This window comes from Thioclava sp. ISO4 (genome assembly GCF_058105145.1).
Genome location: NZ_CM176571.1, coordinates 824,347 through 875,000, shown reverse-complemented (window position 1 = coordinate 875,000; position 50,654 = coordinate 824,347). Strand labels below are relative to the sequence as shown.

The window sequence follows — 50,654 nt, the reverse complement described above, 5'->3', positions numbered from 1 at the left end:
AACGTCCAGTACTGCCCCTACACGATCTTCGTCTACCAGACGCCCGAGGACACGGATCACGTGACGGTGGGCTTCCGCTCCTATGACGAAGAGTCGATGCAGCCGGTCACCGACATGCTGACCGGGATCGTCAAAGACGCACTGATGATCGACTGACGGATATATAGTTCGCGTGCGCACCCGCGCACGCGAGCTTTGCAGCTCAGCTCGCGCCACGCTCGGCCCGGGCCTCCAGCTGGCTCTTGCGCACATGGCGGATCACCTCGACCAGCAGCGCGGTCAGAAGCCCCACATTCAGCAGCCCGTTCGCCGCCGCCATCCCGCCAAGGATGCGCCATTGATGCGAGAGCAGGATGTCGCCATATCCCAGCGTGGTGAAGCTCACGAGCGAGAAGTAGACCGACTCCTCCATTGTCGGGAACACATCGAGGATGCGGAAGCAGAACGCCCAGAGCCAGACGCCCGCCGTGACCATCGCCAAGGCCCAGAGGGCGGCGACGACAACCATCAGCATCAGCTTCGGGCGGTGCGGCTCACGCAGCATCCACCAGTGCAGCCGCGAGAATGTCGCCTCGATCGCCCAGGCGCTGAGCGCGGCGATGCACACAGTCAAAAGCATCATCACCGAACCGATGGCGATCTGAATGATCATGGGCGTTCCTCCTGCCCTAGCTATTTCGCGCCACCGCACGGGCGTCAAGCGTAGCGGTGCCGCACTGGACAGAGCCGCTTGCCTGCCCTATCTCGATGCGACTATGGCAAAGCATTCAGACCCCAATTCCAAGCTGATCGCCGAGAACCGGCAGGCACGTTATCACTACGCCGTCGAGGACACGCTCGAGGCGGGCATCGTGCTGCAAGGCTCCGAGGTGAAATCGATGCGCGTCGGTCAGACGAACATCGCCGAGAGCTACGCCTCGGTCGAGGATGCCGAATTGTGGCTGATCAACTCCTATATCGCGAGCCTGAACCAAGCCTCGCATTTCGGCCACGAGGAGCGGCGCAAGCGCAAGCTTCTGGTCTCGAAGCGGGAGCTCGCGCGCCTGTGGAACGCCACCCAGCGCGAGGGCATGACCATCGTGCCGCTGAAGATGTACTTCAACGAGAAGGGCATCGCGAAGGTCCTGATCGGGATCGCCAAGGGCAAGAAGCAGGCCGATAAGCGCGAAACTGAGGCGAAACGCGACTGGAACCGCCAGAAACAGCGCCTTCTGAAGCAGAATTACTAGGGGCATGGGGCGGATTTACCCGCCCTGCCCTTGCGTCTTGCGCGCCGCTGAGTCTAAGCAATCCCGACCGGCAAAAGAGGCGCATGACGATGGATGACCCGAAAACGCTCGTATCGACGGATTGGCTTGCTGCCCATCTGAAGGACCCCGACCTGCGCATTCTGGACGCTTCGTGGTTCCTGCCGCAGATGGAGCGGGATGCGAAGGCGACCTACGACGCCAAGCACATCCCCGGTGCGCGCTTCTTCGACATCGACGATATCGCCGATAACCGCTCGGATCTGCCGCATATGGCGCCGCCGCCCGAAAAGTTCATCTCGCGGATGCGCGCGATGGGCGTCGGCGACGGCCATCAGGTCGTGATCTACGACCAGCATTCCGTCTTCTCCGCGCCGCGCGTGTGGTGGACCTTCCGCCTGATGGGCAAGACGGATGTGGCGGTGCTCGATGGCGGCCTGCCGAAATGGGAGGCCGAGGGCCGCCCGCTCGAGGACATGCCGCCGATGGTGCGCGACCGTCACATGACGGTGCAGCGTCACCCCGGTCTGGTGAAGGACGTCACGCAGGTCGCCCATGCCAGCAAGCTCGGCGATCACGAGATCATCGACGCGCGCTCTAACGAGCGCTTCCTCGGCAGTGCTGCGGAGCCGCGCCCGGGGCTGCGTTCGGGTCATATCCCCGGATCGCGCAACCTGCCCTTCGGCGAGCTGCTGACCCCCGAGGGCACTTTCAAATCCCCAGAAGAGATCAAGGCCCTGTTCGAGGCCGCCGGCGTCGACCTGTCGAAGCCCGCGATCACGACCTGCGGCTCCGGCGTCAGCGCCACGATCCTGTCGCTCGCACTCGAACTGATCGGCAAGTCCGACTGGTCGCTCTATGACGGGTCCTGGTCGGAATGGGGCATGTTTAACGACCTCAAGGTCGCAACGGGAGAAGCATAATGCTGAACAATCTCAAGCCGCAGGCGCCGGACAAGATCCTCGCGCTGATGGAAGAATACCGCGCCGACGAGCGCGACCAGAAGGTCGATCTCGGCGTCGGCGTCTACAAGAACGCCGAAGGCGAAACCCCGATCATGCGCGCCATCCACAAGGCGGAAAAGCAGGTCTGGGATCAGGAAACCACGAAGAAATACGCAGGCCTCGCCGGCCAGCCGGAATTCCACGCGGCGATGGCCGAGATGGTTCTGGGCAAAGGCTACCCGGCCGATCGTCTGGCCTGCCTGTCGACCGTGGGCGGCACCGGCGCCTGCCGCATGGGCTTCGAGCTTGCCCGCATCGCGAACCCCGGCACCAAGATCTGGGTCTCCGATCCGACCTGGCCGAACCACCTCTCGATCCTGAAATTCATGGATCAGGACTTCACCACCTATCGCTATTTCGATGCCGAGACCCGCTCGGTCGATTTCGATGCGATGATGGAAGACCTGAAGGGCGCCAAGGAAGGCGACATCGTGCTGCTGCACGGCTGCTGCCACAACCCGACCGGCGCGAACCTGACGCTCGAGCAATGGGGCAAGGTTGCGGACCTTCTGAAAGAGACCGGCGCCGTGCCGATGATCGACCTCGCTTATCAGGGCTTCGGGGACGGTCTGGAAGCGGATGCGGCAGGCACCCGTCTGATCGCCGAGCGTCTGCCGGAAGTGCTGATCGCGGCGTCCTGCTCGAAGAACTTCGGCATCTATCGCGAGCGCACCGGCTGCCTGATGGTTCTGGGTTCGGAAGAGACCAAGAAGACCGTTCAGGGCAACCTCGCCTATCTCAACCGTCAGACCTACTCCTTCCCGCCCTATCACGGGCAGGCGCTGGTCACCCGCGTGCTCACCGATCCCGAGCTGCGCGCCGATTGGGAAGCCGAGCTGGAAGAGGTTCGCACCGGCATGCTGGAACTGCGCCAGCAACTCGCCGACGAGCTGCGCAAGCTGTCCAACTCCGACCGCTTCGACTTCGTGGCAGAGCACCGCGGCATGTTCTCGCGCCTTGGTGCGACGCCCGAGCAGGTCGCTGCGATGAAGGAAGGCAACGCGATCTACATGGTCGGCGACTCGCGCATCAACATCGCGGGCCTTAACAAAAACAGCGTGCCGCTGCTGGCCCGCGCGCTGATCGACGCAGGCGTCTAACCTCCTCCGACAGCAAGAAAATTCAGAACGGCGGTCCATTCGGGCCGCCGTTTTTCGTGGTCGATTTTTCCGCGTTGCGTCCTTGAAATCATAAGCAGGCTCATAATATAGAGGCTTACTTTAATTTCAACGGAGCCCAGGATGCCCGATCAGAGCCTAGGTTTTCTCCTGCACGACGCGACGCGGTTGATCCGCCGTCGGTTCGAGGCGCGCGCCAACGAGTTCGGCCTCACGACCGCGCAATGGCGGCTTCTCGTCTACCTCAAGAAGGAAGGCGCGCTGCCGCAGGCCCGTCTGGCCGAATTGCTCGAGATCGAACCGATTTCGGTCTCGCGCCTCGTCGACCGCATGGAAGAGGCCGACTGGGTCTGCCGCAAACCTGATCCGAATGATCGACGCGTCAAGCTCGTGCACCCCTCTCCCAAGGCGCGCAACGCTTTTGAAGACGCCCGCGACATCGCGGACGAAATCTACGCCAAGGGGCTGGCGGGCCTGAGCGATGATGATGTCGCGACCGCGCTGAACACCCTGCGCCAGATCATCCGAAACCTCTCCGAAGACTGTACCTCCCCCACGTCAGAGAATGATCATGAGTGACCAGAAACCGACCGCCGAGAGCGCGGAAACCCAATCGAAACAGAAACAGAAGAAGGGGCCGAAATTCTGGCTCCTCATTCTTGTGCCCGCCCTGATCGTTATGGGTGGCGCGTGGTACTGGCTGAGCTCCGGTGGCTCGCAAAGCACCGAGAACGCCAATTTCCAGATGGCGCGGATTCCCGTCGCCTCGCAAATCTCGGGCCGCGTGACCGAGGTGTTTGTGCATGACAACGAGCATGTGAAAAAAGGCGCGCCGCTGTTCGAACTCGACAAGAAACCCTACGAGCTGGCGCTGGCAAAGGCCGAGGCCGCGCTGTCGCAGGCCCGCCTGCAGGTCGAACAGCTTCGCGCCTCCTACAAGGCCGCGCTCGCCGATGAGAAACAGGCAGCCGATAACGCGGCGTATCAGGAGAAACAGCTCGATCGTCAGGAAAAGCTGATCAAATCCGGCACCACGACGCAGCAGGCGCTCGACCAGCAGCGCACGGCGACGCAATCCGCGCAGAACACGCTGGCCGCGGCCAAGCAGAAAGTGGCATCGGCCAAGGTTGCGCTCAACGGCAATCCCGAGATCCCGGTGGATGAGCATCCTTCGGTGAAATCGGCGATCGCGGCGGTCAATGACGCCAAGTACAACCTCTCGCAGACCGAGGTCGATGCGCCCACCGATGGCATCATCTACCAGGCCTCCTCGTTCAAAGCGGGTGAGATGGTCGGTGCCGGTGCCAGCCTCTTCACGCTGGTCGATACCAGCGACGTCTGGGTGATCGCGAATTTCAAGGAAACCGCGCTGACCCATATGCAAGAGGGCCAGTCGGCCACCGTCGAATTCGACGCCTTCCCGGATCGTGAATATCACGCGACGGTCAGCGCGGTCGGTGCGGGCACGGGAGCCGAGTTCTCGATCCTTCCGGCACAGAACGCGACCGGCAACTGGGTGAAAGTGACCCAGCGCGTTCCGGTGCGCCTGCGCCTCGACGAAGGCGCGAACCTCGAAGGTCTGCGCGCGGGTCTGTCGGCCAGCGTCACCGTCGATACCGCCTCGGAGCCGCATTACAAGCGCATCCTCGACAAGGCCAACAGCTCGGCCGCCGTGGCGGGCACGACCCAACAGGGGCAGTAAGTCATGGCCGAGGCCGCAGACAAACAACCCAAGGGGATCGACCCGCATAACGTGCCGCATCGCGCGCTGATCATGGCGTCGCTGATGCTGGCCGTGATCATGCAGGTGCTCGACACCACCATCGCGAACGTGGCCCTGCCCGACATGCGCGCCGACCTCGGCGCGTCGCGCGATACGATCAACTGGGTGCTGACCTCCTATATCGTGGCCGCGGCCATCGTGACGCCGCTGTCGGGCTGGCTTGCCAACCGTTTCGGACGGCGCGAGATCTTCATGGTCGCGGTGATCGGCTTCGTCGTCTTCTCGATGCTCTGCGGGATCGCGTGGTCGCTCGACGTGATGGTGATCTTCCGCCTCATGCAGGGCGTGTTCGGCGCGGCCATCGTGCCGCTCGCGCAGAACTTCATGCTCGACATCAACCCGCGCGAGAAGCACGGGCAGGCGATGGCGATGTTCGGTGCTGGCATCATGCTCGGCCCGATCATCGGCCCGACGCTGGGCGGTTATCTGACCGAGGTGATCAACTGGCGCTGGGTGTTCTACATCAACGTGCCGCTCGGGATGATCGCCATCGCGGGCTCCGCCTTCTTCCTGCCGGAGACGCCCAAGAAGAAGATCGGTTTCGACTTCTTCGGCTTCGCAGCGCTGGCGGTAGCGATCGGGTCGCTGCAGATGATGCTCGACCGTGGGTCCGATCTCGACTGGTTCGCCTCGCGCGAAATCTGGATCGAGGCCGCGCTCGCGATCAGCGGGTTCTGGGTATTCCTCGTATGGATTCTCAGCGCGAAGAAGCCCTTCCTCGAGCCAAAGATGTTCCTCGACCGCAACCTCTCGATGGGGCTGCTGTTCATCTTCGTGATCGGGATCATCCTGCTCGCCTCGCTGGCGCTGCTGCCGCCGATGCTGTCGAACATCTTCGACTATCCGACGCTGACGACCGGCCTGGTGATGTCGCCACGCGGCGTGGGAGCGATGATCATGATGCTGCTGATCGGGCGGTTGGTGAAGGTCATCGACCTGCGCGTCCTCGTGGTGGTCGGCCTGTCCTTAACCGCCTATTCGCTGCACATCATGTCGACCTTCTCGCCGCAGATGGGGCCGAAATGGATCATCATCTCGGGCGTGATTCAGGGCTTCGGGCTGGGCTCGGTCTTCGTGCCGATCTCGACGCTGGCCTTCGCCACGCTCGCCCCGGAATATCGCGGCGACGGCACGGCGCTGTTCTCGCTTCTGCGCAATATCGGCTCGTCCATCGGGATCTCGATCGTGACCGCGCTGCTCACCCACAATATCGCGGTGAACCATTCCGAGATCGTCTCGGCGATCAATCCGCAGAACCTCTCGGGCGTGATCAACGGCGCGAGCGGCATGTCACGGGAGGCGGCCCTGACGGTGCTCAACAACCTCGCGACGCAGCAGGCCGCGATGATCTCTTACGTGGACGATTTCAAGTTCATGATGTGGGTCACGCTGGCGGCGATCCCGCTGGTCTTCTTCCTGCGCAAGCCGGATTACCAGAACAGCGGCGGAGGCCAGAAGCCGCAAGGCGCGCCGGTCACCGAGTAAGCCGGCACCAGATGCAATGAAAAAGGCCCGGGATCGCTCCCGGGCCTTTCGCTTTGTCTTGGATGAAGCGTCTTAGTTGACGAACTCCGGATAGGCTTCCATGCCCAGTTCCGCCTTGTCGAGGCCCATCATCTCGTCCTCGGCCGGGGCGCGGATGCCCATGACAGCTTTGAGGATGAACCAGACGATTGCCGAGACCACGAAGACGAAGATGCCGACGATGATGATCGAGACGATCTGGCCGTAGAAGGTGCCGTCCGGGTTGGTGATCGGAACAGCCAGCGTGCCCCAGATACCAGCGCCGAGGTGGACCGGGATAGCGCCCACGACGTCGTCGATCTTCAGCTTGTCGAGCATCGGAACCAGCAGGACCACGATGATACCGCCGATCGCGCCGATGATGGTCGCTGCACCGAGGCTCGGGGTCAGCGGCTCAGCCGTGATCGACACGAGGCCAGCCAGAGCGCCGTTGAGAACCATGGTCAGATCCGGCTTCTTGTAGAGGATCTGGGTCAGGATCAGCGCTGCGATCGCGCCACCGGCAGCTGCCGTGTTGGTGTTGGCGAAGATACGCGAGATATCGGCGACGTTGCCCACGGTGTTCATGTAGAGCTGCGAACCGCCGTTGAAGCCGAACCAGCCGAGCCACAGGATGAAGGTACCGAGCGTGGCGAGCGTCAGGTTCGAACCGGGCATCGCCTGGACCTTGCCGTCCTTATACTTGCCGATACGCGGGCCGAGGATCAGAGCGCCTGCGAGAGCTGCCCAGCCACCGACCGAGTGCACGACGGTCGAGCCAGCGAAGTCGAGGAAGCCGAAATCGGCGTCCAGGAAGCCACCGCCCCATTTCCACGAAGCCTGGATCGGGTAGATGAAGCCCGTCAGGATCACGGTGAAGATCAGGAACGGCCACAGCTTGATGCGCTCGGCCAGAGTGCCCGAAACGATCGACGCGGTGGTGGCGCAGAACATCAGCTGGAAGAAGAAGTCCGAACCGACCGAAGCGTAGGTCAGGTCGACCGAATCCGCGCCGACGCCCACGGGCTCGAGCGAGGTAGTCCCGAAGGCACCCAGCACGCCGTTGATCGACCAGCCGTCGCCCGGATACATCAGGTTATAGCCGATCAGGTAGTACATGATCGCCGCGATCGCGAAGAGCGAGATGTTCTTGAGCGACTGCATGGTCACGTTCTTCGAGCGCACGAGGCCAGCCTCGAGCATCGAGAAGCCCGCGCCCATCCACATCACCAGGAAGCCGGTGACGAGGAACATGAAGGTGTTCAGGATGAAGCCGATCTCATTGGCCGGCGGATCGACCGGGGCGGCGTCTTGCGCCAGCGCCGGCAGGGCCACCGCGGTCATCGCAACCGCAAGGCCAGTGATTTTCGAAAGCTTGTTCATTTTCCTACTTTCCCCCTGTCGCGCCTTAAAGCGCGTCGTCATTGGATTCGCCGGTGCGCACGCGAACCGCCTGCCCGACATCGAGAACGAAGATTTTGCCGTCGCCGATCTTGTCGGTTTTCGCGGCTTTCATGATCGTGTCGACAACCTCGTCGGCGAGGCCGTCAGCGACGACGATCTCCAGCTTGACCTTCGGCACGAAGTTCACGGCGTATTCGGCGCCACGATAGATTTCCGTGTGACCCGACTGGGCACCGAAGCCTTTGATCTCGGTCACCATCATTCCGCGCACGCCGATGGTGGTGAGCGCCTCGCGCACCTCCTCCAGCTTGAACGGCTTGATTGCTGCAATGATGAGTTTCACCTGACATCCCTTCCTTGTTCAGCCCTTTCGATGCCCGCTTGGTGACATCGCACGGTGTTAAAAGGCCCGCTGTGCCCCTTTCACACAAGGAAACGAGGTTCCGTCCGAGTAGCAGCGTCAGCGGATTCCGGCCCAAATTTGCACAATTTGTGCGCTTTGCTGCTTTTTTAATCACATTGCAAATCTGAAACGTGATTTTTCGCGGGTGCACATCTCGGGTCGGCCCGTGTAGATTGCGCGCAATTAAAACGCAGGCAGCGGAACAGGCAGATGACTCAGAAAGGCGGAGGGCGCGGGCGCCTCGTGGCCGACAAGCGCTATTCCTCTTCGAAGCAGCCTCCCAAGGCATCGAAACCCACCAAGCCGCGCAAGACCGCACGGCGGGGTGGCGGAAACGGCGGCGGTGGCGGCGGCAAGCCGCCGCGGCGCAATGGGCCGTTCACCGGTCTGATCATCGGCCTCGCCCGGTTGATCTGGCGGATTGTCTGGGGCGTGGGATGGCGGCTGGCGATGATCGTCGCGCTCGTGGTGGGCGCCGCCACGATGTATTTCTACTCGACCCTGCCCGACTACACGAAGCTGCTCGACGGGCGCACCCGCGGCTCGGTCACGATGCTCGACGATCAGGGCAAGGTCTTCGCCTGGCGCGGCGAAACCTTCGGCGGACAGATCGACGCGAAGAACGTCTCGCCCTATCTGCGCGACGCCGTGGTCGCGACCGAGGACCGCCGCTTCTACCATCACTTCGGCATCTCGCCGCGCGGCATCGCCTCGGCAATGGCGATCAACGTGCGCGAAGGGCGCGGGCCGTTCGACGGCAACGGCGGTTCGACCATCACGCAGCAGACCGCAAAGCTCCTGTGCCTCGGCGTGAAGTTCGACCCGAAGAAATGGAAGAACGAAGCCGCCTATGAGAACGACTGCCGTTCGGGCGGTCTGCGCCGCAAGATCAAGGAAGTGCCCTACGCCTTCGCGCTGGAACTGAAATACTCGAAAGATGAAATCCTTTCGATCTACCTCAACCGCGCCTATCTCGGTGCGGGCGCGCGCGGCTTCGAGGCCGCGTCGGAGCGCTATTTCGGCATCTCGGCGGCCAATGTCGATCCGCAGCAGGCCGCGATGCTGGCCGGTCTTCTGAAAGCCCCGAGCTACTACGCCCCGACCTCGAGCCTCAAACGCTCGCAGGAGCGGGCCGAGACCGTGCTCAGCCTCATGCATGAGCAAAACTACCTGACGGACCGGCAATATCTCGACGCGAAGAACAACCCCGCCACGCTGAGCCAGGCGGCACAGAAACGCGCGGGCGGCTATTTCGCGGATTGGGTGATGGACACGATCCCCGACTTCCTGTCGCGCGACACGACCGAGGATGTGGTCATCAACACCACGCTCGATCAGCGCATCCAGTCGGCCGCCGAAGACGCGATGAAAACGGTCTACGACAACAAGGTCTCCAAAGGCTCGAAGGCAGAGGCCGCGATCGTCGTGATGAGCGCCGATGGCGCCGTGCGCGGCATGGTCGGCGGCCGGGCGACGAAGGTCTCGGGCGCGTTCAACCATGCGACCATGGCGCAGCGGCAGACCGGCTCGACCTTCAAGCCCTTCGTCTACGCGACCGCGCTTGATCTGGGCTACACGCCGGATTCGATGGTCGATGACGCGCCGGTCACGGTGAAGATGCCCGGCTCACCCGATTGGAGCCCGCGCAACTACGAGCGCAGCTACATGGGGCCGATCACGCTGACCACGGCGCTCGAGCATTCGGTGAACGTCGCCACGGTGCGCGTCTCCGAGGCGGTGGGACGCGAGAATGTCATCAAGGTCGCGGAAGGCTTCGGCTTTGCGCAGGACCTGCCGAACCTGCCCTCGGTGGCGCTCGGCGTGGGGGAATCGGACCTGCTCGACATGACCGGGGCCTATGCGGGCATCCTCAATGGCGGCTCTTCGGTGCAGCCCTATGGCCTGACCTCGCTGACGCTGAGAGGCGACGACCAGCCGCTCTTCGGCAAGCCCGGCGGGATCGGCGAGCGCGTGATCTCGAAGAAAGCGGCGCAGGAACTGACCTACATGATGCGTCAGGTCGTGCTGCACGGGACCGGCCGCCGCGCCAACATCGACGGCTACGAGATCGCGGGCAAGACCGGCACCACTCAAAGCGCGCGCGATGCCTGGTTCGTCGGCTTCACCTCGGATTACGTGGTCGGCGTCTGGATGGGCAATGACGACAACACGCCGCTGAAAGGGACGACCGGGGGCGGCCTGCCCGCCGAGATTTTCCATGAGACGATGAAGCGTGTGCTCAACGGCGAAGATCCCAAGCCGCTGCCGATGGCCCATCCGGGCGACTGGCAGGTGCCGGATCAGCAATATCAGGGCCAAAGCCAGAGCGCGGGACAAGCCCCCGCCCAGCCGAAACGTCGCGACCCGTCGCAGTCGATCCTCAACGAGTTGCTGAACATCTTCGGCAGCAACTGAGCGACCGACCCGAAACGAAAGAAACGCCCGGACCACTGGCCCGGGCGTTTTCATTTGCGGCGATGCCTTGCCGGGCCGAAGCCCGCGCCGGTTACCCTGCCCGTTTCAAATCCTCGATTATCGCGTTGATATTGCCGCGACGCCGGTCGAGCATCGCGCCGATCTCGGCCCGTTCGGAGGCGAGCATATTCACCCCCTCGACGATCAGGTTGAAGAACTTGTCGCTGCCCGAGCGATCCGAGACCTGCCACAGCACCTCGAACGGAGCCTGCCCCGGTAGGCTCGCGAGCGTCTTCACCTCGTAGAAGGTCTTGACCGGCCGCGCGCCCTGAATCTGGAACTTCGCGCCTTGGAACTCGCGGAACCGCTTGCCGTATTTGCGCGACAGGTAGCCCTGGAACGCCTTGGTGAAAGCGGCGAGCTGCGCCGGGCTCGCCTGCCGCGCCGCCACGCCCAGCGCCGAGCGCGCGATGACGTTCACATCCGCATATCGAGCGAAAATCCGTTCGAACATCGCATAGAGCGCGGGCCCGGTGCGCCCCGAGGCGATGGCCGCGTTGACTTCGTTCACCGCTTTCTGGATCAGAGCGCGCGCCTGCGCATCCGTCAGCGCATATGCCGACCCCGGCACCATGGCTGCCGCCAGACCCGCCGCGCCGAGGCCCAGAACCTGCCGTCTATTGCGGCAGAAGGTCTTCGTAGGGATCGTAGGCATTCGCATCGGTGGCCTCCTCGCCATTGAGTTCGTAGCGTCGGTTCTGCAGATACAGAAGCCGGCTTTGGGCATAGCTGTCGGCACTGTCGTACAGGATCGAATCGACAGTCGCGCCATACATGTTGCGCTTCGCGACATTGCCGCCGAAGCGTAGCGCCCCTGCGGCGATGCGCTCTTTATCCGGCAGCGCGCCCAGCGGGTCGATCACGAAATCGACCACCATCCCAACTGTATCACGCGTCGTGGACGGCCCGAAGACCGGCAATTCCTGATAATTACCTTCGCCCACGCCCCAGACATGCAGCGTCTCGCCGAAATCGGTATCCGTCTCGGGCAACGAGAAATCCGTCCCCGCCGGATCGAAAATCCCCCCCAGCCCGATCGTCGAGTTGATGAAGAATCGGAAAGTGTTCTTCACCGCCGGTTCGGGCCGTCCTTGCAGCAGAGAGTTGAGCACTTTGCCCGGAAGGCTGAGATTGCTGCCGACATTATAGAGCGTTTTCGTCACCGGCCCGGGGCCACTGCCATCGGTCGACTCGGCGCGGAAGAAGGCCGAATCGAGCTTCTTGTTGAACTCATGCGTCTTGCGATTGGCAGCCTCGTAAGGGTCCTGAATGCCGGTCGCGGGCGGTGCAGGTGCGCAGGCGGCCAACCCCAGCGCAAGCGCCGTCATCGTAGCCACCGCAGACCACCGCACGCCGCTGCGCGCCGGGGCCTTCTGTTCCAATTCCTGCGCCAAAGTCGCTCCCCCTTCGTTGCAGCTTAGGTCCTGAAATAGATAGGGCGCATCCGGTCGTGCCGCAACGCGAGTCGCTCAGAACTCCGGAGTTCCGGAAGAAATGGATCGAATTGGAGGGAAAAGACACGGGGGAATTAACGCCCCGTTCAGCGCCTTCGCATCACCCTTGCCAAGCGCGGCGCACCGATCAGCGCCCCTCATCGCGGGGAGAGCACGATGCCATATTCCAACACCGATCAAGCCATCATCAAACGCAACATCGTCAAAGGGCGACGGGAGATGGCCCGGCTGTTGGGCCGGGTACGAAGGCAATTCGTGCTGGTCGCAATATTCGCGGCCTTCATCAATCTGCTCGTTCTCGCGGGGCCCCTGTTCATGCTGCAGGTCTATGACCGCGTGCTGCCCGCGCGGTCCTTGCCGACGCTGATCAACCTGTTCCTGCTGGTGGCCTTTCTCTTCACGATGATGGGCGTCATTGATTGGGCGCGAGGTCGCCTGCTCGCCCGGATCGGAGCGGATCATCAGCGCGGCCTCGAGCGGCGCGTGTTCGACGCCGCCATCATCGACGCCACCATCAACACGCAGGAGCGGTCCTCCAACAACGCCCTGCGCGATCTGGAAATCGTCCAGCGCTATTATGCCTCCCCGGTCGCGGCGGCGGTGTTCGATCTGCCCTGGACGCCGCTCTATCTCGGAGTGCTGTTCGTGTTCCACCCGTGGCTCGGCGCTCTGGCCTTCGCCGGGGGGGCCACGTTGATCCTGCTGTCTCTCGCCACGCAATTCGTCACGCGCGGGCGGATGGAAGAGACGACGCAGCTCGAGAACAAAGCCCGGTATCTCGGAAACGATTTTCTTCGCCAGATCGAAACGGTCGTTTCGCTCGGGATGCGCGAGAGCGGCTTCAAACGCTGGCAGGCGGCGCGGCATGAATCGATGGACAACGCGATTCGGGCCACCGATCTCAGCGGCAGCTTCCATGCCTCGATGCGCGCACTGCGGATGCTGCTGCAAACCTCGATGCTGGCGCTTGGCGCCTATCTCGTCCTGCAAGGCGAGTTGAGCGCGGGGGCGATGATCGCCGCCTCGATCCTGATGGGAAGATCGCTCGCACCGGTCGAGCTTGCCGTGGGTGGATGGACGCAATGGCAGCGCGCCACCGTCGCCCGCGACCGGCTGGCGGCTCTGCTCGGCGCTCACCCGGCCGCGCAAAAGGGTGCCGAATGGGTGAGCCCGAAGGCGCGCCTCGCCGTCGAAGACATCACCGTCCGGCCCGCCAATTCCGACCGAGCGGCAATCGAGATGATCAGCTTCTCGCTCGAACCCGGAGAGGCGCTCGGGGTGATCGGCCCGCTCGGCGCAGGCAAATCCGTTCTCGCGCGCAGCCTGTGCAACTTCTCCCACCCGAGCTCGGGCACGATCCGCCTCGACGAGGTGCCGCTGGATCAATACGACCGCGACAATTTGGGGCGGCTGATCGGCTATCTGCCGCAATCGGTCACCTTTTTCCCCGGCACCGTGGCCGAGAATATCGCCCGGCTCGACCTCGCGCCCGACATGGACCGGGTCATCGCCGCAGCCAAACGCGCCGGCGCGCATCAGATGATTCTCAAAATGCCCGCGGGCTACGACACGCCGATCGAGTTCGAGGGGGCTTCGCTCTCCGATCGTCAGCGTCAGCTCGTCGCGCTCTCGCGGGCGCTCTATCACGACCCGATCCTGCTCATTCTCGATGAGCCGAACCTTTTGCTCAGTGGAGATGGCGGCGCGTGTCTGCACACGATGCTGAGCGATCTGAAGGCACGCGGCGGCGCGGCGATCGTGATGACCAACAGCCCCGGCGCGCTCGCCGAATGCGAACGCATCCTCGTACTCGATCACGGGGCGCAGCGCGCCCTCGGCGCGCGTGACGACGTCCTCAAGCGCATGATCGCCTCGGCCACGAAGGCCCGCGTGGTTCCGCGCGCGGACAGCGCCGCGTGAGCGACGCCTGCATCCATTCCGGGCAAGGGGGCACCTGCTGCACCCCTTCGCAACACGGCGTCCCGATCAGCTTCGGCCTCGCGGCGATCGTCGCCCTCTTCATCGGATCCGCCCTTTGGCTCACCGTCACGCGGCTCGCCGGATCGATCCAGGCCTCAGGACGGATCGAAGTCGACAGCTCCCGCCATGTGATCGAGCATCCGACCGGCGGGACCATCGAACAGATCTATGTCAAAAGCGGCGATCACGTCACCCGCGGCCAAGTACTGATGCGGCTTGCCTCGGACGACATCCGGACCGAGCTGGCCATCGTCGAAGCCTCGGATTTTGCCCTGCAGGCCCAGCGCGCGCGGCTGCAAGCCGAACGGGACGGCGCGAACACGGTCCCTTACCCGAGGCCGCTTTTAGAGGCAGCCAAGCTCCGCGCGGATGTCACCGATCTGGTCGAGGGGCAGAATTCCCTGTTCGAAGCCCGCAAACAGTCCTTCGCTCAGCAACGAGCCGATATGGCGCGGCAGCTCCAGCAAATCCGCGCGCAGCGCGACGGGCTCGATGCGCAGGTCTCGGCGCTGGAACGCGAAGAGCGGTTGATCGAAAAGGAACTCGCCCTCCGCGAACGGCTGAAGGATCGCGGCCTCGCCACATCGGCACAAATCCTCGCCCTCACCCGCGAACAGGTCTCGCTGGAGCGACAACTCGGTGCGTTAAGCGCCCAGAAAACGCAGCTCACGGTGCAAAGCGGCGGCGTGGTGCTCACCGCGTCGCGGCTGCAATGGCAACGCCGGGAGGAAATCGAGTCGCAACTCGAATCCAGCAATGCGCGCGCCATCGAGCTCTCTGCGCGCACCACACATCTGCGCAACGAATTGGCGCGGCGCACCCTACGCGCGCCAGTCAGCGGCACGGTGCATGATGTCCGCCTGCGCGGCGCGCATGCGGTGCTGCGCCCGGCAGAGATGGCGATGGCAATCGTAGAAACCGGGCGGCCGCTCATCGTCAATGCGCAAGTCGATCCGACCAATATCGACGGCGTGGCGGCAGGCCAGACTGCGATCCTCCGCTTTCCGGGTCTGTCGCGGCGAATCTCGAGCGACGTGACCGGCACGATCACGCGCATCTCCCCCGACACGCTGACCGATCCGGCGACCGGGGGAAGCTATTACAAAGTGCGGATCACCTTTGATATGGACGAGCTCGACGCCGAAGAACGCAGGCTTCTCGTGCCCGGTATGCCCGCAGAGGTCTACCTGCAGACCGCACCGGTCTCTCCGATCCGCTACCTGCTCAGCCCCTTCCTCGATTTCTTCGCACTTGGCGGCGCAGCGGGGTGACCACCCGCCCCGACGCGATCACAACCGATCGAGCAAAGCGCGTGTGGGCCATCCATCCGCAGGCAGTCCGAACCTCTCTTGCGCGGTCTGGACAGCGTTGCGGGTGTTGGCGCCGAGGATGCCGTCGACCGCGCCCACGTCATAGCCCTTCGCGACCAGCTTCTCCTGCAACCGCTTCATCTGCGACACGCTCAGCCCCGGTTCGGGCGCGCCGGGATCGAGGCGCGGCGCCCCTTCGAGGCGCGTGGCGAAATAGGCCGCGCTGGTGACGTAGACGAAGCTCTTGTTCCATTCGAACAGAACGCGGAAATTCGGATAGACGAGAAAGGCTGGCCCCTTGCGCCCCATTGGCAAAAGTACCGATCCGCGCAGGTTGCACGCAAGCTGCCCCTGCCGCGCACGCACGCCGCGCGCCGCCCATTCGGAAACCGGCAATTCGGTGGTGAGCCCGGTCTGGGACCAGTCGAGATTGTCGGGGACGGTCACTTCCTGCATCCACGGCTCGTTCGGCTGCCAGCCCAGATCGCGCAGCATGTTGGCCCCCGACATCAGCGCATCGGGCGCCGAGGTCTTCAGGCGCACATGCCCGTCGCCATCGCCATCGACCCCGTTATGCAGGATGTCCTCGGGCAGCATCTGCACCTGCCCGATCTCTCCCGCCCAGGCACCGGTGGTTCGCTTGGGATCGAAATCGCCGCGCCGGAACAGCTCCCCGGCGGCAATTACCTGCGGGCGGAACAGCTCGGGCCGGCGGCAATCGTGGGCCAGCGTCAGCAGCGCATCGCGCGTGTTGAAATCGCCCTGCACCGCGCCGTAATCGGTCTCGAGCGCCCAGAAGGCCAGCAGCACCCCGCGCGAGACGCCATAGGTTTGCTCCATCCGGTCGAAGGTTTTCGCATAGCGCTTGGCGTTTTTCGCCCCGTTGACCATCCGGTTCTTGCTGATCACCGCGCTCGCGAATTCGAGAAAGGTCTTGCGAAACACCCCCTGCGCCCGGTCCGCCCGCAAAACCGCCGGATTCTGGCGCGCGCCCGCGAGGAACGCATCGGCCTGTTGCGCGTTCAGTCCGGCCGCCTGCAGATCGCTGCGAATCCCGGACAGGAACCCGGACCAGCTCCCGCCGCACTCGGCTTGGGCCAAACCGGGGGAGAGCATGGGTGAACAAGCGAGGATCAGGGTGAGCAGAGCTTTACGCATGAGAGCCTCCGGGTTGCGCAGTCACCCTCGACGCTAGCTTGCGCGGCCCATGCCGACAAGCCGATGCGGCGACCCTGCAAGCCGTTGCAATTTCAGCACTCTTTGCAGCTGCAGAATCGGATCGTCTGAATGGTTAACTTGCTTTTTACATTGAGGTGATCAGCATGGATCACGGGGAAGCTGTTGGAGGATGTCATGGAATTCCTGCCCAAGGAGGTCCTTGAGGGACTGCGCGCCGCGCAGAAACGCGATGCGGCGAAAAAGGCACGCCTGCGTGTTCTCGCGGGCGGTCAGATCTGGCCGGTGCTGCGCCGGGTGCCGGGTGGCTTCGCGTTGGATGCCGACGAGGTCTCGCATCTGCGCGGCCATGTCGATCTCTATGACGGCCCCAAGCACGTCGCGACCTGCCTGATCGTGGCCTCGGAAATTCAGGGAAACGAGCTGATCTGCACGGTGAAGCGCGAAACGCCCGTCAGCGATCGCGCGGCGCTCGATTTCGCGCAGGAAGGGCCGACGCTGTCGGGCTACCTGACGAAGATCTGAGCGCGACCGAGTTTTCAAAGGAAAGGGCCGGAAAACCGGCCCTTTTTTCATTGCAGATCAGAGAAGGCGGCTTGCAAGCGCTCCACCGCTTCGCGCACCCGCGCCCGCGGCGTGGCGAGGTTGAAGCGCAGGAAGGTCTCGCCGCCTGCCCCGAAGGTCGCCCCGAAATTCACCGCGATCTTTGCGTCCTTCAGAACACGCGACTTGTATTCCTCGGCCTCCATTCCGGTGCCGGAGAAATCGACCCAAGCGAGATAGGTCGCTTCGAGCGGCATCGACTTCAGACCCGGAATCTCGGCGACTCCCTGATCGAAGATCCGGCGGTTCTCGTCGAGATATTCGTTCAGCGCATCGACCCACGCCGCCCCTTCGGGGCTGTAGGCCGCCGTCGCCATCGCGATGCCGAAACTGTTGGGCGAGATCCCCAAAGCGGCCATCCGCGACGCGAATCGGGCGCGCAGATCCGGGGCCGAGATGATCACGTTGCCCGTATGCGTGCCCGCGATGTTGAAGGTCTTCGTGGTGGCCGTCATCATCACCAGCGGCAGATCGGGCGCGGCCTTCGCCATCGGGATATGGGTCTCGCCCGGCATCACGATGTCATGGTGAATCTCGTCCGAGACCAGCACCAGCCCATGGCGCTTCGCGAACGCCGCCGTGGCCTCAAGCTCCGCGCGGGTCCAGACGCGCCCGCCGGGATTATGCGGCGAGCAGAGAACAAGCATCTTCTCGGCCCCCGTCATCAGCCCGTCCCAAGCGTCGAAATCCATCTCGTAGCGGCCATCGACCAGTTTCAGCGGGCATTCGCGCACCTCGCGCCCGGCGGCGCGGATGACCCGCGCGAAGGCATGGTAGACCGGCGTCATCAGAACCACCGCATCGCCCGGATCGGTATAGGCATCGACGCAGAGCGCCGTGCCGTTGACCAGACCGTGGGTCGTGAAGATCCAGTCCGGCTCGATCTCCCAGCCGTGCCGCTCGCGCATCCACCACTGGATCGCGGCGCGGTACTCGTCCTCGCCGCCCCAGTAACCGTAGATACCCTGCGCGACCATATCTTCGAGCGCGCGCTGCACGCAGGTGGGCGGGCGGAAATCCATATCCGCGACCCACATCGCGATCCCGTCTTCCGGCGAAACCCCGTAATACTTTTCCATCCCGTCCCATTTCTGCGAATGGGTGCCTACGCGGTCGATGATTTCGTCGAAGTCGGGTTTGCTCATCTGGGCCTCTCATTGGTCGGATCGGGCGCATCTGAGCAAAAGCAAAGCCGGGTTACAAACGGCGTTTTGTCACTGGCACAATCACCGCTGCCATTGCACAGACGCATTGCTTCGCCTAAATCCCTGCCCATGACGCTACGACCGATCCTGATCCATCCCGATCCACGCCTGAAAAAGGTCTGCGAGCCGGTGCCCGAAGTTAACGACGAGATCCGCAAGCTCGCCGATGACATGCTCGCGACCATGTATGACGCGCCCGGCATCGGCTTGGCCGGGCCGCAGGTCGGCGTGATGAAGCGGATCTTCGTGATGGATTGCGTGAAGGACAAGGAAGCGGCCCCCGAGCCGATGGTCCTGATCAATCCCGAGATCAGCTGGACCTCGGAAGAGACCAATGTCTACGAGGAAGGCTGCCTATCGATCCCGGATCAATATGCCGAGGTGACGCGCCCCTCCGAGGTGCGGATGAAGTGGCTCGGCCTCGACGGGCAAAGCCATGAGGAACAGTTCGACGCGCTCTGGGCGACCTGCGCGCAGCACGAATTTGACCACCTCAACGGCAAGCTGTTCATCGACTATCTCGGTCCGATGAAGCGCAAGATGATCACCCGCAAGATGGAGAAGCTCAAGCGCGAGCGCGCCCGTGCGGGCGCCGCCAAGGATCCGATCCTCTGATGGCTTCGCGCGCCTTCATCCCCTATGACGACCGCCGCCTGCATCGCCCCGCCGAGCCGGTCGAGGCGATCACCGAGACCGTTCGCATGATCTGGGACGACATGATCGAGACGATGGATGCGATGCCCGGTGTGGGGCTTGCCGCGCCGCAGATCGGCATCATGATGCGCCTCGCCGTTGTCGATGCGTCCGACAAGCGCGGTCAGGCCGTGCGGATGGCGAACCCGGAAGTGCTTCATGCGTCGGTGCAGATGCGCAAGCATGAAGAGGCCTCGCCGAACCTGCCGGGTATCTCCGCCCCGATCGAGCGGCCCCGCGCGGTGACGGTGCGCTTCCTCAATGAGAACGGCGAGATGGAGGACCGCGATTTCGTGGGCCTCTGGGCGACGAGCGTTCAGCACCAGATCGACCATCTCAACGGCAAGATGTATGTCGATCATCTCTCGCCCTTGCGCCGCAAGATGCTGGTGCAGAAGTCGAAGAAACTCGCGAAAGGCTAAGCGATGCGCGTCATCTTCATGGGAACGCCGGAGTTCTCCGTCCCCGTTCTGGAGGCGCTGGCCGGCGCGCATGAGGTTGTCGCCGTCTATAGCCAGCCGCCCCGCCCCGCAGGGCGCGGCAAGAAAGAGCGCCCCTCCCCGGTCCATGCCAAGGCCGAGGAACTGGGGATCGAGGTGCGCACCCCGCGGAATTTCAAAGCACCCGAGGATCGTGAAGCCTTCGCCGCGCTGAATGCCGATATCGCGGTCGTAGTGGCCTACGGGCTGATCCTGCCGCAGGCTATTCTGGATGCGCCCGCGAAGGGCTGCCTGAATATCCACGCCTCGCTGCTCCCGCGCTGGCGCGGGGCCGCGCCGATCCACCGGGCGATCATGGCAGGCGACAGCCAGACCGGCATCTGCATCATGCAGATGGAAGCCGGTCTCGATACCGGGCCGGTTCTGCTGCGCGAAGCGACCGAGATCGGCGCGACGGAGACCACCGGCGAGCTGCATGATCGGCTGAGCGCGATGGGCGCGCGGCTGATCCTCGATGCGCTGTCCGAGATCGACTCGCTGATCCTTCAGCCGCAGCCCGAGGATGGCGTGACCTATGCCGCGAAGATCGACAAGGCGGAGGCGCAGGTCGACTGGACGCGCCCCGCCGATGAGGTGATCCGCCATATCAACGGGCTCTCCCCCTTCCCCGGCGCCTGGACCGAAATCGCCGAGGAACGGATCAAGCTGCTGCGCGCCGCCCCGGCAGAGGGAAGCGGCGCGCCGGGCGAGATTCTCGACGGGTTCACCATCGCCTGCGGCACCGGCGCGCTGGAAATCCTCGAAGCCCAACGCCCAGGCAAGCGCCCGATGTCCGGGGCCGACGTCTTGCGCGGCCTACGCCTGCCTGCACGCTTAGGCTGAGCGCAACAGTCTTCCCAAATCGCGGAAGTTGCGGCAAACTTGTGGAAAAACCACAAGGAGCAGTCGATGACCCCCTATTTGATGGAATTCGCCTGATGGGCGTGCTGTTCGGCTTTCTCGCGACGGCGAGCAGTCGTATCGTCGGGATAGGCTTCGCGCTCGCGGTCTGGCTCATCGCACGGCCCGGGGGCTGGGCCGTGCTCGTGGTGCTGACATTGCTCGCCTTGCGCGTGTTTCCCGGTAACCAAGTTTAAGCTCAGAAGGTCGAGACCCAGATGTTTTTCCCGAATTCCCTAACCGGCAGCGATATTGTGATGATCGCCGTCGCGGCGCTGCTGATCCTGTCGGTCTTCCTCGGCGTGCGGATCGTGCCGCAATCCGAGAAGCACGTCGTGGAGCGCTTTGGGCGGCTGCGCGCGGTGCTCGGCCCCGGCATCAACTTCATCGTGCCGTTCCTCGACCGGGTGCCGCACAAGATCTCGATCCTCGAGCGCCAGTTGCCCAACGCGATGCAGGACGCGATCACCGCCGACAACGTGCTGGTGAAGGTCGAGACCTCGGTGTTCTACCGGATCACCGAACCGGAAAAGACCGTCTACCGCATCCGCGATGTCGACGCCGCGATCGCGACGACCGTGGCGGGGATCGTGCGCTCCGAGATCGGGGTGATCGAGCTCGACGAGGTGCAGTCGAACCGCGCCCGCCTGATCGAGAAGGTCCGCGAACAGGTCGCCGTGATGGTCGACGATTGGGGGATCGAGGTGACGCGCGCCGAGATTCTCGACGTCAATCTCGACGAGGCGACCCGCGCCGCGATGCTTCAGCAGTTGAATGCCGAACGCGCGCGCCGGGCGCAGGTGACCGAGGCCGAGGGCAAGAAGCGCGCGGTCGAACTCGCCGCCGAAGCCCAGCTGTTCCAGGCACAGAAAGAGGCCGAAGCGCGCCGCATCTCAGCCGATGCGGAAGCCTATGCCACGGAGGTCGTTGCCGAAGCCATCGCGAAGAATGGCTTGGAGGCCGCGCAATATCAGGTCGCGCTGAAACAGGTCGACGCGTTGGCTCAAGTTGCCAAGGGCGAAGGCAAGCAGACCGTGATCCTGCCTGCCGCAGCCCTCGAAGCCTTCACCGACGCCTTCCAGCTTCTGAGGAAAGCGTGATGGACCTCTGGCAACTTCCGTGGGTCTGGGTTCTGGCCGGGCTGGTGCTGGGCGGGGCCGAGATGATCATCCCCGGCTTCATCTTCCTCGGCTTCTCGATTGGGGCGGTGATTACCGGCGGGCTGATCTGGATCGGCATCGTCGGAAACTCGGTGCCGATCACGCTGATCACCTTCGCGGTTCTGTCGATCATCGCATGGCTCGCGCTGCGCAAACTGATGGGCGTGCGGCGCGGTCAGGTGAAACAATGGCATGACGATATTAACGAGAACTGAAGACATGTGAGGAAACCGCTGCCGGCGGGTTCTCGCGCATCGCGGGAACTGGACGCGGGCCATCGATGTTCTCTCGCCAATACAGAGAGATGAACATCGACAGGAGATCATCATGTCTGACACGCATAATCACGAACGCTCGGGCCTGGGCGGCATCTATTTCGTTCTGGGCGCGGTCGTCGTCGCCCTCGGCATCGTTCTTTGGCTGATGCTGTCGCCCGGTGACGAAAGCGCCACCACCGCGCCCGCTGAGAGCGATGCGAGCGCCACCTCGGTCACGATCGAGAACAACGACAACGCAGCCCCGGCGGACTCGTCGAGCGCCGACGCCTCGGGCGATGCGGCAGCCAGCGGCAGCAGCACCGACACGAGCGGCGCTTCGGCTGAGGCCACCACGCAAAGCGGCGGCTCGAACTGATTTCGGCCCTCGTAGATCACGTGCAAGTGAAGCGGCGTCCTGCGGGGCGCCGTTTCATTTTGCGCCATGCTCCGCCTATCTGATGACGGGAGGAGGAACGCAGGTCAGAGCCTCGCGTTTCCTTTACCGAGGGATCAAAGCGAAGAGGCGAGCAAGAATGGCCAAGGATTCGAACCGACAGAGCAGTCTCGGCGGCGTGATACTCACCCTCGTCGCTCTGGCTGCAGCGCTGGGTGTCGTGGTCTGGCTCGTTGCCGATACGCCGATCGACGGGGGGGATGACGTCGCCACCGATCCGCCGAGCGAGCAGCAGATATCCGACCCGAACGCCGCACAGGTCAACGTGGCGCCCGACTCGAAGACGAGCGGCCCGGCGACCGGCGGCGACGGTCAGTAAGAGATGCTAATCAGCCCTGCAATTCTTTGAGGATCGCTTCCGCCGCAGCCCGCGGATCGGGCGCGCGGTGGATCGGGCGACCGACGACGATATGGTCGGCACCTGCGCCCACGGCAGCCGCCGGGGTCGCGATACGCTTCTGATCGCCGAGATCGGCCCCGGTCGGGCGCACACCCGGCGTCACGATCAACTTGCCAGCCGCTTCGGGCAGCGCACGGATCATCGCGGCTTCCTGCGGCGAGGCGATCACGCCATCCGCGCCCGCCTCGAACGCGCGCCCCGCACGTTCCGCGACGAGATCGCTAATCGCGCCGTCCTTGATGAGCGCACCGTTCAGGTCCTCGCGGTCGAGCGAGGTCAGGATCGTCACGGCGAGGATTTTCAGATCGGTGCCAGCGGCGCCTTCCTTGGCGGCCTTCACCACATAGGGGTCGCCATGCACGGTCAGGAAATCGAGATCGAACTGCGCCAGCCCGCGCACGGCGTTCTCGACCGTCGCGCCGATGTCGAACAGCTTCATATCGAGGAAGATGCGCTTGCCCTGATCCTGCTTCAGCTCGCTGGCCAGCGCGAGGCCGCCGCCGGTGAGCATCCCCAGACCGATCTTGTAGAAGGACACCGAGTCGCCCAGCTGGTTCGCCAGCACGAGGCCTTCATAGGCGCTCGGCACGTCGAGGGCGACGATGAGACGGTCGTCGGCGGGCAGGGTCATGTCGGTCATCGCGGGGCGCTCCTTTTCAAGATCGCCCCCTGATGCGGATCAATCACCGCTACGTCAAGCCGTTCGCGGGATCACAGCCCGCCGATACCACGACGCTGCGCTTCGCGGGTCAGCGCGCGGGCAAGCTGGCGATGGGGAATATTCGGGCTGGCTTCGACCCGAACAGGCACCCGCAGCGGCTGCGCGATCCCGGGGGTGAAGAATTCGACGACCGCCTCGAAACGGCGCTGCGCGGCGTTGTAAATCAGGCGCGCGATGCGCGTGGCGCTGGCATGATGCATCCTCGGAGCCTCCTGTGTGGGTGTCCCTGCGTAAACGCTAAACCTTGCGTTTTGGTTTCCTTCTGCGGCGAAATGGTCGCCGAAAAGCTCTTGAACCGGGATGCGCCACATCCCATTTTTCATAACGAGACCCGGTCAGGACGGCGCCTATTCAGGGCCAGACACATCCCGGGGGCTTTAAAAAAGGAGAATGCCGATGAACATGGAGAAGTTCACGGAGCGGTCTCGCGGTTTCCTTCAGGCCGCGCAGACGATCGCGATGCGCGAGGGTCATCAACGTGTGGTGCCCGAGCATCTTCTGAAGGCTTTGATGGATGACGATCAGGGGCTATCGGCCAACCTGATCAAGCGCGCCGGCGGCGAGCCTGCCCGCGTGCTCGAGGCCGTCGATCTGGCGGTGTCGAAACTGCCGAAAGTGTCGGGCGGCGACGGGCAGGTCTATGTCGAGCAGAGCCTCGTGCGCGTGCTCGACGAGGCCGAGAAAATCGCCAAGAAAGCAGGCGACAGCTTCGTCCCGGTGGAGCGTGTGCTGATGGCTCTGGCCATGGTGAACACGCGCGCCAAGGATGCGCTCGATGCGGGCGCTGTGACGGCGCAGAAGCTCAACGCCGCGATCAACGACCTGCGCAAGGGCCGCACGGCGGATTCCGCTTCGGCCGAAGAGGGCTATGAGGCGCTCAAGAAATACGCGCGCGATCTGACCGAGGCCGCCGAGCAGGGCAAGATCGACCCGATCATCGGCCGCGACGAGGAAATTCGCCGCGCGATGCAGGTGCTGTCGCGCCGGACCAAGAACAACCCGGTTCTGATCGGTGAGCCCGGCGTGGGTAAGACCGCGATCGCGGAAGGTCTCGCGCTGCGCATCATCGACGGGGACGTGCCGGAAAGCTTGCGCGACAAGCGGCTCCTCGCGCTCGACATGGGCGCGCTGATCGCGGGTGCGAAATATCGCGGTGAGTTCGAAGAGCGTCTGAAGGCGATCCTCAAGGAAATCGAGGCCGCTGCGGGTGAGATCATCCTCTTCATCGACGAGATGCATACGCTCGTCGGCGCCGGGAAATCCGATGGCGCGATGGATGCGGCGAACCTGATCAAGCCGGCGCTGGCGCGCGGTGAGCTGCACTGCGTGGGGGCGACGACGCTCGACGAGTATCGCAAATATGTCGAGAAGGACGCGGCTCTGGCCCGGCGTTTCCAGCCCGTAATGGTGGAAGAGCCGACGGTCGAGGACACGATCTCGATCCTGCGCGGCATCAAGGAGAAATACGAGCTTCACCACGGGGTGAAAATCTCCGACTCGGCGCTGGTCTCGGCGGCGACGCTCTCGCATCGCTACATCACCGACCGCTTCCTGCCCGACAAGGCGATCGACCTCGTGGACGAGGCCGCCTCGCGTCTGCGCATGGAAGTGGACAGCAAGCCCGAGGAACTCGATGCGCTCGACCGTCAGATCCTGCAGATGCAGATCGAAGCGGAAGCGCTGAAGAAAGAGGACGACACAGCGTCGAAGGACCGTCTCGAGAAGCTCGAGAAGGAACTGGCCGACCTGCAGGATCGCGCTTCGGAAATGACTGCCAAGTGGCAGGCCGAGCGGGACAAGCTGGAATCGGGCCGGAGCCTGAAAGAGCAGCTCGACAAGGCCCGGGCCGAGCTCGATCAAGCCAAGCGCGAAGGCAATCTCGCCCGCGCTGGTGAGCTGAGCTACGGCATCATCCCGAGCCTCGAAAAGCAACTCGCTGCAGCCGATGAGGCCGAAGGCGAAGAGCTGATGGTCGAGGAATCGGTGCGTCCCGAGCAGATCGCCGAAGTGGTCGAACGCTGGACCGGCATCCCGACCTCGAAGATGCTGGAGGGCGAGCGCGAGAAGCTGCTGAAGATGGAAGACGAGCTGCACAAGCGCGTCGTCGGTCAGGATGCAGCGATCACCGCCGTGTCGAACGCCGTGCGCCGGGCGCGTGCCGGGCTCAATGACGAGAACCGCCCGCTGGGTTCGTTCCTCTTCCTCGGCCCGACCGGCGTGGGTAAGACCGAGCTGACCAAGGCCGTCGCGAATTACCTGTTCGACGACGATCAGGCGATGGTGCGGATCGACATGTCCGAGTTCATGGAGAAACACTCCGTGGCCCGGCTGATCGGTGCCCCTCCGGGCTATGTCGGCTATGACGAGGGTGGCGTTCTGACCGAAGCGGTCCGGCGGCGTCCCTATCAGGTCGTGCTGTTCGACGAGGTCGAGAAGGCACACCCGGACGTGTTCAACGTGCTGCTGCAGGTGCTTGACGATGGTGTGCTGACCGATGGTCAGGGCCGCACGGTCGACTTCAAGCAGACGCTGATCGTGCTGACCTCGAACCTCGGCAGCCAAGCGCTCAGCCAGCTGCCGGAAGGCACGGATGCGGGCGAGGCCAAGCGTCAGGTGATGGATGCGGTGCGGGCGCATTTCCGCCCCGAATTCCTGAACCGTCTCGACGAGATGGTGATCTTCGATCGCCTGAACCGCGAGAATATGGACGGGATCGTGGAAATCCAGCTCAAGCGGCTGGAGACGCGTCTGACACAGCGCAAGATCACGCTGGATCTGGACGAGTCGGCCCACAAGTGGCTCGCCGATGCAGGCTACGACCCGGTCTATGGCGCACGCCCGCTGAAGCGGGTGATCCAACGCGCGCTGCAGGACCCGCTGGCCGAGGCGATCCTTGGCGGCGAGATCATGGATGGTGCGACGGTCGAAGTGACGGCAGGCCCGAACGGCCTGATCGTCGGCGGCCATGCGGCGCCTCTGGGGGGCACGAAGCCTGCCGATGGCGTGCCGCTGCACTAAGGTCACCTGAATACCGATTGAGAGGGGCGGAGCGATCCGCCCCTTTTTCGTTGGCATAAGGGGGCGCTGCCCCCTCTTGGCTGCGCCAATTCTCCCCCGGGATATTTCCGCCAAGGCGAAGAGAGAGTATCTAAGGGGCACGCCCCCGGATCGAGTCCCCATGCCTGCCCTTTGCCGCGATTGCCTGAAGAGTTTTGACGAGGCGCCGAAGCGTTGCCCCGCCTGCGGCAAGGCGCGGATCGTGGCGCATCCGGAGCTGTTCGACCTGCCCATCGCGCATATCGATTGCGACAGCTTCTATGCCTCGGTCGAGAAGCGCGACAATCCCGAACTGTCTTCGCAGGCGGTGATCGTCGGCGGTGGCACGCGTGGGGTGGTGACGACCTGCTGCTACATCGCGCGCATCTCCGGCGTGCGCTCGGCCATGCCGATGTTTCAGGCCCGCAAACTGTGCCCCGATGCGGTGATCATCAAACCGCGGATGGAGCATTACGCCAATGTCTCGCGCGAGATTCGGGCGAAGATGGTCGAGCTGACGCCGCTGATCGAGCCACTCTCACTCGACGAGGCGTTTCTCGATCTGGGCGGGACGGAGCGGCTGCATCATGCGCCCCCGGCCCTCCTGATGGCGCGGCTCGCGCGCGAGATCGAGACGGAGATCGGGGTCACGGCCTCGGTCGGTCTTTCGCACAACAAGTTCCTCGCCAAGATCGCCTCGGACCTGGACAAGCCGCGCGGATTTTCGGTGATCGGGCGCGGCGATACGGAAGAGTTTCTCCGCGACAAGCCGGTGTCGATCCTTTGGGGCGTGGGTGCGGCGACGCGGTCGGCCCTGGGGCGCGCGGGCATCCGCACGCTCGCCGATATCCGCCGCGCTGGGCTGTCGCGGATGGAGGACCGCTTCGGCGCATCGGGGCGGCGGCTCTTTGAGTTGGCCAGCGGTCTCGATGCGCGGCGAGTCTCTCCCGACTCGCCGATGAAATCCATCTCGAACGAGACCACCTTCAACACCGATATCGCCGATCGCGAGGCGCTGATGGGCAAGCTATGGCATCTGGCCGAGAAGGTCTCGGCCCGGATGAAGGCGCGCGATCTGGCGGGGCGGACGGTGACGCTGAAGCTCAAGAAGGCCGATTTCGCGACCGTGACCCGGCAGACCCGGCTGGAGGAGCCGAGCCAATTGGCCGACACGCTTTATCGCGCGGGTGAGACGCTGTTCGACAAGCTGCCGAAGGGGCAGGCCTACCGTCTGATCGGCATCGGGTTTTCGGACCTCTCGGCGGCGGATGGGCGCGATCCGGCGGGCGATCTGCTCGATCCCAATGCGGGCAAGCGCGCGGGGGCGGAGCGGGCCAAAGATGCGATCCGGGCGCGATTCGGGGCGGATGCGATCCGCAACGGGCGCGGCTGGGACGGAGAGTGACTTACTCCGCTGCGTGGCGCAGCGGATGTGCCCCGAGATCGGCGATCTGACGCGCCGCCCGGCTCATCAGCGCCGCGAACGCATTGAAATTCTCGTTCGGCGCGATGCGGTGCTGATCCATGTAGAGGGCGCGGTCGATCTCGATCTGGATCGCGTGATATCCCTCGCGCGGATGCCCGTAGCGCTGCGTGATATAGGCCCCGGCAAAGGGGCTGTTGCGCGCCACGTTCAGCCCTTCGCCTTCGAAGATCAGTTCGATCTCGCGCACGATCTCCCGGTCGGCGCTGGTGCCGTAGCGATCGCCGAGCACGATTTCCGCGCGGCGCGGCCCGCTCGCGGCCAAGGCCTCGGACGGCATCGAATGCATATCGAGCAGGATCGCCTGCCCGAAAGCGCCATGCGCCTCGGCCATCAGCGCCTCGAGCTGCGCGTGATAGGGCCGCCAGACATGGTTGATGCGCGCCTCGGCCTCGATCATCGGGATCTTGCCGCGATAGATCGCCCGCGCACCGGACACCACGCGGGGAATCACCCCGAGACCGGCCGCGACGCGCGGCCCCGGATGCGCCCGGTCCAGCCCGGCGATCAGCGCCGAATCAAGTTCGTCCTCCGCCCGGTTGAGATCGACCCAGGCCCTCGGATACTGCGCGCAGAGAAGCGGCGCGCCGAATCGCGGCACATCCGCCAGCAGCTCATCGACGAAAGCATCTTCGGAAGACCGCAGGCGCAGCATGTCCAGAACGGCCCGTTCCTGCAGGCTATGCGGGTATTGCGCACCGGAATGGGGCGAGGCGAAGACCGCAGCCGTCCGCAACGCCTTGGGGCGAACCAACCGGAACGGCGGCAAAAGGGCTGGGCTGTCGGACATGAAACCTCTTATGATCGCCTAATATCTTACACTGGAACGCTTTCGCGCCAAAACCCTCTTGAAAGCCGTTTCGACTCTTTATATAGACCCCCAGACCGACGCGACACCGCGCCTTTCGGTTCCCTTCGCGGCCTAGCCGCAAGCGCGAATCAAAGGCATCAAACGGGATCGCACGGGTGTGGGCGGTTAGCTCAGCGGTAGAGCACTACGTTGACATCGTAGTGGCCACTGGTTCGATCCCAGTACCGCCCACCATCTATTCACCGCCCCCGGCTTGCAAGCCCGGGGCATTCGTTTTTCAAGGCGCACCGCGCGCCGCGATACAGGAGAAGGCCGATGAAGGTCCGCAACTCGCTCCGCTCGCTCAAGCAGCGTCATCGCGATTGCCAGGTCGTGCGCCGCAAAGGCCGCGTCTACGTGATCAACAAGACGCAAAAGCGCTTCAAAGCCCGTCAAGGCTGAGGCAGCCGAGCCGAAACGAATAAAGGCCGCGCCAGGGATTTCCCGGCGCGGCCTTTTCCTTTGTTCAGCGCGTCGAGGCTGAGAGGGATCGGCGCTTAGCGCGCGCCGATCGCCCCGGCCAGAAGCTGCGCCACGGTGGCCTGATCGAGATAGCCGGTGGCTTCCAGCCCGCCTGCGGTCTGATAGCGGCGAATCGCGCGGCGGGTATCCTTGTCGAACACACCGTCGACCTTGCCGGGCTTCAGCCCCATCTGGGCAAGGCGTTGCTCTACCAGAGATTTCGCGACGCCGGGCAGACCGAGGGCGGCTTCTTTCGCGGCGGCTTCCTTCATCGCGTCGCTTTGCTGATTCTGTTGCTGCAGCTCGGCGATGCGCGCCTCGGCCTCGGCTTTGAAGGCCGGGTCGGAGCGGCTTGCCAGATAGTCGCGGTAGCTGGCGATGGTGTCGGCCTTGCGCGCGGCATCCCAGTCTGCGCGGTCGGCAGCCTGTGCCTCGGAGCGGCGGTCGGCTTCGATCTTGTCGAGACGCTCCTGCGCGAGTTCCGCAAACAGCCCGTCGGGATATTTCTTGAGATAGGCGCGCAGCCCGGCCTCATCGCCCGCCTTTCCGGTCTGCTCCCAATAAGCACGGTCTTCTTGATCAATCTTCGCCTGACGCGCCTCGGCCTCGGCCTTCAGCTCGGCGGCGCGCTTCTCGCCCTGCGCCGAGAGCGCGGTGAGTTGGGCGCGGGTCAGGTAGCTCGTATCGTCGAAGCCGTTGGCTTTCTGCCAGCGCGAGATCGCCCCGCGCGAGCCCGGCCCAAAGATGCCATCGACGCCTTTCGGATCGAATTTCAGGATCGTCAGGTTCTGTTGCACCTCGCGCTTCTGATCGCGGCTGAGGTTCAGCGCCTCTTCGGCGGCCTTCGCTTGCCGCTGAGGCTCGTCGCGCAGCTGCTGGATACGCTGCTTCGCCTGAGCGGCATTCGTGCCGTTCGGATAGCGGTCGAGATAGAGCTGATAGGCGGTAATCGTGTCCTCGGAGCGCGCCATGTCCCAATACGGGGCCGACGGGTCAGCCTCGGGGGTCTTCACCGGGGCGGGCTTCTTGCCCGACGGCTCGGTGACCAAGGTGAAATCCTGTGGCATGTAGCCGCTGACGCGCAGGTCTTCGGATTGCGCCGATTGCATCAGCGAAGCGCCCGGCTCGGTCAGATCGCCCGACATCAGGCTGGCCACATCCTTAGGGCTGCCGCGCAGCACGGTCACGCCTTGCGGAATGTCGAGCGTGCCGATCCCCGGTTGGGTCAGGCCCTGACCGTTGCCCGCGTCATCCGCCGAGCCAAGCAGCAGCACGGCGCGCCCCGGATGGGCGGCGAGCACGGTCATCACCGCGGACAGCGGCAGCGCCTCGCTGACCGCTTCGGGCAGCGAGGTGTCGCGGGCGTCGACCGGCAGATACCACGTCTCGCCGTCGGAATGGACAAAACGGCCCGAGAGCGCCACGACCAGCCGCTCGGCCTCGGGCGCACGGGTCACGAAATCGCGGAAGCGGGACCGGATCTCGGCTGCGTCGGCGTCATCCTCGATCAGCACCGAGAAGCCCGCCGTCTGCAGCTTTGCCTCGCTATCGGTCAGCGCGGTGCCCGAGCGAAGATCGTCGATCCGCTGATAATCGGAATTGCCCAGCACCAGCGCCAGATCGGCGGCATGGGCGGGAAGGCCAAGCGCCGCGATCGCGGCACCTGTCAGAAGAAGTTTACGCATGGGGTCCTCCACTCTCTTTGACGGAGAAACCCCCTGGATGCGCGCGCGGTTCCTCAGTCGTATTTGCGCTGGTCGTCGATGACCTTCCCATCATTGGGCAAAGAGCCGGGCGACACCAGTTCGATCACGCCCTTCATCTTCAGCGCCTCGCGGATGCCACCGTCGAAGCGGGCGGGATCGTCGGCCTCGGTTTCGATCTGCACGGTCATCACGTCCATCTCGCCGTCGCGGGTGGCGATGACGCGGGCCTTTTGCACCTCGGCATGGGCCGAGACGAAGCTGGCGACCTGCTCGGGGCGCACGAACATGCCCTTGATCTTGGTTGTCTGATCGGCGCGGCCCATCCAGCCCTTGATGCGCATATTGGTGCGCCCGCAGGGGCTGACGCCTTCCATCACCGCCGAGAGATCGCCAGTGGCGAAACGGATCAGCGGGTAGTCGGGATTGAGCGTGGTCACGACGACTTCGCCGACCTCGCCGGGGGCCACGGGATCGCCGGTGCCGGGGCGGACGATCTCGACGATCACACCCTCGTCCACGATCATCCCCTCCATCGCGGCGCTCTCATAGGCGATATTGCCCAGATCGGCGGTGGCGTAGCATTGCAGGCAAGCGATGCCTCGATCCGCATAATCCTGACGCAGGCTCGGGAAGAGCGCGCCGCCCGACACAGTAGCCTTGGTGATTTTCAGCGCCTCGCCCATCTCCTCGGCCTTCTCGAGAATGATGCGCAGGTAATCGGGCGTGCCCGCGTAAGTGGTAGTGCCGATATCGACGGCTGCGCGCACCTGCAATTCGGTCTGGCCGGTGCCCGCAGGCAGAACGGCGGCGCCCACCGCGCGCGCGGCATTCTCGAACATCATCCCCGCGGGGGTGAGGTGATAGCCGAAGCAGTTCTGCACGATATCGCCGGGACCGACGCCTGCGGCATGGACGAAACGCCCCAGCCGCCACCAGTTGTGGCTGGTATCGCCGGGCTCATAGATCGGGCCGGGCGACTGGAAGATATGCGCGAAGGCATGGGCGGGTTTCGTGACCAGCCCGCCGAAGGGCGGCGCGCCTTTCTGCGCAGCGCCAAGGTCGGACTTGCGCAGCACCGGCAGCTTCGCGAGCGCCTCGCGCGAGGTGATCGCGCTCGGGTCGACGCCTTGCAGATGCGCCGCGATCCCCGGAGCCTTCATCGCCGCGCCGATCAGAGCCGGCAGGCACTCCGCCAGAGAGGCCTCACGCGCGTCGGCGCTGCGGGTTTCCAATTCGTCGAAATGTTCGCCCATCTCTCGACCCTTTCCGTTCAGCGGACAGACCGCTCCTGTGCCGCGGCAAAAATGCTGCGCAGCAATTCAATTGAATCAATAAGTTACCGTTACGCCAGCCAGCGCTTGCGGCGGCGATAGCTGCGCACGTCGCGGAAGCTCTTGCGGCCTTCGTCGGACATGCCGAGGTAGAATTCCTTCACGTCCGGGTTCTCGCGCAGCTCGGCTGCGGGACCGTCCATCACGATGCGACCGCTCTCCAGAATGTAGCCGTAATGGGCGTAGCGCAGCGCGACATTGGTGTTCTGCTCGGCCAGAAGGAAGGTCACGCCCTCGTTCTCGTTGACCGATTTCACGATCTCGAAGATCTGCTCCACCAGCTGCGGCGCGAGACCCATCGAGGGCTCGTCCAGCAGGATCGTCTCGGGGCGGCTCATCAGCGCGCGGCCCATCGCGACCATCTGCTGCTCCCCGCCCGAGGTATAGCCCGCCTGCGATTTGCGGCGCTCCTTGAGGCGCGGGAAATAGGTGTAGACCATCTCCAGGTCGTCCTGGATCGCGGCGCGCCCGTCCTTGCGGGTATAGGCGCCGGTCAGCAGGTTTTCCTCGACGGTCAGGTGTTCGAAGCAATGGCGCCCCTCCATCACCTGGATCACGCCCTTGCGGACCAGATCGGCGGGGGAGCCGTCCTGCACCCGTTCGCCGCGATAGGTGATCGAGCCTTTCGTCACCTCGCCGCGCTCGGATTTGAGCAGGTTGGAGATCGCCTTGAGCGTCGTCGTCTTGCCCGCGCCGTTGCCGCCCAGAAGCGCAGTGATCCCGCCCTTGGGCACGCTCAGGCTCACCCCTTTCAGCACGAGGATGACGTGATTGTAGATCACCTCGATATTGTTGACCTCGAGAAGGGTGTTATCGGTTTTCGAAGCGTCGAGCATGGTTCTCTCCGGGACGTTGGGGTGGCCCCCGGCGGCGCGCGCCGGAGGCCGTTTTCGATCAGTTACACTGGTCGGTGATGTTGTTTTCCGAAGCGAAGGCTGCGGAATCTTCTTCGATCAGCGGGTTCAGCACGTCCTTGTCGGATTCGATCCAGTCAGAGGCTTCGTTCCACTTCTTCGCACCGGCATCCCACTGGAAGACCTTCGCGGAGCCGGGGCCACCGTGGTTCTCGCAGCTCGCCTTGATCGGCTGGGCGAAGTTCGGCAGGCCGAGCTCTTCCAGACGGGCTTCGGTGAGGTCGAGGTTTTCGAAACCGTCGCGCACTTCAGCGGCGTTGACGTTCGACTTGCCGGCCATCTCCTGCGCCTTGCGGATCGCTTCCGAGATGATCATCGCCGCGTACATGCCGCGCGAATAGAGCATCGTGCCGACCTGATCGCCTGCGCCCGACGCCTTGCCGGCATCGACGACATATTGCTTGAGGTCCGCATAGACCGGGTAGTCCATGCCGGTGCCGTGGAACGAGAGCGCCTTGTAACCCGAGGCCTTGTCGCCTGCCGGAGCCACGTCGTTCTCCGAACCCGACCACCAGACGCCGATGAAGTGATCCATCGGGAAGCGGATGTTCACGGCTTCCTGGATGGCGACCTGGTTCATGACGCCCCAGCCCCACATCAGGACATAGTCGGGCTTGTCACGACGGATCTGCAGCCATTGCGACTTCTGCTCCTGACCGGGGTGGTCGACGGGCAGGGTCGACAGCTCGAAACCGTGCTTCTTGGCCAGCTCTTCGAGCGTGCGGATCGGCTCCTTGCCATAGGCGGAGTTGTGATAGACCAGCGCGATTTTCTTGCCGCTGATGTCGCCACCTTCCTGATCGATGATATATTTGATCGCGACCGAGGCGCCATCCCAGTAGTTGGCCGGGAAGTTGAAGACCCACTTGAACACCTTGCCGTTCGCAGCCGAGGTGCGGCCGTAGCCCGGGGTGTAGAGCGTGATGCCGTCAGCGGTGACCTTCGGGATCAGCTGATAGGTGATGCCGGTCGAGAGCGGGTTATAGGCCAGCGCGCCTTCGCCCTTGGTCGACTCGTAGCATTCGACGCCCTTCTCGGTGTTGTAGGCGGTTTCGCATTCGGGGGTCGCAACCATCTCGCCGCCGATGCCGCCGTCACGCTCGTTGAGCAGGGTGAAATAGTCGTTGAAGCCATCGGCGTAGGGGATGCCGTTCGCGGCATAGGGCCCGGTGCGATAGCTGAGGTTCGGCACCACCAGTTCGGCGAAAGCCGGGGCCGTGGTCAGCGTCATCGCCGCCGCGACCAGTGCGGTTAGGGTCTTCTTCATTCGGTTCTCCTCCCAGAATGTTCGAGTGTTGCGCCGGGCGTGTCCCGGTTCTTTGTGTTGGGCGGCCCGGCCGTCAGTGCGGGAAGGGCCAAAGCCGGAGTTTTTCTTTCGCGACGCGCCAGAGCTGCGCGAGGCCATGCGGCTCCGCGATCAGGAAGGCCACGATCAGCCCGCCCACGATCATCAGCTCGATATGCGCGGCGAGGTCCGTGGGCCAACCGAGCGTGCCGACGAGCACGTTCTTGAGGAAGACCGGCAGCAGCACGAGGAAGGCAGCGCCCGCAAACGAGCCGAAGATCGAGCCCAGACCGCCGATGATCACCATGAAGAGGATCAGGAAGGACTTCTGGATGCCGAAGGCTTCGCCCACTTCTGCCGCGCCCAGGTAGACTGCGAAGAACAGCGCGCCGGCGATGCCGATGAAGAAGGAGCTGACCGCAAAGGCCGACAGTTTCGTCGTCAGCGGGTTCACCCCGATGATCTCGGCGGCGATATCCATGTCGCGGATCGCCATCCATTTGCGCCCCACCGTGCCGCGCGTCAGGTTGCGCGCGACCAGCGCCACCAGCGTCAGCATCACGAGGCAGAACATGTATTTCGCCATCGCCGAGGTCTGCGCGCCGGTGACGAAGACGCCGAAGACGGTGCGCTCGGGCGCGTTGATCTGACCCGAGGCCGAGTAGTTGTAGAACCACGGCACCTTGTTGAAGAGCCAGACGAGGAAGAACTGCGCCGCCAGCGTCGCCACCGCGAGGTAGAAGCCTTTGATGCGCAGGCTCGGCAGGCCGAATATCACGCCGACGGCGGCGGTGATAAAGCCTGCAAGGATCACATGGATGAAGATCGATACGTCGGGGAAGGCCGTCATCAGCTTGTAGACGGCATAAGCGCCCACCGCCATGAAGCCCCCGGTGCCAAGGCTGACCTGACCGGCATAGCCCACGAGGATATTCAGCCCGATCGCCGCGATTGCGTAGATCAGGAAGGGCACCGCGACCGCGTTCGCCCAGTAGTCATTGATGAACAGCGGCACGATCCCGAAAGCGACCGCCAGCACTGCGTAGTAGCGCAACCGGTCGAATTTGATCGGAAAGGTCTGACTGTCCTCCCGGTAGGATGTCTTGAAATCACCTGCTTCGCGGTAAAACATCAGCCTCTCCCTTTCGTCAGGGAGAGCGCGTCGTCTCCCGTCAGCAGTTGCCGCGCCGGATCCTCACCCAGGCCCAGAGCCCGGCTCCCGCCCCCAGGGCGGCCAGCACGATATTCAGTGTTTGCAAGGTGGTCGGTTCTTCCGGCGGCGCTGCCAGCGCGATCCATCCGAATGCGAGCGCGGCTCCCCAGCCAATCGTGAACACGGTTGCACAGGTCTTCATCGGTAACGGTCCTCCCAATGATCGTCACATCAGCGCGACGACACTGGGCTCCCCTCCCCTTGACGCCACGACATGTGGCAGCTTGTCGCACCCCTGCGGCTCGATCAAGGAATTTTTCACCGTGACGTGAAAGCGTCGTGATCATCGGTCAGACCCTCTCGATGATCTTCTCGCCGAACAGGCCCTGCGGCCGGAAGACGAGGAAGACGAGCGCGAGGACATAGGCGAACCAGTTCTCGGTCGCGCCACCCAGGAAGGGGGCCCCGATCAGCAGTTCGAACAGTTTCTCGCCCACACCGATAATCAGACCGCCGACGATGGCGCCCGGGATCGAGGTGAAGCCACCCAGCATCAGCACTGGAAGCGCCTTGAGCGCGATCAGCGACAGCGAGAACTGCACACCCGATTTCGAGCCCCACATGATGCCCGCGACCAGCGCCACGAAGCCCGCGATGGACCAGACGAGGATCCAGATGAAGCGCAGCGAGATCCCGACCGACAGCGCGGCCTGGTGATCGTCGGCCACCGCGCGCAGCGCCCGGCCCTGCTTGGAGTATTGCGAGAACACGGTCAGCGCCGACACCAGCAGCACCGCGACGATCGCCGCCACGATATCGAGATTGTCGATGAAGAAGCCGTAGCCGAACATGTTGTAGGTGACGGTGTCGATGGTCTCGTTGATGCCCTGCGGCAGCCCCACATCGAGCGTCTTGATGTCCGAACCCCACATCACGTCCCCGAAGCCTTCGAGGAAATAGGCCATCCCGATCGTCGCCATGAAGAGGATGATCGGCGCCTGGTTCACCAGATGCTTGAGCACCACTTTCTCGATGATGATCGCGAGCACGACCATCACGGCCGCCGCCAGCAGGATCGCGACGATTGCCGGAACCTCCCACGGGAAATTCGTGTAGTGATTGCCCGTCATTGCGTTGATGAGATGGGCGAAGGGCACTTGCCCCTTCTGGATGCCGACCAGCGTCAGCGCCGCGAAGAGCGCGAGCACGCCCTGCGCGTAGTTGAAGATGCCAGAGGCTTTGAAGATCAGCACGAAGCCCAGCGCCACGAGCGCATAGAGCACCCCTGCCATCAGGCCGTTCAGCGTCACCTCGGCGGCATAGAGAACGATATCAGGCATGACGCGCCTCCGATGTCTGAATTGCGATGCGGATGGTCTCAGTCATGGGCCACCCCCAGATAGGCGTCGATCACGTCTTGATTGCTGCGCACCTCGTCGGGCGTGCCGTCACCGATCTTCTTGCCGTAATCCATCACGACGACCCGGTCGGAGAGGTCCATCACGACGCCCATATCGTGTTCGATCAGGACGATGGTGGTGCCGAACTCGTCGTTCACGTCGAGGATGAAGCGGCTCATGTCCTCTTTCTCTTCGACGTTCATCCCGGCCATCGGCTCGTCGAGCAGCAGGATCTTCGGCTCGGCGGCCAACGCACGCGCCAGCTCCACCCGCTTCTTCAGGCCGTAAGGCAGACGCCCCACCGGCGTTTTCCGGATATTCTGGATCTCGAGAAAGTCGATGATCTTCTCGACCTTCTCGCGGTTCTCGTGCTCCTCGGCGGCGGCACCCGTCCACCACCAGCCCGCCTGCGACATGAGACCCTTCTTCATATGGGTCAGCCGCCCGGTCATGATGTTGTCGAGCACCGACATGCCGTCGAACAGCGCGATGTTCTGGAAGGTGCGCGCGATACCGAGGCGCGCGACCTGATAGGGTTTCATCGGCCCGCGCTTGACGCCCTTGTAGAACACCTCGCCCTCGGTCGGGATGTAGAAGCCCGAGATGACGTTCAGCATCGAGGATTTCCCCGCGCCGTTCGGACCGATGATCGCGCGGATCTCACCTTCGCGGATGTCGAAGGAGATGTCCTTGATCGCCACCACCCCGCCGAAGCGCAGCGTGATGTTCTTCATCTCCATGATGACCCCGCCGATCTGGCGGCCGTCGGCGGTGACGTAACCTTCGTTCATGTCTTTCATTCCGCCGCCTCCGCCATCTGTTTCGGGGCCACGACCTTCGCGTCGGCGATCTTCAGCGTCGCCTTGATCGAGCCTTTGCGCCCGTCCTCGTAGGTCACTTCCGTTTCGGTGTAGATCTCGTCACGCCCGTCATAGAGCGCCTCGATCAGGTCGTTGAACTTCTCGGCGATCACGTTGCGGCGCACCTTGCGGGTGCGGGTCATCTCGCCGTCATCGGCGTCGAGTTCCTTGTGCAGGATCAGGAAGCGATGGACCTGACAGCCCGAGAGCATCGGGTCTTCGGCGATGCTTTCGTTCACCTCTTCGACATGCTCGCGGATCATCTCATAGACGCGCGGATGGCCCGCAAGCTCCTGATAGGAGGCGTAGGAGATGTTGTTGCGCTCGGCCCAGTTGCCGACCGCAGTGAGGTCGATATTGATGAAGGCCGTGCACCGGTCCTTGCCCGCACCGAACACCACCGCCTCGAGGATCGAGGGGTAGAATTTCAGCTTGTTCTCGACATATTTCGGCGCGAACAGGCGACCGTCGGCCATCTTGCCCACGTCCTTCGCGCGGTCGATGATCCGCAGATGCCCGGTGTCTTCCTCGAAGAAGCCCGCATCGCCGGTGGCGACCCAGCCTTCCGGATCCTTGGTCGAGGCCGTGCTCTCAGCGTTCTTGTAATACTCCACGAAGGTGCCGGGGCTGCGATAGAAGACTTCGCCATTGTCTGCGATCTTCACCTCGACGCCCGGAGACGGCACGCCCACCGTATCGGCGCGCACTTCGCCATCGGGCTGCTGGGTGATGAAGACCGAAGCTTCGGTCTGACCGTAGAGCTGCTTCAGGTTGATCCCGAGCGAGCGGTAGAAGGAGAAGATCTCCGGCCCGATCGCCTCGCCCGCCGTGTAGCCGACGCGGATGCGCGAGAAGCCCAGCGTGTTCTTGAGCGGGCCATAGACGAAGAAATTTCCCAGCGCATAGGACATCCGCTTGCCGAAGCTGACGGGCTTGCCGTCGAGAATGTCGGGACCGACGTCGCGCGCGACCTTCATGTAATGGTCGAACAGCTTCTTCTTCAGCTTGCCCGCGTCTTCCATGCGGATCATCACCGAGGTCAGCTGGTTCTCGAAGACCCGCGGCGGCGCGAAGAAATAGGTCGGCCCGATCTCGCGCAGGTCGATCATCATCGTCTCGGGGCTTTCCGGGCAGTTCACGGTGAAGCCCGACCAATAGGCCTGCCCGATCGAGAAGATGAAATCGCCCACCCATGCCATCGGCAGGTAGGCCAGAACCTCGTCATTATGGTTCAGGTGATCGAATTCCGAGGACGCCTTGGCGGTCTCGATGATATTGCGGTTCGACAGGACCACGCCCTTCGGCTTGCCCGTCGTGCCCGAGGTGTAGAGCATCACGCAGGTGCTGTCATAGGTCAGCTCGGCGATGCGCTTGTCCAACTCGGCCTCGTAGCGCGAATGACCCGCGCGGCCCTCGGCCTGCACGTCCTCCAGCGCGTTCATGCGCGAATGGTCGTATTTCCGCATGCCGCGCTTGTCGGTGTAGGTGACATGGGTGATCGCGTGGATGCGGTCCTCGATCTCGACGATCTTGTCGACCTGCTCCTGATCGCCGCAGACGACGAAGCGCGCGCCGCAATGCTCCATCACATAGGCCATCTCGTCGGCCGCCGCGTCCTGATAGAGCGGCACCGGAATCGCACCGCACATCTGCGCCGCGACCATCGACCAATAATGCATGGGGCGATTGCGCCCGATGATGGCGATATAATCGCCCCGTTCCACGCCGAGGCTCAGGAAGCCCAGCGCCATCGCGCGGATTTCCTCGGCCGCTTCGGCCCAGCTCCAGCTCTGCCAGATCCCGAATTCCTTTTCGCGATAGGCGGGGTAGCCACCATATCGGGCCACGTTCCGCGCCAAAAGCGCAGGAATCGATTGGGCAGACTCCTGCCCCTTCGCGACTGCGTCAGCCAAATTTTCCTCCCTCGCGCCGGTATGTCCGGCGTCCCTCGACCGCCCCGGGCGCTCCTCCGCGCACAGTTCGGCATGGCTCGACAGTCCATGTCAAAGTTTTCGTGATCTTTTCGTGATTGTAACGAATTCTTACGACTTCGCTGCGCAGCGAAACACGCTTTGCCGCGCCGCCCGCCAATGGTAGCAAAAGCCAAGGAGCGGGAGGGGCGAGGTGAGCGAAACAAGCCGCGAGCGGCTGACACAGGCGGGGCTGAACCTGATCGGACAGGCGCTGTCGATCTTCGACAGCGATCTGCGGCTGGCCGTGTCGAACCGGCAATATCAGCTGATGTTCGACCTGCCCGACACGCTGGCCCAGCCGGGCACCACCTTCGAGGATACGATTCGCTTCCTCGTCACGCGGGGCGAATATGGCGAGGTCGATGATATCGAGGCCGCCGTCCGCGAGCGGGTCGAGACCGCCCGCGCCTTCGAGGCCCATTACATGGAGCGCCAGCGAGCGAACGGTCGCACGATCTCGGTCGAAGGCGCGCCGTTGCCCGAAGGCGGCTGGGTCACGGTCTATACCGATATCACGCCGGTGAAGCGGCACGAGGCGCTGTTGCGCGCGCGTTCCGAGGAACTCTCGGGCCAGTTGCTTGACCATGCCGAGGCGCTGGCGGCGGCGAACCGTGAACTGGCCGCGACGAACATGGCGCTGGAGGAGACCTCGCGCCAGCTGGCCATCACCGAGGCCCGCACACGGCAGGTGACCGAGATGATGCCCGCCCATATCGCGCGCGTCGATCGCAACCTGATCTACACCTTTTCCAACCGGCGCCTGTCGACCGTGATGCCCGGATCGCTCGCCAATGCGGTCGGCCACCACGCGAGCGAGGCGCTCGGCCCCGAGACCTATCGCAAGATCACCCCCGGGTTCCGGCGCGCGCTGGCGGGCGAGGCGAGCGTCGTCGAGATCACGCATGATCCGTCGGGCCGGCGTATCCGCGTCGCGCTGACCCCCGATCTTGCCAGCAAGAACGAGGTGAGCGGGGTCTATATCCTCTCCACCGACGTCACGCATGAGGCGCAGGCCCGGGCAGCACTCGCGCAATCCGCGAAGCGCGAATTGGCCGCACAGCTGTCGTCGGGGCTCGCGCATGACTTCGCCAATCTGCTGACCATCATCCTCGGTCTGCAGGGGCGGCTCGAACGGATGGAGGGGCTGCCCGCCGACGCGCAGGACGCGATCCGGGCGACCCTTGGCGCGGCCCGGCGCGGCGGCACGCTTCTCGACCGGATCGCCGCGATCTCGGGCCCGCGCGAGCTGCGCCCGCAGGCGGTGGTGCTGGACGATCTCTTCGACGATCTCGCCGCGATGGCGGGGCCGACGCTGCATGATCCGGTGACGCTCGATTTCGACAATAGCGATCTGAAAGACGCGATCCTGCTCGATCCCGGCCCTTTGCAGGACAGCCTGCTGAACCTGATCCTGAACGCCAATCACGCGATGCGCGCCGAAGGCGGCACGATCCGGATCGAGGCCCGCGCGGTGCGCGATACATGGGTCGAGATCGCCGTGACCGATCAGGGCGGCGGGTTCTCGGAGGAGGCGCTCGAACATGCGCTCGATCCGTTCTTCACGACCAAGGGCAATGAGGGCTCCGGGCTCGGCCTGTCGATGGTCTATGACCAGACCAAGCTCGCGGGCGGCACGATCCGGCTGGCCAATACCGAGGACGGCGCGCGCGTCACGATGCGCCTGCCGCTGAAACCCGCCGCCCGGCAAGCCGCGCCGATGATGGTGCTCTTGGTCGAGGATGACGAGGACATTCGCGCCAGCACCCGAGACATGCTGCGCGCGATGGATCACACGGTCGTCGAGGCGGGCACGATCGCCGAGGCCGAAGCCCTGCTGAACCTGCCCGACATCGCGCTGGTCCTGTCGGATATCCAGCTGCCCGGACCGCGCAGCGGGGTGGATCTTGCCCGCGAAATCCGCAATCAGGTTCCCATGATCCTGATGACCTCGCTGCCGCCGGGCGATGCGCTGCGCGCGCAGGCCCCCTGCCCGGTCCTTCAGAAACCCTTTACCGCCGCGCAGCTTGCGGCGCTGCTTGCGGGAGTGCCTCGATGAGTGCCGACCATCCCCTCGTCGCGATCCTCGACGACGAGCCCGAAATCCGCCGGATGCTCTCCGACGCGCTCGAAGAGGCCGGGTTCCGCACGACCTGCTACGGTCGCGCGACCGAGTTCGAAGCCGGGCTGAAGCGCTCCTCGCCCGATGTCTGCCTCGTCGATCTGGGCCTGCCCGATCGCGACGGTCTGGCGCTGGTGCATCGGCTGGCGCTGGAGTCGGGGGCTGCGATCATCATCATCTCGGGCCGCGCGCAGGTGCAGGACCGCGTAACGGGGCTGGAGCTTGGCGCGGATGATTACATCATCAAACCCTTCGATCCGGCCGAGGTCGTGGCCCGCATCCGTGCGCGCCTGCGCAAGGGACGCAGCGAAGGCCCGGCGCAGGCGCAAACCGCCCATTTCGCAGGCTGGACCGCGCATTTCGACCGCTACCTGCTGGTGGCGGAGGACGGGGCCGAGACCTCTTTCTCCCATGCCGAAGGGGAAGTGCTGCGGCTGTTTCTGGAAAGCCCGAACCGGCTGATCACCCGCGCGCAGATGCAGGAAAGCTTGGGCGGCGCGGCAGGCGAGAGCTTCGACCGGGCGATGGATGTGCGGATCTCGCGGCTGCGCACGAAGCTCGGCGAAGACCCGAAAAATCCACGTCTTATCAAGACGATCTACGGCGCGGGCTACATCTTTCTGGGCGAGGTCCGTTGGAGCTGAAGTCACGGCAAGGTGACCCTGCCGCCGCTTGCGCGCACGCCGCATCCGACGCTTGAATTCCGAGTTGCGAACAAGACCAACCGGGAGACAGATATGACCTTCAAGCCTTTGCTTGCGCTCAGTGCGGCGGCCCTCGCGCTCAGCACCGTCGCCGCCAGCGCGGACGGCGCGCAAGCCACCAAGCAGAACGACCTGCTCAACGCGACGCTCTGGATGCAGCAATCGGTCGAGCATGCCGCCGTGTCGCGCGGGCTTTTCGATCTCGCCAAGCTGCGCCTCGATCAGGCGCTTGCCGACAAGAGCTGGACCGCGACGCCCGACAAGGAAGGCAAGGGCTTCCAGAGCAAGCCGGTCGCGATCATCACCGACCTCGATGAAACCGTCCTCGACAACTCCAATTACGAGGCCTCGCTGATTGCGCGCGGCACCTCGTTCTCGTCGAAGGAATGGACGGATTACGTCAAATCCGAAACCACCAAGGCGATGCCCGGCGCGCTCGATTTCCTGAAATATGCCGACAGCAAGGGCGTGAAAATCTTCTACGTCTCGAACCGGACGAAAGACGAGGAGCCCGCCACCCGCGAGAACATGAAGAAGCTCGGCTTCCCGATGGGCGGCAATGTCGACACGGTCCTGACGAAGAAGGAAAAGCCCGACTGGGGCTCGGCCAAGGAGAACCGGATCGCGAGCGTCGCGAAGGATTACCGAGTCGTGCTGCTGATGGGCGACAATCTGGGCGATTTCTCGGACAGCGCGAAGGGCTCGGTCACCGAACGCCATACCTTCCTCGAGAAAACGAAAGGCAATTGGGGCAAGGACTGGATCATGTTCCCGAACCCTGAATATGGCAGCTGGGAATCCGCGGCCTTCGGCGGGGATTGGTCGAAATCCTCCGATCAACGCCGCAAGGAAAAGATCGGCGGGCTCAAAACCTGGTCGCCTGCCCCGTCGAATTGATCCATGTGAAACATAGGCTTGGGGCCGTCCTTCGGGGGCGGCCCTTTCCCGTCCGAGGCAGCGTTAACCTCTTTTCGCTGGCCAAAACTGCCCCGCTCTGATTCACTTCACGAAATCGGGATACAGGGGCACTGCCATGCTCAATCTCCTTCTTCACACGCCGACGTCGCGACGGTTCTATCGCGTGGAAGTCTCCGACAACCTGTTCGGGGAATATACCGTGCTGCGCGAATGGGGCCTGCAGGGCCAGACCGGCGCGTCCTGTCTGCGGTGGTTTTCCAACCTGCGCGAAGCGGTCCATGCGGCGGAGCGGTTTCGTCGCCGGGCGCAACGGCGCGGCTATGCGCTGAGCGAGGCGGGCGCGGGCGAAGCGCAAAGCTGACGCCAGCGGCTGCGGCTCAGTCCTCGGGAGTCTCGGACTTCCCCGCCGCCGCGCGTTCCTCGCGCTTGATCCTCGCCCGCATCTTCTCCAGCCGCGCCTTCAGCTTGCTGCGGCGACGGTTTTGATAGGCTGTGATGATGGGCAGCGACACGTAGTAGCAAATCGTCGCCGCGATCACGCCGGGTCCGATCCCGCCGATCAGATAGGGCAGCCAGACATCGGTGAAGAACCGCTCCAGTCCGCTCCATTCCGCATGCTCGGGGGTGAACATCGCCCAGAAGTTATGCAGCAGATCGTGGCTCGCCGCCTGAAAGGTCTGCAACAGGCTTTCCGGCTCTCCACCATGGTCGAGCCGGTCGCCGAGGATCTTGTGCCCCAGCTTCGTCGAGAAGACCGCGATGATCGGGAAGGTAACCGGATTGCCGAAGAACGTGGCGAGGATCGCGGCGAGGATATTGCCGCGCATGATCCAAGCCACGGCCGCGGCACTGACGAAGTGAAATCCGAAAAGCGGCGTGAACGAGACCAGGACCCCGGCCCAGACGCCGCGCGCGATCCGGTGCGGGCGGTCGGGCAACCGGTTGACGCGGTGTTTGACGTATTGGAAAGCCCGGGACCAGCCCGAACGCGGCCAGATCGCCTCGCGCAGGTTGGCCCAAACCCCCCGTTTTTCGCGCCGTCTGAAGACCACGCTGCCGTCCTTTCTACACCCTGCGCCGTGTGCGTCAGGGTTTGCGCGACAGGTTTCTGATCCGCTCCACCTGTGCCACGTCGCTCTCCGCCTCCAAGGCGGTAAGCAGGCGATGCATATGTTCTGCATCGCACAGTTCGACCTCGACGAGAACCGAATAGAAGTCCGGCTTGCGCTCCACGAAGTTGAGGTCCGAAATATTTGCCTTCTGCTGGCCGATCAATGTGCAGATATGTCCCAACACGCCCGCGTCGTTCGAGATCGTGACCTTCAGGGTCGCGGTATAGGCGGGCGGGTGTTGCCCGGTCTTCCAATGCAGATCGACCCAGCGTTCGGGCTGATCCTCGAACTCTTCAAGCGCGGGACAGTCGATGGCGTGGATCACCACGCCCTTGCCGCGATAGGTGATGCCGACGATGCGCTCGCCCGGCAGCGGCTGGCAGCAATCGGCGCGGCGGAAGCTTTGATCGGCGGCGAGGCCCAGCACGGCGCGGGTCGGCTCGATCTCGGCGCCTTCGCGGCGTTGCGCGAGTTCCGGATAAAGCGCGTCGAGCACATCCGAGGCCGCGAGCTCGGCGGAGCCGAGCCGGGCGAGAACCTCGTCCTGATCGCCGATCCCCAGCGCCTTGCCGGCCGTGCGCAGCGCCTTTTCGGTCACGCGGCGGCCGACATGCTCAAACGCCACCCGCGCCAGTTCCTGCCCCAGCTTGATGAAGCGGTCGCGATCTTCCTCGCGCAGCGATTTGCGGATCGCGGCTTTGGCGCGCCCGGTCGCCACTATATCGAGCCAGGTCAGCTGCGGACGCTGGCCCGAGGCGGTGATCACCTCGACCGACTGGCCGTTCTTCAACCGGGTCCAGAGCGGCACGCGGATCCCGTCGACCTTCGCGCCGACGCAGCTATTGCCGATCCGCGTGTGGATCGCATAGGCGAAATCGATCGGGGTTGCGCCCTTGGGCAACTTCACCACATCGCCTTTCGGCGTGAAGCAGAAGACTTGATCGGAATACATCTCGAGTTTGACGTTCTCGAGAAACTCCTCGTGATCGCCATCGCCATCCGGGTCCGAGAACCGTTCGCTGAGCGAGGCGAGCCATTTCGCCGGATCGACCGCAAAGGGGTTCTGCGCCCGCTCGCCATCGCGATAGGACCAGTGCGCAGCGACGCCTGCCTCGGCCACTTCGTGCATCTGCCGGGTGCGGATCTGCACTTCGACGCGCTTGCCGTCACGCCCCGAAACGGTGGTGTGGATCGAGCGGTAGCCGTTGGTCTTCGGCTGGCTGATGTAATCCTTGAACCGGGTCGGCACCGCGCGCCAGCGGTGGTGGATCAGGCCCAGCACCCGGTAGCAGTCCATCTCGGTGCGGGTAATGACGCGGAAGCCGTAGATATCCGACAGGCGCGAGAAGGTGAGCTGCTTCTCCTCCATCTTGCGCCAGATCGAATAGGGCCGCTTCGCGCGCCCGAACACGTCCGCGTCGATATCCTCATCTTCGAGCAGCGCACGGATGTCGGCGGTGATCTTCGGGATCACGTCGCCGGTTTCCTTCTGCAGACTGACGAAGCGGCGAATGATCGAGGTGCGCGCCTCGGGGTTGAGCACCTTGAAGGCGAGGTCTTCGAGCTCCTCGCGCATCCATTGCATACCCATCCGGCCTGCGAGCGGCGCGTAGATCTCCATCGTCTCACGCGCTTTCTGCGCCTGCTTCTCGGCCCGCATCGAGCGGATCGTGCGCATGTTGTGCAGACGGTCGGCGAGTTTCACGAGGATCACCCGCAGGTCTTTCGACATCGCCATGAACAGCTTGCGGAAGTTCTCCGCCTGTTTCGAGGCCGCGTTCGAAAGTTGCAGGTTGGTCAGCTTGGTGACGCCATCAACCAGCTCGGCAATCTGCTCGCCGAACATCTCGGACACTTCGCCATAGGTCGAGCGCGTGTCTTCGATCGTGTCGTGCAGAAGGGCGGTGATAATGGTCGCATCGTCCAGACGCTGCTCGGTCAGGATCGCCGCCACCGCGACGGGATGCGAAAAATAGGGCTCGCCCGAATGCCGGAACTGCCCTTCATGCATGTCTTTTCCGTAGGCATAGGCCTTCCGGATCAGATCCGCATCGGTCTTGGGATTATAATTGCGGACGAGCGCGATCAGGTCTTCGACGTCGATCATTCGCGCTCGTTCCGGCCAATCAGTAGATTACTCGCGCCCCTGCGCGTCCATCAGCGCGCGCAGCATACGCTCTTCGCTCATGTCGTCTTCGACGGCACGATCGGGGGTCTCACCACCCATGAGCATCGCCATCGAGTCCTCTTCGGGCTCGTCGACCTCGATCTGGGTCTGGTTGCTCTCGATGAGACGCTCACGCAGATCCTCGGCCGATTGGGTCTCCTCGGCGATTTCGCGCAGAGCGACGACGGGGTTTTTATCGTTGTCACGCTCGACCGTGAGGGGAGCGCCAGCAGCGATTTCGCGGGCACGATGCGAAGCGAGCATTACCAGCTCGAAGCGGTTCGGAACCTTGTCAACGCAATCTTCAACCGTCACGCGGGCCATGAATCTCTCCAGAAGAACTCGGATTGAGGGCCCTACTTAGGCTTTGCAGTGCAGAAACACAAGCGCCCATCCGGCCCGTCCGCAGGGTTTTGACCACGTTACAGAGGGGAAATCGGGTATTTTTCCGCCTCGGGAAGGGCGGCGAGCATTTCCATCACGCTGTCGCCTGTGATCGGGTGGCGCCAGAGCGGTGCGATTTCGGCAAGGGGAATCAGCACGAAAGCCCTGTCCTGCAAGCGCGGATGCGGCAAGATCAGCTCGGTCGGGGCCTCGCGCTGCTGCGCCTCCGGCGGAAGGTTCTTCCAGCGCAGGAACCCCTCGCGATCCGGTAGAACCCGATCCTCGCAGGCGATCAGATCGAGATCGACCACCCGTGCGCTCCAGCGTCCCTCTCGCACACGGCCAAATTCCTCTTCCACCGCATGAAGTTGCGCGAGTGCGTCAGGCGGTTGCAAACCGCTTCGCATTTTGCAACAAGCGTTCACGAAATCGGGACCGGACCCTTCGGGAACGGCAGGTGTCGACCAGAAACGACTGGCGGCGATCAAGGAAAACCCCAATTGCTCAAGCCGCTCGATCGCGGCGCAGAGCGTGGCGCGAGGAGAACCGAATTGGCTAGGTAGATTCGCTCCGAAAGCGACCAAATAGTTAGTGTCCATAAAGACAGATTCCGTTTCCCTCGCGAAATGCGATATGTCCTAATTAAATCTGGTCGGCCCCGCGCCTGTGCAAGACAAATAGATGCGCGTTTTCTTTCCGTATCGGCACCTGCGCGAATTGGTCCACCCTACCTGTGCAAGAGGACTGTATGTTCTACAAGGACGAACGACTCGCCCTGTTCATAGACGGATCTAATCTTTATGCGGCCGCCAAGGCGCTCGGTTTTGATATTGATTACAAGCTGTTGAGACAAGAATTCGAACGTCGCGGCAAACTTGTACGCGCCTTTTATTACACCGCTCTCCTGGAGAGTGAAGAATATTCGCCGATCCGCCCGCTCGTTGACTGGCTGAACTACAACGGCTTCGCGATGGTCACCAAACCGGCCAAGGAATACACGGATTCCATGGGCCGCCGGAAGGTGAAGGGCAACATGGACATCGAGCTGGCCGTCGATGCGATGGAACTCGCACCGCGCCTCGATCATATCGTGCTGTTCTCCGGCGATGGCGATTTCCGGCCGCTGATCGAAAGCCTTCAGCGTCAGGGTTGCCGCGTCTCGGTCGTCTCGACGATCCGCTCGCAGCCGCCGATGATCGCCGACGAGCTGCGTCGTCAGGCCGACAATTTCATCGAACTCGACGCGCTGCGCGAAGTGATCGGGCGTCCGCCGCGCGAACCGCGCGAAGGCGAGAACGGCGACGATAGCTGATCCGGGACCTGACGCGACCCGTAATTCGTGCTTGAAGGGGCGTGCAGATCACCTGCGCGCCCTTTGTCTTTCGCGGAAAGCTTTATGCTCGAAAACGTCTCCCTCCTCGGCCTCTTCGTCTCGGCGCTTCTGGCCGCGACGCCGATCCCGTTCCAGTCGGAGCTCCTATTCGTCGCGCTGCAGACGCTCGGCACCGAGAATATCTGGCTGATGATCCTCATCGCCGCCGTGGGCAACACGATCGGCTCGCTCGTCACCTACGTGATCGGACTGGGCGTCACCCACTGGAAAGACCGCAAATGGTTTCCCGCGACCGAGGCACAGCTCGCGCGGGGCCATCGCTGGTTCGAACGCTGGGGGATCGGGCTGCTATTGCTGAGCTGGGCGCCCGGCGGCGATCTGATCTGCCTGATCTCCGGCATCCTGCGCATGTCGCTGTGGCTCTTCATTCCGCTGGTCTTCGTGGCCAAGGCCGGGCGCTACGCGGTGCTGGCATGGCTGACGGCGGAAGCGATCAAGCTCGCAAGCTGATCGCCTCTGGACGCGAGGCGGACGGGGCTTTAGGTCTGAACCCGAACAAAGGAGCGCGCGATGAAACCCTCCCTGACCCTTTATCTGGCGGCCCCGCGCGGCTTTTGCGCGGGCGTCGACCGGGCGATCAAGATCGTCGAGATGGCGATCGAGAAATGGGGCGCACCGGTCTATGTGCGCCACGAGATCGTGCATAACAAATACGTCGTCGACAGCCTGCGCGACCAAGGCGCGGTCTTCGTGGAAGAGCTCGACGAATGCCCCGATGACCGGCCGGTGATCTTCTCGGCCCATGGTGTGCCGAAATCGGTCCCCGCCGAGGCGTCGCGGCGCGAGATGATCTATGTCGATGCGACCTGCCCGCTGGTGAGCAAGGTCCACAAGGAAGCCGAGCGGCACTCGAACGAGGGGCTGCAGATGGTCATGATCGGCCATGCGGGCCACCCGGAAGTGCTGGGCACGATGGGGCAGCTGCCCGATGGCGAGGTGCTGCTGGTCGAGACGGTCGAGGACGTGGCCAAGATCACGCCGCGCGATCCCGATCGGCTGGCCTTCATCACCCAGACCACGCTCTCGGTCGATGACACGGCGGCGATCGTGGCCGCGCTGAAGGACCGTTTCCCGAAGATCGTCGGCCCCGCGAAGGAAGACATCTGCTACGCCACCACCAACCGTCAGGCATCGGTGAAGGCGATGGCCGATCAGATCGACGCGCTGCTCGTGATCGGCGCACCGAACTCGTCCAACTCGCGCCGTCTGGTCGAGGTCGGCAAGGCCTCGGGTTGCGCCTATTCGCAGCTCGTGCAGCGCGCCGCGGATATCGACTGGCGCGCGCTGGAGGGTGTGCAGACGGTCGGCGTGACCGCGGGTGCGAGCGCGCCGGAAGTGCTGATCGACGAGGTGATCGACGCTTTCCGCCAGCGCTATGACCTGACCGTCGACCAGATCGAAACCGCCCGCGAGGACATCGAATTCAAGGTGCCCCGCGTTCTGAGAGAGGCGTCGTGATGCGCGAAATCGGCCCGAAAATCCCCGGCGGCGCTTTGCTCCTTGGCCTTGCCGGGCTGATCCCGTTCCTCTGGGGCGTGCTGGTCGTGCAGACCGGTCAATTCGCCTTCATCGCGGACCCGCGTGTGGCGGTGCTCGCCTATGGTCTGATGATCTTCTGCTTCATGGCGGGCAGCCTCTGGGGCTTCGCCGCGAGCGCGGAATGGGAGACCGGCTA

General features: G+C 63.8%; 53 protein-coding genes and 1 tRNA gene (2 of these 54 only partly in view). 31 read left to right on the top strand and 23 right to left on the bottom strand.

The annotated features are described in order from the left end of the window. Window positions 1–156: the end of a DUF302 domain-containing protein gene (locus tag AC2TZ7_RS04470; RefSeq protein ID WP_078522395.1), read on the top strand. 297 nt of this gene lie to the left of the window's left edge; the window shows 156 of its 453 coding nt (coding positions 298–453); the start codon falls outside the window, past its left edge; it ends in the stop codon at window positions 154–156. Between the two features lie 46 nt (window positions 157–202). On the opposite strand, the gene AC2TZ7_RS04465 is transcribed toward AC2TZ7_RS04470, so the two are convergent. Continuing rightward, on the bottom strand, window positions 203–652 hold the full coding sequence (locus AC2TZ7_RS04465) for an ion channel (RefSeq protein ID WP_098409762.1): 450 nt from the start codon (window positions 650–652) through the stop codon (window positions 203–205). 103 nt (window positions 653–755) lie between these two features. Here AC2TZ7_RS04465 and smpB point away from each other — a divergent pair, with 103 nt between their 5' ends. The 6 genes from smpB (at window position 756) to AC2TZ7_RS04435 (ending at window position 6,637) form a co-directional block, all read left to right on the top strand. Next, the gene (gene smpB, locus AC2TZ7_RS04460; protein WP_078522393.1) at window positions 756–1,229 is read left to right on the top strand and encodes an SsrA-binding protein SmpB; all 474 of its coding nucleotides are present in this window, start codon (window positions 756–758) and stop codon (window positions 1,227–1,229) included. A gap of 89 nt (window positions 1,230–1,318) precedes the next feature. Further along, complete coding sequence (gene sseA / locus AC2TZ7_RS04455; protein ID WP_489866783.1) at window positions 1,319–2,170, top strand: 3-mercaptopyruvate sulfurtransferase; 852 nt, start codon at window positions 1,319–1,321, stop codon at window positions 2,168–2,170. Further along, the gene (locus AC2TZ7_RS04450; RefSeq protein WP_489866032.1) at window positions 2,170–3,351 is read left to right on the top strand and encodes an amino acid aminotransferase; all 1,182 of its coding nucleotides are present in this window, start codon (window positions 2,170–2,172) and stop codon (window positions 3,349–3,351) included. The genes sseA and AC2TZ7_RS04450 overlap by 1 nt, the downstream gene beginning before the upstream one ends. A gap of 141 nt (window positions 3,352–3,492) precedes the next feature. Beyond that, window positions 3,493–3,948: a MarR family winged helix-turn-helix transcriptional regulator gene (locus AC2TZ7_RS04445; RefSeq protein ID WP_489866031.1), complete on the top strand. Its 456-nt coding sequence runs from the start codon at window positions 3,493–3,495 to the stop codon at window positions 3,946–3,948. Then, a complete protein-coding gene (locus AC2TZ7_RS04440) occupies window positions 3,941–5,071 on the top strand; it encodes an HlyD family secretion protein (RefSeq protein WP_489866030.1) in 1,131 nt (376 codons plus the stop codon). The genes AC2TZ7_RS04445 and AC2TZ7_RS04440 overlap by 8 nt, the downstream gene beginning before the upstream one ends. Window positions 5,072–5,074: 3 nt before the next feature. Then, window positions 5,075–6,637, top strand: coding sequence for a DHA2 family efflux MFS transporter permease subunit (locus tag AC2TZ7_RS04435; RefSeq protein WP_489866029.1), 1,563 nt, complete (start codon window positions 5,075–5,077; stop codon window positions 6,635–6,637). Between the two features lie 72 nt (window positions 6,638–6,709). Here the strand turns inward: AC2TZ7_RS04435 and AC2TZ7_RS04430 are convergent, their stop codons facing one another. Next, window positions 6,710–8,038, bottom strand: a complete 1,329-nt coding sequence (locus AC2TZ7_RS04430) for an ammonium transporter (protein ID WP_489866028.1) — start codon at window positions 8,036–8,038, stop codon at window positions 6,710–6,712. 25 nt (window positions 8,039–8,063) lie between these two features. Then, on the bottom strand, window positions 8,064–8,402 hold the full coding sequence (locus AC2TZ7_RS04425) for a P-II family nitrogen regulator (protein WP_078522388.1): 339 nt from the start codon (window positions 8,400–8,402) through the stop codon (window positions 8,064–8,066). A 270-nt stretch (window positions 8,403–8,672) separates the two neighbouring features. Between AC2TZ7_RS04425 and AC2TZ7_RS04420 the strand changes: the two genes are divergently transcribed. Beyond that, a complete protein-coding gene (locus AC2TZ7_RS04420) occupies window positions 8,673–10,877 on the top strand; it encodes a transglycosylase domain-containing protein (RefSeq protein ID WP_489866027.1) in 2,205 nt (734 codons plus the stop codon). Window positions 10,878–10,968: 91 nt separating this feature from the next. Here the strand turns inward: AC2TZ7_RS04420 and AC2TZ7_RS04415 are convergent, their stop codons facing one another. Both AC2TZ7_RS04415 and AC2TZ7_RS04410 read right to left on the bottom strand, forming a co-directional pair. Continuing rightward, complete coding sequence (locus tag AC2TZ7_RS04415; RefSeq protein ID WP_489866026.1) at window positions 10,969–11,592, bottom strand: MlaC/ttg2D family ABC transporter substrate-binding protein; 624 nt, start codon at window positions 11,590–11,592, stop codon at window positions 10,969–10,971. Then, window positions 11,555–12,265 (bottom strand): MlaA family lipoprotein, encoded by a 711-nt coding sequence (locus AC2TZ7_RS04410; RefSeq protein WP_489866782.1) that lies wholly within the window; start codon window positions 12,263–12,265, stop codon window positions 11,555–11,557. The genes AC2TZ7_RS04415 and AC2TZ7_RS04410 overlap by 38 nt, the downstream gene beginning before the upstream one ends. A gap of 282 nt (window positions 12,266–12,547) precedes the next feature. On the opposite strand from AC2TZ7_RS04410, the gene AC2TZ7_RS04405 reads away from it, so the two are divergent. After that, window positions 12,548–14,311 (top strand): type I secretion system permease/ATPase, encoded by a 1,764-nt coding sequence (locus AC2TZ7_RS04405; RefSeq protein WP_489866025.1) that lies wholly within the window; start codon window positions 12,548–12,550, stop codon window positions 14,309–14,311. Next, window positions 14,308–15,642: an HlyD family type I secretion periplasmic adaptor subunit gene (locus AC2TZ7_RS04400; RefSeq protein ID WP_489866024.1), complete on the top strand. Its 1,335-nt coding sequence runs from the start codon at window positions 14,308–14,310 to the stop codon at window positions 15,640–15,642. Before AC2TZ7_RS04405 ends, AC2TZ7_RS04400 begins: the two co-directional genes overlap by 4 nt. An 18-nt stretch (window positions 15,643–15,660) precedes the next feature. Here the strand turns inward: AC2TZ7_RS04400 and AC2TZ7_RS04395 are convergent, their stop codons facing one another. Next, complete coding sequence (locus AC2TZ7_RS04395) at window positions 15,661–16,839, bottom strand: lytic murein transglycosylase (RefSeq protein ID WP_489866023.1); 1,179 nt, start codon at window positions 16,837–16,839, stop codon at window positions 15,661–15,663. Between the two features lie 195 nt (window positions 16,840–17,034). On the opposite strand from AC2TZ7_RS04395, the gene AC2TZ7_RS04390 reads away from it, so the two are divergent. After that, window positions 17,035–17,382: a hypothetical protein gene (locus AC2TZ7_RS04390; RefSeq protein ID WP_078570812.1), complete on the top strand. Its 348-nt coding sequence runs from the start codon at window positions 17,035–17,037 to the stop codon at window positions 17,380–17,382. Between the two features lie 47 nt (window positions 17,383–17,429). Here AC2TZ7_RS04390 and AC2TZ7_RS04385 read toward each other — a convergent pair whose 3' ends face one another. Further along, entirely contained in the window at window positions 17,430–18,605 is a 1,176-nt protein-coding gene (locus tag AC2TZ7_RS04385; protein WP_489866022.1) for a MalY/PatB family protein, read from the bottom strand. 129 nt (window positions 18,606–18,734) lie between these two features. Here AC2TZ7_RS04385 and def (AC2TZ7_RS04380) point away from each other — a divergent pair, with 129 nt between their 5' ends. The 8 genes from def (AC2TZ7_RS04380) to AC2TZ7_RS04345 all read left to right on the top strand — a co-directional run bounded on the left by def (AC2TZ7_RS04380) (window position 18,735) and on the right by AC2TZ7_RS04345 (window position 22,927). Further along, window positions 18,735–19,280, top strand: a complete 546-nt coding sequence (gene def, locus AC2TZ7_RS04380; protein ID WP_075775430.1) for a peptide deformylase — start codon at window positions 18,735–18,737, stop codon at window positions 19,278–19,280. After that, entirely contained in the window at window positions 19,280–19,780 is a 501-nt protein-coding gene (gene def, locus AC2TZ7_RS04375) for a peptide deformylase (protein ID WP_489866021.1), read from the top strand. The genes def (AC2TZ7_RS04380) and def (AC2TZ7_RS04375) overlap by 1 nt, the downstream gene beginning before the upstream one ends. 3 nt (window positions 19,781–19,783) lie before the next feature. After that, complete coding sequence (gene fmt, locus AC2TZ7_RS04370) at window positions 19,784–20,680, top strand: methionyl-tRNA formyltransferase (RefSeq protein ID WP_489866020.1); 897 nt, start codon at window positions 19,784–19,786, stop codon at window positions 20,678–20,680. A gap of 95 nt (window positions 20,681–20,775) precedes the next feature. Beyond that, window positions 20,776–20,934, top strand: coding sequence for a hypothetical protein (locus tag AC2TZ7_RS04365; RefSeq protein WP_166741273.1), 159 nt, complete (start codon window positions 20,776–20,778; stop codon window positions 20,932–20,934). A gap of 60 nt (window positions 20,935–20,994) precedes the next feature. Continuing rightward, the gene (locus AC2TZ7_RS04360; protein WP_489866019.1) at window positions 20,995–21,837 is read left to right on the top strand and encodes an SPFH domain-containing protein; all 843 of its coding nucleotides are present in this window, start codon (window positions 20,995–20,997) and stop codon (window positions 21,835–21,837) included. Continuing rightward, on the top strand, window positions 21,837–22,112 hold the full coding sequence (locus tag AC2TZ7_RS04355; RefSeq protein WP_078550788.1) for an NfeD family protein: 276 nt from the start codon (window positions 21,837–21,839) through the stop codon (window positions 22,110–22,112). Before AC2TZ7_RS04360 ends, AC2TZ7_RS04355 begins: the two co-directional genes overlap by 1 nt. Before the next feature lie 112 nt (window positions 22,113–22,224). Next, the gene (locus AC2TZ7_RS04350; protein WP_489866018.1) at window positions 22,225–22,530 is read left to right on the top strand and encodes a hypothetical protein; all 306 of its coding nucleotides are present in this window, start codon (window positions 22,225–22,227) and stop codon (window positions 22,528–22,530) included. Window positions 22,531–22,687: 157 nt separating this feature from the next. Further along, the gene (locus tag AC2TZ7_RS04345) at window positions 22,688–22,927 is read left to right on the top strand and encodes a hypothetical protein (protein WP_098409747.1); all 240 of its coding nucleotides are present in this window, start codon (window positions 22,688–22,690) and stop codon (window positions 22,925–22,927) included. Window positions 22,928–22,937: 10 nt separating this feature from the next. On the opposite strand, the gene pyrF is transcribed toward AC2TZ7_RS04345, so the two are convergent. Further along, window positions 22,938–23,648: an orotidine-5'-phosphate decarboxylase gene (gene pyrF / locus AC2TZ7_RS04340; RefSeq protein ID WP_408648105.1), complete on the bottom strand. Its 711-nt coding sequence runs from the start codon at window positions 23,646–23,648 to the stop codon at window positions 22,938–22,940. Between the two features lie 71 nt (window positions 23,649–23,719). Beyond that, on the bottom strand, window positions 23,720–23,929 hold the full coding sequence (locus tag AC2TZ7_RS04335) for a hypothetical protein (RefSeq protein ID WP_098409746.1): 210 nt from the start codon (window positions 23,927–23,929) through the stop codon (window positions 23,720–23,722). A 196-nt stretch (window positions 23,930–24,125) separates the two neighbouring features. Here AC2TZ7_RS04335 and clpB point away from each other — a divergent pair, with 196 nt between their 5' ends. Together clpB and AC2TZ7_RS04325 are read left to right on the top strand one after the other, a co-directional pair. Then, a complete protein-coding gene (clpB, locus tag AC2TZ7_RS04330) occupies window positions 24,126–26,747 on the top strand; it encodes an ATP-dependent chaperone ClpB (RefSeq protein WP_489866017.1) in 2,622 nt (873 codons plus the stop codon). Between the two features lie 160 nt (window positions 26,748–26,907). Further along, window positions 26,908–28,170 (top strand): DNA polymerase IV, encoded by a 1,263-nt coding sequence (locus AC2TZ7_RS04325; protein WP_489866016.1) that lies wholly within the window; start codon window positions 26,908–26,910, stop codon window positions 28,168–28,170. A 1-nt stretch (window position 28,171) separates the two neighbouring features. Here AC2TZ7_RS04325 and AC2TZ7_RS04320 read toward each other — a convergent pair whose 3' ends face one another. Continuing rightward, window positions 28,172–29,038: an N-formylglutamate amidohydrolase gene (locus AC2TZ7_RS04320; protein WP_274963265.1), complete on the bottom strand. Its 867-nt coding sequence runs from the start codon at window positions 29,036–29,038 to the stop codon at window positions 28,172–28,174. 180 nt (window positions 29,039–29,218) lie between these two features. Between AC2TZ7_RS04320 and AC2TZ7_RS04315 the strand changes: the two genes are divergently transcribed. Together AC2TZ7_RS04315 and ykgO are read left to right on the top strand one after the other, a co-directional pair. Further along, window positions 29,219–29,293, top strand: a tRNA-Val gene (locus AC2TZ7_RS04315). Window positions 29,294–29,374: 81 nt separating this feature from the next. Continuing rightward, on the top strand, window positions 29,375–29,500 hold the full coding sequence (gene ykgO, locus AC2TZ7_RS04310; RefSeq protein WP_038074920.1) for a type B 50S ribosomal protein L36: 126 nt from the start codon (window positions 29,375–29,377) through the stop codon (window positions 29,498–29,500). Window positions 29,501–29,595: 95 nt separating this feature from the next. On the opposite strand, the gene AC2TZ7_RS04305 is transcribed toward ykgO, so the two are convergent. The 9 genes from AC2TZ7_RS04305 to AC2TZ7_RS04265 all read right to left on the bottom strand — a co-directional run bounded on the left by AC2TZ7_RS04305 (window position 29,596) and on the right by AC2TZ7_RS04265 (window position 40,122). After that, complete coding sequence (locus AC2TZ7_RS04305; RefSeq protein ID WP_489866015.1) at window positions 29,596–31,245, bottom strand: peptidoglycan-binding domain-containing protein; 1,650 nt, start codon at window positions 31,243–31,245, stop codon at window positions 29,596–29,598. A gap of 53 nt (window positions 31,246–31,298) precedes the next feature. Further along, the gene (locus AC2TZ7_RS04300; protein WP_489866014.1) at window positions 31,299–32,519 is read right to left on the bottom strand and encodes a phenylacetate--CoA ligase family protein; all 1,221 of its coding nucleotides are present in this window, start codon (window positions 32,517–32,519) and stop codon (window positions 31,299–31,301) included. Between the two features lie 89 nt (window positions 32,520–32,608). After that, window positions 32,609–33,433 carry an ABC transporter ATP-binding protein gene (locus AC2TZ7_RS04295; RefSeq protein ID WP_098409740.1) on the bottom strand — a complete coding sequence of 275 codons (825 nt, stop codon included), beginning with the start codon at window positions 33,431–33,433 and terminating at the stop codon, window positions 32,609–32,611. 58 nt (window positions 33,434–33,491) lie between these two features. Beyond that, window positions 33,492–34,778, bottom strand: a complete 1,287-nt coding sequence (locus AC2TZ7_RS04290; protein ID WP_489866013.1) for an ABC transporter substrate-binding protein — start codon at window positions 34,776–34,778, stop codon at window positions 33,492–33,494. A 73-nt stretch (window positions 34,779–34,851) separates the two neighbouring features. Then, entirely contained in the window at window positions 34,852–35,928 is a 1,077-nt protein-coding gene (locus tag AC2TZ7_RS04285; RefSeq protein WP_134330141.1) for a branched-chain amino acid ABC transporter permease, read from the bottom strand. Window positions 35,929–35,968: 40 nt separating this feature from the next. After that, a complete protein-coding gene (locus AC2TZ7_RS04280; protein WP_078541717.1) occupies window positions 35,969–36,151 on the bottom strand; it encodes a hypothetical protein in 183 nt (60 codons plus the stop codon). 148 nt (window positions 36,152–36,299) lie between these two features. Continuing rightward, window positions 36,300–37,289: a branched-chain amino acid ABC transporter permease gene (locus AC2TZ7_RS04275; protein WP_098409738.1), complete on the bottom strand. Its 990-nt coding sequence runs from the start codon at window positions 37,287–37,289 to the stop codon at window positions 36,300–36,302. 38 nt (window positions 37,290–37,327) lie between these two features. Then, entirely contained in the window at window positions 37,328–38,149 is an 822-nt protein-coding gene (locus AC2TZ7_RS04270; RefSeq protein WP_098409737.1) for an ABC transporter ATP-binding protein, read from the bottom strand. Next, window positions 38,146–40,122 (bottom strand): long-chain fatty acid--CoA ligase, encoded by a 1,977-nt coding sequence (locus tag AC2TZ7_RS04265; RefSeq protein WP_489866012.1) that lies wholly within the window; start codon window positions 40,120–40,122, stop codon window positions 38,146–38,148. The genes AC2TZ7_RS04270 and AC2TZ7_RS04265 overlap by 4 nt, the downstream gene beginning before the upstream one ends. 211 nt (window positions 40,123–40,333) lie before the next feature. Here AC2TZ7_RS04265 and AC2TZ7_RS04260 point away from each other — a divergent pair, with 211 nt between their 5' ends. The 4 genes from AC2TZ7_RS04260 to AC2TZ7_RS04245 all read left to right on the top strand — a co-directional run bounded on the left by AC2TZ7_RS04260 (window position 40,334) and on the right by AC2TZ7_RS04245 (window position 44,284). Beyond that, on the top strand, window positions 40,334–42,238 hold the full coding sequence (locus AC2TZ7_RS04260; RefSeq protein WP_489866011.1) for a hybrid sensor histidine kinase/response regulator: 1,905 nt from the start codon (window positions 40,334–40,336) through the stop codon (window positions 42,236–42,238). Further along, a complete protein-coding gene (locus AC2TZ7_RS04255) occupies window positions 42,235–42,945 on the top strand; it encodes a response regulator transcription factor (RefSeq protein ID WP_078541712.1) in 711 nt (236 codons plus the stop codon). Before AC2TZ7_RS04260 ends, AC2TZ7_RS04255 begins: the two co-directional genes overlap by 4 nt. A gap of 93 nt (window positions 42,946–43,038) precedes the next feature. After that, window positions 43,039–43,902: a 5'-nucleotidase, lipoprotein e(P4) family gene (locus AC2TZ7_RS04250; RefSeq protein WP_489866010.1), complete on the top strand. Its 864-nt coding sequence runs from the start codon at window positions 43,039–43,041 to the stop codon at window positions 43,900–43,902. 136 nt (window positions 43,903–44,038) lie between these two features. After that, window positions 44,039–44,284, top strand: a complete 246-nt coding sequence (locus AC2TZ7_RS04245; protein ID WP_098409733.1) for a WGR domain-containing protein — start codon at window positions 44,039–44,041, stop codon at window positions 44,282–44,284. 16 nt (window positions 44,285–44,300) lie between these two features. Here the strand turns inward: AC2TZ7_RS04245 and AC2TZ7_RS04240 are convergent, their stop codons facing one another. From AC2TZ7_RS04240 to folK, 4 genes are all read right to left on the bottom strand, one after another. After that, window positions 44,301–44,975, bottom strand: coding sequence for a DUF2062 domain-containing protein (locus AC2TZ7_RS04240; protein ID WP_489866009.1), 675 nt, complete (start codon window positions 44,973–44,975; stop codon window positions 44,301–44,303). A gap of 34 nt (window positions 44,976–45,009) precedes the next feature. Continuing rightward, window positions 45,010–47,142: a RelA/SpoT family protein gene (locus AC2TZ7_RS04235; RefSeq protein ID WP_489866008.1), complete on the bottom strand. Its 2,133-nt coding sequence runs from the start codon at window positions 47,140–47,142 to the stop codon at window positions 45,010–45,012. Between the two features lie 27 nt (window positions 47,143–47,169). Next, window positions 47,170–47,526, bottom strand: coding sequence for a DNA-directed RNA polymerase subunit omega (rpoZ, locus tag AC2TZ7_RS04230; protein ID WP_098409730.1), 357 nt, complete (start codon window positions 47,524–47,526; stop codon window positions 47,170–47,172). Window positions 47,527–47,624: 98 nt separating this feature from the next. Next, window positions 47,625–48,185 (bottom strand): 2-amino-4-hydroxy-6-hydroxymethyldihydropteridine diphosphokinase, encoded by a 561-nt coding sequence (gene folK / locus AC2TZ7_RS04225; RefSeq protein ID WP_489866007.1) that lies wholly within the window; start codon window positions 48,183–48,185, stop codon window positions 47,625–47,627. 149 nt (window positions 48,186–48,334) lie between these two features. Here folK and AC2TZ7_RS04220 point away from each other — a divergent pair, with 149 nt between their 5' ends. From AC2TZ7_RS04220 to AC2TZ7_RS04205, 4 genes are all read left to right on the top strand, one after another. After that, the gene (locus AC2TZ7_RS04220) at window positions 48,335–48,898 is read left to right on the top strand and encodes a LabA-like NYN domain-containing protein (RefSeq protein ID WP_489866006.1); all 564 of its coding nucleotides are present in this window, start codon (window positions 48,335–48,337) and stop codon (window positions 48,896–48,898) included. Window positions 48,899–48,982: 84 nt separating this feature from the next. Continuing rightward, window positions 48,983–49,429 (top strand): YqaA family protein, encoded by a 447-nt coding sequence (locus AC2TZ7_RS04215; RefSeq protein ID WP_489866005.1) that lies wholly within the window; start codon window positions 48,983–48,985, stop codon window positions 49,427–49,429. Between the two features lie 60 nt (window positions 49,430–49,489). After that, window positions 49,490–50,437, top strand: a complete 948-nt coding sequence (ispH, locus tag AC2TZ7_RS04210) for a 4-hydroxy-3-methylbut-2-enyl diphosphate reductase (protein ID WP_489866004.1) — start codon at window positions 49,490–49,492, stop codon at window positions 50,435–50,437. Continuing rightward, window positions 50,437–50,654, top strand: partial view of a DUF3429 domain-containing protein gene (locus AC2TZ7_RS04205; RefSeq protein WP_078570792.1) — the 5' portion only. It continues 211 nt past the right edge of the window; 218 of the gene's 429 nt are visible here — the first part of the coding sequence; its start codon is at window positions 50,437–50,439; its stop codon lies off the right edge, out of view. The genes ispH and AC2TZ7_RS04205 overlap by 1 nt, the downstream gene beginning before the upstream one ends.

What these genes read in the sequence shown, in the direction of transcription:
- AC2TZ7_RS04465 (WP_098409762.1), bottom strand. Translation starts at nt 652, where the DNA reads ATGATCATTCAGATCGCCATCGGTTCGGTGATGATGCTTTTGACTGTG.
- smpB (WP_078522393.1), top strand. Translation starts at nt 756, where the DNA reads ATGGCAAAGCATTCAGACCCCAATTCCAAGCTGATCGCCGAGAACCGG.
- sseA (WP_489866783.1), top strand. Translation starts at nt 1,319, where the DNA reads ATGGATGACCCGAAAACGCTCGTATCGACGGATTGGCTTGCTGCCCAT.
- AC2TZ7_RS04450 (WP_489866032.1), top strand. Translation starts at nt 2,170, where the DNA reads ATGCTGAACAATCTCAAGCCGCAGGCGCCGGACAAGATCCTCGCGCTG.
- AC2TZ7_RS04445 (WP_489866031.1), top strand. Translation starts at nt 3,493, where the DNA reads ATGCCCGATCAGAGCCTAGGTTTTCTCCTGCACGACGCGACGCGGTTG.
- AC2TZ7_RS04440 (WP_489866030.1), top strand. Translation starts at nt 3,941, where the DNA reads ATGAGTGACCAGAAACCGACCGCCGAGAGCGCGGAAACCCAATCGAAA.
- AC2TZ7_RS04435 (WP_489866029.1), top strand. Translation starts at nt 5,075, where the DNA reads ATGGCCGAGGCCGCAGACAAACAACCCAAGGGGATCGACCCGCATAAC.
- AC2TZ7_RS04430 (WP_489866028.1), bottom strand. Translation starts at nt 8,038, where the DNA reads ATGAACAAGCTTTCGAAAATCACTGGCCTTGCGGTTGCGATGACCGCG.
- AC2TZ7_RS04420 (WP_489866027.1), top strand. Translation starts at nt 8,673, where the DNA reads ATGACTCAGAAAGGCGGAGGGCGCGGGCGCCTCGTGGCCGACAAGCGC.
- AC2TZ7_RS04415 (WP_489866026.1), bottom strand. Translation starts at nt 11,592, where the DNA reads ATGCCTACGATCCCTACGAAGACCTTCTGCCGCAATAGACGGCAGGTT.
- AC2TZ7_RS04410 (WP_489866782.1), bottom strand. Translation starts at nt 12,265, where the DNA reads ATGACGGCGCTTGCGCTGGGGTTGGCCGCCTGCGCACCTGCACCGCCC.
- AC2TZ7_RS04405 (WP_489866025.1), top strand. Translation starts at nt 12,548, where the DNA reads ATGCCATATTCCAACACCGATCAAGCCATCATCAAACGCAACATCGTC.
- AC2TZ7_RS04395 (WP_489866023.1), bottom strand. Translation starts at nt 16,839, where the DNA reads ATGCGTAAAGCTCTGCTCACCCTGATCCTCGCTTGTTCACCCATGCTC.
- AC2TZ7_RS04390 (WP_078570812.1), top strand. Translation starts at nt 17,035, where the DNA reads ATGGAATTCCTGCCCAAGGAGGTCCTTGAGGGACTGCGCGCCGCGCAG.
- AC2TZ7_RS04385 (WP_489866022.1), bottom strand. Translation starts at nt 18,605, where the DNA reads ATGAGCAAACCCGACTTCGACGAAATCATCGACCGCGTAGGCACCCAT.
- def (WP_075775430.1), top strand. Translation starts at nt 18,735, where the DNA reads ATGACGCTACGACCGATCCTGATCCATCCCGATCCACGCCTGAAAAAG.
- def (WP_489866021.1), top strand. Translation starts at nt 19,280, where the DNA reads ATGGCTTCGCGCGCCTTCATCCCCTATGACGACCGCCGCCTGCATCGC.
- fmt (WP_489866020.1), top strand. Translation starts at nt 19,784, where the DNA reads ATGCGCGTCATCTTCATGGGAACGCCGGAGTTCTCCGTCCCCGTTCTG.
- AC2TZ7_RS04365 (WP_166741273.1), top strand. Translation starts at nt 20,776, where the DNA reads ATGGGCGTGCTGTTCGGCTTTCTCGCGACGGCGAGCAGTCGTATCGTC.
- AC2TZ7_RS04360 (WP_489866019.1), top strand. Translation starts at nt 20,995, where the DNA reads ATGATCGCCGTCGCGGCGCTGCTGATCCTGTCGGTCTTCCTCGGCGTG.
- AC2TZ7_RS04355 (WP_078550788.1), top strand. Translation starts at nt 21,837, where the DNA reads ATGGACCTCTGGCAACTTCCGTGGGTCTGGGTTCTGGCCGGGCTGGTG.
- AC2TZ7_RS04350 (WP_489866018.1), top strand. Translation starts at nt 22,225, where the DNA reads ATGTCTGACACGCATAATCACGAACGCTCGGGCCTGGGCGGCATCTAT.
- AC2TZ7_RS04345 (WP_098409747.1), top strand. Translation starts at nt 22,688, where the DNA reads ATGGCCAAGGATTCGAACCGACAGAGCAGTCTCGGCGGCGTGATACTC.
- pyrF (WP_408648105.1), bottom strand. Translation starts at nt 23,648, where the DNA reads ATGACCGACATGACCCTGCCCGCCGACGACCGTCTCATCGTCGCCCTC.
- AC2TZ7_RS04335 (WP_098409746.1), bottom strand. Translation starts at nt 23,929, where the DNA reads ATGCATCATGCCAGCGCCACGCGCATCGCGCGCCTGATTTACAACGCC.
- clpB (WP_489866017.1), top strand. Translation starts at nt 24,126, where the DNA reads ATGAACATGGAGAAGTTCACGGAGCGGTCTCGCGGTTTCCTTCAGGCC.
- AC2TZ7_RS04325 (WP_489866016.1), top strand. Translation starts at nt 26,908, where the DNA reads ATGCCTGCCCTTTGCCGCGATTGCCTGAAGAGTTTTGACGAGGCGCCG.
- AC2TZ7_RS04320 (WP_274963265.1), bottom strand. Translation starts at nt 29,038, where the DNA reads ATGTCCGACAGCCCAGCCCTTTTGCCGCCGTTCCGGTTGGTTCGCCCC.
- ykgO (WP_038074920.1), top strand. Translation starts at nt 29,375, where the DNA reads ATGAAGGTCCGCAACTCGCTCCGCTCGCTCAAGCAGCGTCATCGCGAT.
- AC2TZ7_RS04305 (WP_489866015.1), bottom strand. Translation starts at nt 31,245, where the DNA reads ATGCGTAAACTTCTTCTGACAGGTGCCGCGATCGCGGCGCTTGGCCTT.
- AC2TZ7_RS04300 (WP_489866014.1), bottom strand. Translation starts at nt 32,519, where the DNA reads ATGGGCGAACATTTCGACGAATTGGAAACCCGCAGCGCCGACGCGCGT.
- AC2TZ7_RS04295 (WP_098409740.1), bottom strand. Translation starts at nt 33,433, where the DNA reads ATGCTCGACGCTTCGAAAACCGATAACACCCTTCTCGAGGTCAACAAT.
- AC2TZ7_RS04290 (WP_489866013.1), bottom strand. Translation starts at nt 34,778, where the DNA reads ATGAAGAAGACCCTAACCGCACTGGTCGCGGCGGCGATGACGCTGACC.
- AC2TZ7_RS04285 (WP_134330141.1), bottom strand. Translation starts at nt 35,928, where the DNA reads ATGTTTTACCGCGAAGCAGGTGATTTCAAGACATCCTACCGGGAGGAC.
- AC2TZ7_RS04280 (WP_078541717.1), bottom strand. Translation starts at nt 36,151, where the DNA reads ATGAAGACCTGTGCAACCGTGTTCACGATTGGCTGGGGAGCCGCGCTC.
- AC2TZ7_RS04275 (WP_098409738.1), bottom strand. Translation starts at nt 37,289, where the DNA reads ATGCCTGATATCGTTCTCTATGCCGCCGAGGTGACGCTGAACGGCCTG.
- AC2TZ7_RS04270 (WP_098409737.1), bottom strand. Translation starts at nt 38,149, where the DNA reads ATGAAAGACATGAACGAAGGTTACGTCACCGCCGACGGCCGCCAGATC.
- AC2TZ7_RS04255 (WP_078541712.1), top strand. Translation starts at nt 42,235, where the DNA reads ATGAGTGCCGACCATCCCCTCGTCGCGATCCTCGACGACGAGCCCGAA.
- AC2TZ7_RS04250 (WP_489866010.1), top strand. Translation starts at nt 43,039, where the DNA reads ATGACCTTCAAGCCTTTGCTTGCGCTCAGTGCGGCGGCCCTCGCGCTC.
- AC2TZ7_RS04245 (WP_098409733.1), top strand. Translation starts at nt 44,039, where the DNA reads ATGCTCAATCTCCTTCTTCACACGCCGACGTCGCGACGGTTCTATCGC.
- AC2TZ7_RS04235 (WP_489866008.1), bottom strand. Translation starts at nt 47,142, where the DNA reads ATGATCGACGTCGAAGACCTGATCGCGCTCGTCCGCAATTATAATCCC.
- rpoZ (WP_098409730.1), bottom strand. Translation starts at nt 47,526, where the DNA reads ATGGCCCGCGTGACGGTTGAAGATTGCGTTGACAAGGTTCCGAACCGC.
- folK (WP_489866007.1), bottom strand. Translation starts at nt 48,185, where the DNA reads ATGGACACTAACTATTTGGTCGCTTTCGGAGCGAATCTACCTAGCCAA.
- AC2TZ7_RS04220 (WP_489866006.1), top strand. Translation starts at nt 48,335, where the DNA reads ATGTTCTACAAGGACGAACGACTCGCCCTGTTCATAGACGGATCTAAT.
- AC2TZ7_RS04215 (WP_489866005.1), top strand. Translation starts at nt 48,983, where the DNA reads ATGCTCGAAAACGTCTCCCTCCTCGGCCTCTTCGTCTCGGCGCTTCTG.
- ispH (WP_489866004.1), top strand. Translation starts at nt 49,490, where the DNA reads ATGAAACCCTCCCTGACCCTTTATCTGGCGGCCCCGCGCGGCTTTTGC.